At 40.9% G+C, this 57671-nt stretch carries 48 protein-coding genes and 2 pseudogenes; 22 read left to right on the forward strand and 28 right to left on the reverse strand.

The genetic code is table 11. The features are described 5' to 3' along the window. Positions 1-268: 268 nt before the first annotated feature. The 5 genes and pseudogenes from nadC to V7K38_RS11790 all read left to right on the forward strand — a co-directional run bounded on the left by nadC (position 269) and on the right by V7K38_RS11790 (position 2874). A complete protein-coding gene (gene nadC, locus V7K38_RS11770) occupies positions 269-1135 on the forward strand; it encodes a carboxylating nicotinate-nucleotide diphosphorylase (protein ID WP_334857945.1) in 867 nt (288 codons plus the stop codon). Between the two features lie 187 nt (positions 1136-1322). Beyond that, positions 1323-2253: pseudogene (locus tag V7K38_RS11775) on the forward strand (IS630 family transposase). Then, entirely contained in the window at positions 2228-2389 is a 162-nt protein-coding gene (locus V7K38_RS11780; protein WP_334857946.1) for a hypothetical protein, read from the forward strand. Before V7K38_RS11775 ends, V7K38_RS11780 begins: the two are co-directional and overlap by 26 nt. 62 nt (positions 2390-2451) lie before the next feature. Continuing rightward, positions 2452-2583 (forward strand): hypothetical protein, encoded by a 132-nt coding sequence (locus V7K38_RS11785; RefSeq protein ID WP_334857947.1) that lies wholly within the window; start codon positions 2452-2454, stop codon positions 2581-2583. 72 nt (positions 2584-2655) lie between these two features. Next, positions 2656-2874, forward strand: coding sequence for an HNH endonuclease (locus tag V7K38_RS11790; protein ID WP_334857949.1), 219 nt, complete (start codon positions 2656-2658; stop codon positions 2872-2874). Positions 2875-3605: 731 nt separating this feature from the next. Here the strand turns inward: V7K38_RS11790 and V7K38_RS11795 are convergent. Beyond that, on the reverse strand, positions 3606-4523 hold the full coding sequence (locus V7K38_RS11795; RefSeq protein WP_334857950.1) for an AEC family transporter: 918 nt from the start codon (positions 4521-4523) through the stop codon (positions 3606-3608). 102 nt (positions 4524-4625) lie between these two features. Here V7K38_RS11795 and V7K38_RS11800 point away from each other — a divergent pair, with 102 nt between their 5' ends. Next, a complete protein-coding gene (locus V7K38_RS11800) occupies positions 4626-5429 on the forward strand; it encodes a M15 family metallopeptidase (RefSeq protein WP_334857951.1) in 804 nt (267 codons plus the stop codon). A 199-nt stretch (positions 5430-5628) separates the two neighbouring features. On the opposite strand, the gene V7K38_RS11805 is transcribed toward V7K38_RS11800, so the two are convergent. Next, entirely contained in the window at positions 5629-6456 is an 828-nt protein-coding gene (locus V7K38_RS11805) for an alpha/beta fold hydrolase (RefSeq protein WP_334857953.1), read from the reverse strand. A gap of 123 nt (positions 6457-6579) precedes the next feature. After that, positions 6580-7305 carry a lysophospholipid acyltransferase family protein gene (locus V7K38_RS11810; RefSeq protein ID WP_334857955.1) on the reverse strand — a complete coding sequence of 242 codons (726 nt, stop codon included), beginning with the start codon at positions 7303-7305 and terminating at the stop codon, positions 6580-6582. A 367-nt stretch (positions 7306-7672) separates the two neighbouring features. Between V7K38_RS11810 and metG the strand changes: the two genes are divergently transcribed. The 5 genes from metG to menH all read left to right on the forward strand — a co-directional run bounded on the left by metG (position 7673) and on the right by menH (position 12975). Then, the gene (gene metG, locus V7K38_RS11815; RefSeq protein ID WP_334857956.1) at positions 7673-9277 is read left to right on the forward strand and encodes a methionine--tRNA ligase; all 1605 of its coding nucleotides are present in this window, start codon (positions 7673-7675) and stop codon (positions 9275-9277) included. A gap of 166 nt (positions 9278-9443) precedes the next feature. Then, complete coding sequence (locus V7K38_RS11820) at positions 9444-10073, forward strand: LabA-like NYN domain-containing protein (protein ID WP_041565095.1); 630 nt, start codon at positions 9444-9446, stop codon at positions 10071-10073. Continuing rightward, on the forward strand, positions 10073-11278 hold the full coding sequence (gene lptC / locus V7K38_RS11825; protein ID WP_334857957.1) for an LPS export ABC transporter periplasmic protein LptC: 1206 nt from the start codon (positions 10073-10075) through the stop codon (positions 11276-11278). The genes V7K38_RS11820 and lptC overlap by 1 nt, the downstream gene beginning before the upstream one ends. A 180-nt stretch (positions 11279-11458) precedes the next feature. After that, entirely contained in the window at positions 11459-11860 is a 402-nt protein-coding gene (locus V7K38_RS11830) for a metal-sensitive transcriptional regulator (RefSeq protein ID WP_334857958.1), read from the forward strand. Positions 11861-12156: 296 nt separating this feature from the next. Beyond that, positions 12157-12975 carry a 2-succinyl-6-hydroxy-2,4-cyclohexadiene-1-carboxylate synthase gene (gene menH, locus V7K38_RS11835; protein WP_334857960.1) on the forward strand — a complete coding sequence of 273 codons (819 nt, stop codon included), beginning with the start codon at positions 12157-12159 and terminating at the stop codon, positions 12973-12975. A gap of 14 nt (positions 12976-12989) precedes the next feature. Here menH and V7K38_RS11840 read toward each other — a convergent pair whose 3' ends face one another. Then, positions 12990-13640, reverse strand: coding sequence for a glycoside hydrolase family 24 protein (locus V7K38_RS11840; protein WP_334857962.1), 651 nt, complete (start codon positions 13638-13640; stop codon positions 12990-12992). Positions 13641-13976: 336 nt separating this feature from the next. On the opposite strand from V7K38_RS11840, the gene V7K38_RS11845 reads away from it, so the two are divergent. After that, a complete protein-coding gene (locus V7K38_RS11845; RefSeq protein WP_334857964.1) occupies positions 13977-14624 on the forward strand; it encodes an SMI1/KNR4 family protein in 648 nt (215 codons plus the stop codon). A gap of 225 nt (positions 14625-14849) precedes the next feature. Beyond that, entirely contained in the window at positions 14850-15314 is a 465-nt protein-coding gene (locus V7K38_RS11850; protein ID WP_334857966.1) for a DUF29 domain-containing protein, read from the forward strand. A gap of 232 nt (positions 15315-15546) precedes the next feature. Here the strand turns inward: V7K38_RS11850 and V7K38_RS11855 are convergent, their stop codons facing one another. Next, complete coding sequence (locus V7K38_RS11855) at positions 15547-16203, reverse strand: NAD(P)H-binding protein (RefSeq protein ID WP_334857968.1); 657 nt, start codon at positions 16201-16203, stop codon at positions 15547-15549. Between the two features lie 178 nt (positions 16204-16381). Here V7K38_RS11855 and V7K38_RS11860 point away from each other — a divergent pair, with 178 nt between their 5' ends. Next, the gene (locus V7K38_RS11860; protein WP_334857970.1) at positions 16382-17053 is read left to right on the forward strand and encodes a DUF1997 domain-containing protein; all 672 of its coding nucleotides are present in this window, start codon (positions 16382-16384) and stop codon (positions 17051-17053) included. A 153-nt stretch (positions 17054-17206) separates the two neighbouring features. Here V7K38_RS11860 and V7K38_RS11865 read toward each other — a convergent pair whose 3' ends face one another. Then, entirely contained in the window at positions 17207-17677 is a 471-nt protein-coding gene (locus V7K38_RS11865; RefSeq protein WP_334857972.1) for a DUF4079 domain-containing protein, read from the reverse strand. Positions 17678-17952: 275 nt separating this feature from the next. On the opposite strand from V7K38_RS11865, the gene V7K38_RS11870 reads away from it, so the two are divergent. Continuing rightward, the gene (locus tag V7K38_RS11870; RefSeq protein ID WP_334857974.1) at positions 17953-19236 is read left to right on the forward strand and encodes an ankyrin repeat domain-containing protein; all 1284 of its coding nucleotides are present in this window, start codon (positions 17953-17955) and stop codon (positions 19234-19236) included. A gap of 617 nt (positions 19237-19853) precedes the next feature. Here V7K38_RS11870 and V7K38_RS11875 read toward each other — a convergent pair. The 18 genes and pseudogenes from V7K38_RS11875 to V7K38_RS11960 all read right to left on the reverse strand — a co-directional run bounded on the left by V7K38_RS11875 (position 19854) and on the right by V7K38_RS11960 (position 47383). Then, positions 19854-21245, reverse strand: a complete 1392-nt coding sequence (locus V7K38_RS11875; RefSeq protein ID WP_334857977.1) for a PP2C family protein-serine/threonine phosphatase — start codon at positions 21243-21245, stop codon at positions 19854-19856. Between the two features lie 1386 nt (positions 21246-22631). After that, entirely contained in the window at positions 22632-24269 is a 1638-nt protein-coding gene (gene ftsY, locus V7K38_RS11880) for a signal recognition particle-docking protein FtsY (protein ID WP_334857979.1), read from the reverse strand. Between the two features lie 257 nt (positions 24270-24526). Next, positions 24527-25168, reverse strand: a complete 642-nt coding sequence (gene nusB / locus V7K38_RS11885) for a transcription antitermination factor NusB (protein WP_334857981.1) — start codon at positions 25166-25168, stop codon at positions 24527-24529. A gap of 122 nt (positions 25169-25290) precedes the next feature. Then, positions 25291-26055, reverse strand: coding sequence for a DUF502 domain-containing protein (locus V7K38_RS11890; RefSeq protein ID WP_334857983.1), 765 nt, complete (start codon positions 26053-26055; stop codon positions 25291-25293). Between the two features lie 496 nt (positions 26056-26551). Next, a complete protein-coding gene (locus V7K38_RS11895) occupies positions 26552-27460 on the reverse strand; it encodes a glycosyltransferase family 2 protein (RefSeq protein WP_334857985.1) in 909 nt (302 codons plus the stop codon). A gap of 106 nt (positions 27461-27566) precedes the next feature. After that, the gene (gene hpsJ-B, locus V7K38_RS11900) at positions 27567-28409 is read right to left on the reverse strand and encodes a hormogonium polysaccharide biosynthesis protein HpsJ (protein WP_334857987.1); all 843 of its coding nucleotides are present in this window, start codon (positions 28407-28409) and stop codon (positions 27567-27569) included. Between the two features lie 263 nt (positions 28410-28672). Then, positions 28673-29326: a TIGR04282 family arsenosugar biosynthesis glycosyltransferase gene (locus V7K38_RS11905; RefSeq protein WP_334857989.1), complete on the reverse strand. Its 654-nt coding sequence runs from the start codon at positions 29324-29326 to the stop codon at positions 28673-28675. Between the two features lie 32 nt (positions 29327-29358). Then, the gene (locus tag V7K38_RS11910) at positions 29359-30006 is read right to left on the reverse strand and encodes a pilus assembly FimT family protein (RefSeq protein ID WP_334857992.1); all 648 of its coding nucleotides are present in this window, start codon (positions 30004-30006) and stop codon (positions 29359-29361) included. Positions 30007-30032: 26 nt separating this feature from the next. Further along, the gene (locus V7K38_RS11915; protein WP_334857994.1) at positions 30033-31025 is read right to left on the reverse strand and encodes a glycosyltransferase; all 993 of its coding nucleotides are present in this window, start codon (positions 31023-31025) and stop codon (positions 30033-30035) included. Between the two features lie 15 nt (positions 31026-31040). Next, positions 31041-32021, reverse strand: coding sequence for a hormogonium polysaccharide biosynthesis glycosyltransferase HpsE (gene hpsE / locus V7K38_RS11920; protein WP_334857996.1), 981 nt, complete (start codon positions 32019-32021; stop codon positions 31041-31043). 22 nt (positions 32022-32043) lie between these two features. Then, positions 32044-33003, reverse strand: a complete 960-nt coding sequence (gene hpsE / locus V7K38_RS11925) for a hormogonium polysaccharide biosynthesis glycosyltransferase HpsE (RefSeq protein ID WP_334857998.1) — start codon at positions 33001-33003, stop codon at positions 32044-32046. Positions 33004-33218: 215 nt separating this feature from the next. Further along, positions 33219-33893 carry a pilus assembly FimT family protein gene (locus tag V7K38_RS11930; RefSeq protein ID WP_334858000.1) on the reverse strand — a complete coding sequence of 225 codons (675 nt, stop codon included), beginning with the start codon at positions 33891-33893 and terminating at the stop codon, positions 33219-33221. Between the two features lie 36 nt (positions 33894-33929). Next, positions 33930-34952: a hormogonium polysaccharide secretion pseudopilin HpsC gene (hpsC, locus tag V7K38_RS11935; RefSeq protein ID WP_334858001.1), complete on the reverse strand. Its 1023-nt coding sequence runs from the start codon at positions 34950-34952 to the stop codon at positions 33930-33932. A gap of 324 nt (positions 34953-35276) precedes the next feature. After that, positions 35277-36023 (reverse strand): hormogonium polysaccharide secretion pseudopilin HpsB, encoded by a 747-nt coding sequence (gene hpsB / locus V7K38_RS11940; RefSeq protein ID WP_334858003.1) that lies wholly within the window; start codon positions 36021-36023, stop codon positions 35277-35279. 30 nt (positions 36024-36053) lie between these two features. Beyond that, positions 36054-40817: a hormogonium polysaccharide biosynthesis protein HpsA gene (gene hpsA / locus V7K38_RS11945; RefSeq protein WP_334858004.1), complete on the reverse strand. Its 4764-nt coding sequence runs from the start codon at positions 40815-40817 to the stop codon at positions 36054-36056. Between the two features lie 703 nt (positions 40818-41520). Then, positions 41521-41943 (reverse strand): annotated as a pseudogene (locus tag V7K38_RS11950) (endonuclease domain-containing protein). A gap of 391 nt (positions 41944-42334) precedes the next feature. Further along, positions 42335-45865, reverse strand: a complete 3531-nt coding sequence (gene metH / locus V7K38_RS11955; RefSeq protein WP_334858005.1) for a methionine synthase — start codon at positions 45863-45865, stop codon at positions 42335-42337. Positions 45866-46273: 408 nt separating this feature from the next. Continuing rightward, a complete protein-coding gene (locus tag V7K38_RS11960) occupies positions 46274-47383 on the reverse strand; it encodes a CobW family GTP-binding protein (protein WP_334858006.1) in 1110 nt (369 codons plus the stop codon). Positions 47384-47520: 137 nt separating this feature from the next. Between V7K38_RS11960 and cysS the strand changes: the two genes are divergently transcribed. The 3 genes from cysS to V7K38_RS11975 all read left to right on the forward strand — a co-directional run bounded on the left by cysS (position 47521) and on the right by V7K38_RS11975 (position 52094). Next, positions 47521-48969, forward strand: a complete 1449-nt coding sequence (cysS, locus tag V7K38_RS11965; protein WP_334858008.1) for a cysteine--tRNA ligase — start codon at positions 47521-47523, stop codon at positions 48967-48969. A 71-nt stretch (positions 48970-49040) separates the two neighbouring features. Then, complete coding sequence (locus tag V7K38_RS11970; RefSeq protein WP_334858009.1) at positions 49041-50480, forward strand: TldD/PmbA family protein; 1440 nt, start codon at positions 49041-49043, stop codon at positions 50478-50480. Positions 50481-50747: 267 nt separating this feature from the next. Beyond that, on the forward strand, positions 50748-52094 hold the full coding sequence (locus tag V7K38_RS11975; protein WP_334858011.1) for a TldD/PmbA family protein: 1347 nt from the start codon (positions 50748-50750) through the stop codon (positions 52092-52094). A gap of 94 nt (positions 52095-52188) precedes the next feature. On the opposite strand, the gene V7K38_RS11980 is transcribed toward V7K38_RS11975, so the two are convergent. From V7K38_RS11980 to coaD, 4 genes are all read right to left on the reverse strand, one after another. Beyond that, positions 52189-52332 (reverse strand): Ycf66 family protein, encoded by a 144-nt coding sequence (locus tag V7K38_RS11980; protein WP_334858013.1) that lies wholly within the window; start codon positions 52330-52332, stop codon positions 52189-52191. Beyond that, the gene (locus V7K38_RS11985) at positions 52268-52501 is read right to left on the reverse strand and encodes a hypothetical protein (protein WP_334858024.1); all 234 of its coding nucleotides are present in this window, start codon (positions 52499-52501) and stop codon (positions 52268-52270) included. Before V7K38_RS11985 ends, V7K38_RS11980 begins: the two co-directional genes overlap by 65 nt. A 151-nt stretch (positions 52502-52652) precedes the next feature. After that, on the reverse strand, positions 52653-53321 hold the full coding sequence (locus V7K38_RS11990) for a DivIVA domain-containing protein (RefSeq protein WP_334858014.1): 669 nt from the start codon (positions 53319-53321) through the stop codon (positions 52653-52655). After that, entirely contained in the window at positions 53231-53782 is a 552-nt protein-coding gene (coaD, locus tag V7K38_RS11995; protein ID WP_334858015.1) for a pantetheine-phosphate adenylyltransferase, read from the reverse strand. Before coaD ends, V7K38_RS11990 begins: the two co-directional genes overlap by 91 nt. 262 nt (positions 53783-54044) lie before the next feature. On the opposite strand from coaD, the gene lgt reads away from it, so the two are divergent. The 4 genes from lgt (at position 54045) to rlmN (ending at position 57573) form a co-directional block, all read left to right on the forward strand. Next, positions 54045-54929 carry a prolipoprotein diacylglyceryl transferase gene (gene lgt / locus V7K38_RS12000; RefSeq protein WP_334858016.1) on the forward strand — a complete coding sequence of 295 codons (885 nt, stop codon included), beginning with the start codon at positions 54045-54047 and terminating at the stop codon, positions 54927-54929. A gap of 179 nt (positions 54930-55108) precedes the next feature. Further along, a complete protein-coding gene (gene cobM / locus V7K38_RS12005) occupies positions 55109-55933 on the forward strand; it encodes a precorrin-4 C(11)-methyltransferase (RefSeq protein WP_334858017.1) in 825 nt (274 codons plus the stop codon). A 112-nt stretch (positions 55934-56045) separates the two neighbouring features. Then, positions 56046-56399: a phenylpyruvate tautomerase MIF-related protein gene (locus tag V7K38_RS12010; RefSeq protein WP_265273022.1), complete on the forward strand. Its 354-nt coding sequence runs from the start codon at positions 56046-56048 to the stop codon at positions 56397-56399. A gap of 79 nt (positions 56400-56478) precedes the next feature. Further along, positions 56479-57573, forward strand: coding sequence for a 23S rRNA (adenine(2503)-C(2))-methyltransferase RlmN (gene rlmN / locus V7K38_RS12015; RefSeq protein ID WP_334858020.1), 1095 nt, complete (start codon positions 56479-56481; stop codon positions 57571-57573). The last annotated feature ends 98 nt before the right edge of the window (positions 57574-57671 follow it).

Consider the following 57671-nt stretch of genomic DNA (forward strand, 5'->3'; position numbering starts at 1 on the left):
AGCTTAGTTATCTTTATTTTCTTAGACGCAATACACTTGCTGTATATTTGCTTTCAAACTATAATATTTTCAAGGTTCGGTATCCCAGAAAGCGTCGCTTTTCAACGCTCCGCTTCCGGCACTTATTCAATATACCGAACACAACTCCTCATGTCAACTATTTTCTCCAAAAATATTTGGACTAGTTTTTCTGTCACTATCAAAGCCTTTGAGAGCAAGAGTTTAAGGCTATAGTATTTCTGGAAGTCGTAAAGGAAACAATAAAATTGTGAACAGTTCTGGTGTTTTACCGCCTTGGCTGGTTTTAGATCCTCTTTTGCGTGGCTGGTTGTTGGAGGATATTGGTAGGGGCGATCGCACTACAAATGCCCTACTAATAGAAGATGTGACGCTAGGCTCTGCTAAATGGATCGCTAAAGCTTCTGGGATTATTGCTGGTTTAACAGTTGCTGCTAGGGTGTTTCAGATGTTGAATGAAAAGGTCAGCTTTGTGGCGTTGGCGACTGAAGGTGCTTGGTGTGAGCCGGGACAGGTAGTAGCCGAAATTCATGGTTCGCTGGATGCGCTGCTGATGGGGGAACGGGTTGCGCTAAATTTGGCTATGCGCTTGAGTGGGATTGCTACGCTCACTAATATATATGTAGAGAAAATTGCTGATTTACCTGCTCAGTTGGTGGATACGCGTAAAACTACACCAGGGCTGAGACTGTTGGAAAAGTATGCGACTACTTTGGGTGGGGCGATTAATCACCGCATGGGGTTGGACGATGCGGTGATGATTAAGGATAATCACATTGCTGCGGGTGGGGGAATTGGAGAAGTTGTTACTCGTATTCGTTCTCAGATTCCTTATCCCTTGACTATAGAAGTGGAGACGGAAAGTTTAGAACAAGTGAAAGAAGCTTTGCAGCATAAGGCGGACATTATTATGTTGGACAATATGCCGTTGGAAATGATGCGTGAGGCGGTACAGTTGATTCGGCAGCAGGATAGCCGGGTAAAAATTGAAGCTTCGGGAAATGTGACTTTAGAGACGATTCGCTATGTGGCAGACACGGGTGTTGACTACATTTCTAGCAGTGCGCCGATTACTCAGTCGAAGTGGCTGGATTTGAGTATGAGAATTCCGCTTTAATTCTCAAGTTTTAAGTATAATTTTATGAATACGTAAAATAAAATACATAAAGGTCAAGACCGCTACCATCCGAACCTAGCTCAATCACCATCATCAAGGATTGCGCTAAGTAGGTGGGCGTGAGATAAGCAAAATGTGTAAAAATAAATAAATAAATACGGTGAATGAAATAAGTTAGGTATAAAAAATGCCAGCGCGTCTTAGAGTATTTCTGAACCAGGAAGAAGATAGAACTTTATTTGAGTTAAGGACTCTTCAACGGTGTCACAGAAAGTAAAAGATCGAGCCTAAGTAGTGAGGTTAAATTTTCGTGGATGGTATGTAGAAAAAATAGTAGCCCATTTTAATTGGGCAGACCAAACAGTAAGAGAGACGCTTCATAAATGGGATAAAAAAGGTTTAGGGGGATTATGGGATGCGTCAGGTAGAGGAGGAATCACAAAGTGGAAAGAAGAGGATATTGTTTATTTAGAAGAATGCCTTAAAAACGAACCCCGCACATATAATAGTCGTCAATTATCAATAAAGCTATAAAAAGAAAAAAATATTAAGTTGAGTCCCGACAGAATTAGAAGAGTACTCAAAAAAAGGGGATTTATTGGAAACGAGCAAGAATTAGTCATAGAAAAAAGCAAGATCCTGTAACACGAGAGATTAAACAAGGCGAGCTAGAAATGCTTGAAATAGCAGCCGCAGCCGGAGAGATAGACCTAAAATATTTAGATAAATTAGGGTTTTGTATGTGGTGTTCACCCGGTTATACATATTATCCAGTGGGAGAACAAAAGCGATTAGAACAAACGAAAAGACGTGGAAGAAGATTGAGTATTATTGGTTTATTTCAACCGTTAGTAAGTTTTATTTATGGCTTAGTTATTGGCAGTATCAATAGTAAATCTTATATCAAAATGATGGAAAATGAGGCGATTCTTGCAGAACAAGAACTCAAGGGTAATGGACGAATACGAGTCATAGTTCAAGATAACGGTTCTATACATAAATCTCTTGAAGTACGAGAATATTGGACTAAGTGGGAAAGTTTAGGATTATATATTTTCTTTCTCCCTAAATATTGTTCGGAGATGAATAGAATTGAACGCTTTGTGGCAAAAACTTAAAAAACACGAAATTTCTGGACAGATGTTTGATGATGAAATAGACCTAGCTTATGCAGTTATTGATGGAATAGATGCCAGAGGGGAACGAAATAATTACCGTACAGAACGTTTTCAATTTGACAATCATTCTTCTTAACATTGCTTTACACATTTATGTTTTCCTCCGCCCACCTACTTAATCGTTATTTCTTAAGCTTTGTGGTAGATATCGAACCTATTAATATTGATGCTAAAAACCAAAGCATTGGTATTGATTTGGGGCTAAAAACTTATGCGGTAATGATCAATGGCGAGAAAGCCGAAAGCCCAAATTATTCGCAGCTGGATTGAAAAGTCCGCAAACTTCAGAAAAAGTTAGCGCGGTAACAGAAAAAGTGTGACTGGATTTATTGAAGTTGTAGAATGGGTGTACATCCTGAAGTATCTACAAGAGTAGCGACACGACTCAAAAAGCAAAAAGGAATATGCGCTCACTGCGGTAACTACTTCACAGATGGAGATTCGATTGAAATTGACCATATCGTTCCTACATCAATTGGTGGGCGGAACTCATACGCTAATTGGCAACTACTCCATCAACATTGCCACGATAAAAAGACTGCCTTTGATGGTTCTCGGTAACAAAACGTAGCTGAAATACTGCTAAACCTAAGCCACTTGTAGAACCAGATTTTTTTTTAGTCTGGGAAAACGATATGTTGGTAATGACGTACTAATGACAACAGCCGTTTTACTGAGGAGCGGAATGATGGGAAACTATCACGTTCCGTTTTGCGCCACGACTCTAAACGAACGCAGAGACAGGGTAAGACGACAACGGTCGCGCTAGTCGATGAAGAGTAATAATCCGACAAAATTGTTGTTAGAAAATAACCAATGAGGCCATCAGGGTCTTCTGAAACCCTTAGCTGAGTTTCATAAAGAGCAACGATACGCATAAAATTTTCCTGAGAATACGATCTTAAAATAAATAATGCTGGTGGTACACGATGAGGAAGGCTGTGATCCACTCAAAAGTGGGATTTGCAAGCGTCCTTACAGCACTTCCGGCTATTATGAAGCACAATTTTACCCATATCCCTTTTTTATCCGAACTTTTGAGACTGTGTGTGTACCTCATAGCAGACGGAAGTGCTGTATCTTTATCTTAGGAATAAGAATTAAATAACATACAGTTAATGTCCCTGGCTTACCTCACACTCAATCCCTCTCCTTATAAAAGAGAGGGAAGTTAGAGACAGAATAAAGTTTTGCATTTTATTTAATCCACGTTCTTTAACAACAAGTACCTTTGCAGATCGCAATTTTTCATGGGGTTTGAAGCGATCGCGTCACAGTGCATAAATCCAAAATCAAAACAGCCACAACCAAACAGGGAGAGTAACTAACAATACTATAGTCCCAGCAGCTAAGGCAGTTACTGCCAGATCGCGATCGAGATTGAATGTCTCAGCAATTACCAGTGTGCCGAAAGCTGGAGGCATGGCTATTTGTAGCACGATTATCTTTACTATGGGGCTAGTTAATCCAAACAGTGGTAGTATGCTACCCAATATCAAGGGAACTAGTAGCATTTTGATTCCCAAGCTTATCCCTACTTGTGGTAAGCTACGCCAAGATTTGAGCAGGGCTAATCGCATTCCAATTAACACCAGAGATAAAGCTACACTACTCCAAGCAAATTTCTCTAGCCAGAATTCCGCGAGTATGGGAATTGTCACTTGCCGAAAGAGTAAGCCAAATCCAAAACCCCATAGGGCAGGATTAATTAAGATAGATTTAGCAATCTGCCAATTATTTTGGACACCACTGCCAAAACGCGCTGCTATTAATACACCCAAGGCATAAGTTCCTGGGAATGAACCTAGTAAATCGTAAAATAGCGCCCAAGAAAAATATTCTTTGCCTACCATTGCTAGAGTGATGGGAAAGCCAAGATAACCCGTATTACCCAACATTGCTGCTAATATCAAGCTAGCCTGAGTTTGTGGTTGGGGGACGGTTTTTCTAAAATAGGTTTGTCCTTTAATGGCTAACCAAGCTAAAAATGCTCCTAGTAAAATAGCTAGGTAAGCGAAGGCAGGTGCAATCCAAATCTGCCCCGATAAGCTAGATTGACGCAAAAACGATACTATGCTTATGGGTACTCCCACCCAAAAAAGGAACTGTCCTAAACGTGTAGGAACTGTCACAGGTAGTTTGCGTCCCAGAATAAAACCTACCAGGACTAATCCTCCCAGCTTGGCGTATAGTTCTAAAAGGTTTGTCAAGATTGCGCCTAAGAACCACAGATGTAAAATGCTACCTGTTACGTTTACTTTTGTCCAGTGCAAAATCTGTTATGGCTATCCCACAAAAACAGGAGTTTACCCTTGAATAAGGCAGGGTTTTCTGGAAAACCGCAAAACTCATCGAATGACCTTGGTGATGATATTCCAGTGGCTGTACGCGATACCCCTATTGCACCACCGAAAATGTGGTTGCAACCCCAAATTTTGATGATTGGGGGAGTGGCAGGATTTATCCTGCTGGTTTTAATTAGCGGTTTTTTGTTTTTCGTGACCGCACCCAAAAAAACCGCCGATTTTCAAACTTTACCAGCTACTTCTAATCCTCCGACTCCAACACCATCTAATAATTCTAGCGATACTATATTAGGGCATTTTCCATATCCAGAAGCGCCTCAGTCAGAATTAGTAACTATCTCCGCAAATAGGGGGATTAGAATGCGAAAAGCTGCTGCCCAAAAGTTTGAGGAGATGGTAGCCGCCGCGCAGAGTGGCGGTGTAATTTTAGTACCAATTTCTGGTTTTCGCTCAGTCAAAGACCAAGAGCAGTTATTTTTTGGTGTTAGTGCCCAGCGAAATCAAACGCCAGCAGAACGAGCCGCCCTCAGCGCTCCTCCTGGTCATAGCGAACATCACACAGGTTATGCTGTGGATGTTGGAGACGGAAGAGTACCAGCAACTAATCTCCAAACTAACTTTGACAATACCAAGGCTTATCAGTGGCTGCAAGCAAATGCAGCGCGTTTCAGCTTTGAAATGTCATTTCCTAAAGATAATGTTCAAGGTGTGAGTTATGAGCCTTGGCACTGGCGTTTTGTTGGCGATCGCAACAGCTTAGAAATGTTCTACAAAGCCAGAAATTTGAAACCCGCTAAGATATCACCATAGGATTGGTCATTTGTCATTTGTATCAATAACTTACTTCGATTTTCGCACGGCAATTCAAGAGAACCACGATGTTTTCGTAGGGGTGGGATAGGTTAACCCAAAATCTAAAATTGGCAGAGTTTAGGAGAGAGGAGTACTTGGGCGATTTGCACTTCTGGGAATGCGTAGGCGCAGCCCGCCGTAGGCATCGCCTCTGACCTTATCCTCTCACCTGTAACCCTGTACTTATATCAGCATTATTTTCTAAAAAGTCGTTATCTTTAAGAATTTCATAGAGATTAATGTCTTTTTCTAGCAAGCAAGCGTGTCCGCAATGGGGCAGCACCACAATCTTGTTATTTGGTAAGATATTTCCTATCCGCTTGACTTCAGTTACAGAAGGCAAAAGGCGATCGCTACCACCGGCAATCAACAAAACTGGTTGAGTTAAGCGACTTAACTGTTCTTCATCAACTTCAAACTCTCGCAGTAAAGACAACCGCCAAAGAACGGTTTCTGCTGGTACAGAACGCATAGTTTTCAGCAGTTCATGGCGATCGCTCCGAGAAATCCGGGGCAAAGATGCCAGAAACGGCAGCAACCCCAGTGCGCCAATGTCATAAAATCCTGATGGCACTAAGTAAGTTAGCTGGGATGCCCAACTCAACCAAGGGCGAAGATGAAAGGACGAAGCTGGGTTAATTAAGATGGTTCGCTTAAATAAATGCGGCGCTTGAATAGCTACTTTCATTGCCAAGCAACCACCAAAGGACTCACCACACAAGTAAACTGGTCTTTGAGAGCTTTTTTCTAATTCAGCGTCGATCAAGTCCAATACACTCTTAGTTAGAACATCCCAAGTGTTAAGGTCTTGACGGGGGATCGCCAAAGAACGGACATCAAAGCCAGTTTCTAATCCAGCAGTTTGCGATCGCAATAATTGACCTGTTCCATCCATTCCTGGCAAATATACCAATAGCGGATACTCTGGCTGTACTCGTTCAGGTGTCAGGAAACAGGGGTTTAGCTCAACTTCAGAGATAGTCATTGGTCATTGGTCATTAGTCATTGGTCATTAGTCAATGGTATAAAATTTTTGGACTGCTGATTGTTTCGACAATCCCAAATCCAAGTTGCGTTTGCAGCGCACCCAAGGGCTAATCGAATGGCTTTAATAGCAACCTTGACGCAGTAAATTGCTAATTTCGCCATGACAGTGTTCTGTCAGTTCAGCGACAACAGTTCTAGCTTGTTTCCCGTGATATTTTTTTTGATGTTGGGGTGTAATCCAGTAAGGGCGACCAATTAACACCGCAACCCGATGATAAATTACCAAAGGATGCCAACCAGCTTGATTAAATAAAGGTTCTGAAGGGTCAAATAAGCTCAAAAGCCTTAAAGGAAAACCATTGGTGTTTACCTCTTCTAAGGATGCGATCGCGATCGGCAAAATAGCTAAATCTTGCACATCAGCCCGCAATGCTAAATGGGCAAATCCCCGTTGAAACTCACCTACCTGGTTTGGTTGAGTAAATTTCACCATTGGTTCAGTCCCTTCTGGAAAGACTCCCACCATCTGTTTAGACTGCAATAGCACTTGCGACTGCGAAAAAAAGCTTCGTTGGCGGTTTTGAGTTTCCTCCAAAGGAAAACACCCCAATTGACCGGTGACAATCTCCCGCATTACTGGCACTTGTCCCATATAGTGATGGCAAGCAAAGCGAATCGGACTCGATAACGCTGCCATTAAAATCGGTGCATCCATGAAGCTGCGGTGATTGCTGACTACCAAAACGCTAGCATCTTGGGGAATACGATCCTCATAATAGCGAAACATTTGGGTTGAGAGTGCCGCCACCAAAGCGCGAGAAATCTCTAGGGGGCTATTTCGACTCATACCTAATCAATATATTTTCCAGTAAATATGGGGGTTTGTCTTAACTTAATTTTTACATTTCTTTACTACTGGCATGACCATCTTAAGATAGAAATCTCTGCTCCACAAAACTAGCTAAATTTTCTGCATTTGGCATTCTGTATTCTCGATCACAATATTTTCTAATAGAAAGTATTCAAAAGAATTATGATTAGTTAATTTTTCTCTTGTAGGGAAAAATGAGTTTAATAGATGCATATTACAAAACAATTTTTGACCTGATAAGTTTGCTACTATTAAAGTGTTATTGGAAAAAATGGAAATATTATTGTACAATGGCGTGGTTTTGCTGATAAGAATAAGTTTAATAAGTTAATTTTTATTTTGTATGAATCTAGTGAATAAAACAGAAAATACATTTGCACTGACAACACCGCTATATTATGTAAACGATGTTCCCCATATAGGCAGTGCTTATACGACGATCGCAGCAGATGTAGTAGGGCGATTTCACAGACTACTAGGAAATCAGGTATTACTAATTACAGGTACAGATGAACACGGGCAAAAAATTCAGCGATCGGCAGAAAGTTTAGGCAAAGCGCCACAAGAGTTTTGCGATGAAATTGTCCCTAGTTTCGTTAGTTTGTGGCAGTTACTAGACATTCAATACGATCGCTTTAGTCGCACAACTGCACCTCGTCATGAAGCGATCGTCAAAGAATTCTTTGAGCGAGTCTGGGAATCTGGTGATATCTATCAGGGACAACAACAAGGTTGGTATTGCGTATCCTGTGAAGAATTTAAAGAAGAACGGGATCTCCTAGAAGGACACCGTTGCCCGATTCATATTAACAAAGAAGTTGAGTGGAGAGACGAGCAAAACTATTTTTTCCGCTTATCCAAATATCAAACTAAGCTGACAGAATTTTATCAATCTAAACCCGATTTTATTCAACCAGAAAGTCGGCGAAATGAAGTCCTCAGCTTTGTAAATCAAGGACTGCAAGACTTTTCCATTTCGCGGGTAAATCTAGATTGGGGTTTTCCTGTACCAGTTGATCCCAAGCACACCCTTTATGTCTGGTTTGACGCGCTGCTAGGTTATGTCACAGCATTACTCGAACCCGATGCAGAACCGACTTTAGCCAATGCTTTAGAAACTTGGTGGCCAATCAACCTACACCTAATTGGTAAAGATATTTTGCGCTTCCATGCAGTTTATTGGCCGGCAATGTTGTTGTCGGCTGGCTTACCTTTGCCAGAAAGAGTATTTGGGCATGGCTTTTTGACTAAAGATGGTCAAAAGATGGGCAAAAGTCTGGGTAACACCCTTGATCCTGTGGCGTTAGTTCAACGCTATGGTAGTGATGCCGTTCGTTATTACTTCCTTAAGGAAATCGAATTTGGCAAGGATGGAGATTTTAATGAAGTAAGGTTCATTAATGTTCTGAATGCAGATTTGGCAAATGATTTAGGTAATTTGCTCAACCGCACCTTGAGCATGGTGAAAAAATACTGCGTTGACAATAACGTTCCATCAATCGGCAATGAAGGAATTCCTGACGAAAATCCTTTGAAAACAATTGGTTTACGTCTAGGGGAACAGGTGAAACAAGCATATAAAGAGCTAGCTTTCAGTCAAGCCTGTGGTGCCATCCTTTCGCTAGCACAAGCCAGTAATAAGTTTATTGATGAACAAGCTCCTTGGACATTATATAAACAGGGACAACAAGAGTCTGTGGAAAAAGTTCTCTACGCAGTTTTAGAATCAGTTAGACTGACAGCTTATCTGCTTTCCCCAATTATTCCAAACATTAGTAGCGATATTTATCAGCAACTGGGCTTTGGAATAGACTTCAACGATCAAATACAAAGTTCACTTACCGCTCCTTTTGCCACCCATGCGACATGGGGGATACTATCTAGTAAACAACAGTTGGGTACATTCCAACCAGTTTTTAAGCGAATAGAACCCCTAAAAAACGATTAGTCCTTATCAAACTCTGATTTTGTTCAATCTCTTATTCTCTCAAAAAATTTATCGGGGTTTAATTTATATTAGCCCCGGGACATTATCATAAGCCGCTGTGACTAGCATCTAAAAGTTCGTAATTTGTATCAAAAATAACAGGGATAAAAATCGAGGTATCACAATGATGTTGAATAATTTTGAAACCGATTCAATATTTACGCCAGAACAAGTTTTGGAGAATCGGGGCAGGGTGGCCATATTTATTGACGGCTCAAATCTATTTTACGCTGCATTGCAACTAGGGATTGAAATCGATTACACGAAGCTGTTGTGTCGATTAACAGGAGGTTCTAGACTCCTGCGGTCTTTTTTCTACACTGGTGTAGACCGGACAAACGAGAAGCAACAGGGATTTTTGCTGTGGATGCGTCGCAATGGCTATCGAGTCATTGCTAAGGATTTAGTCCAGCTACCGGATGGCTCTAAAAAAGCTAACCTGGATGTAGAAATAGCTGTAGACATGATGGCGCTAGTAGATTCTTATGATACCGCAGTTTTAGTGAGCGGTGATGGGGATTTGGCTTATGCGGTCAATTCAGTTAGCTATCGCGGCGTGCGGGTAGAAGTGGTAAGTTTGCGTTCGATGACCAGTGACAGCTTAATTAATGTAAGCGATCGCTACATTGATTTAGAAGCCATCAAAGAAGACATTCAAAAAACCCCTCGCCAAAGCTATCCATATCGGCCGTTATCCGGTATCGGCTTTTTGGAAGACCCAAGAACTAGTGATGGACACCTAGAAATCCAAGAATAATGGCCTATCAATTTCATAAAAGAGGGAGACAGGGGGAGAGAAAAATTCAAAATTACTCCCTCGCTCCCTCCTTCCTTTTTTTCCCTTTGATTTTTTTCTTGATATTTGGTTTAGTCGGTTGTGGGGGAAAATCCCCCCCAGCTTCTCAAGAAAATCCTGCGGCTTCATCTAAGCAAGGTACCGATTTAACCTTCTTTGATGTCATCCTAGAACAAGCAGATGAAGTAGGGCGACCTATTTGGAGAGTCAGGGCTAAAACCGCAAAATACACCAAAGATAAACAAATTGGTCAAGCTGAAAGTCCTTATGGTGAACTATATCAAGATGGTAAAGTAGTTTATCAAATTAAGGCAGATATCGCAGATATTGAACAAGATGGGAAGCAGTTGTTTCTTAAAGGTAAGATATTTGCCACAGACCCTAAGAATGGTGTTGTATTGCAAGGTAATGAATTAGAATGGCGACCCAAAGAAGATTTGTTGATTGTCCGCAACCAGGTTAACGGTACTCACAAACAACTACAAGCTGTAGCGCAAGAAGCGCGAGTTAAAACCCGCGAACAACGGATGGAATTTTCTGGACGAGTAGTAGCAAATTCCACTGATCCCCAATTACAAGTAAGAACCGAGCATTTAATCTGGAATATTAAAGAACAAAAACTAATTGGCGATCGCCCTTTACAAATTGACCGCTACAAAGATAATAAAATTAGCGATCGCGGTAAAGGGAATTCTGCCGAAGTCAATTTAAAAACAAAAATTGCCACTATTAAACAGAATGCTCAATTAGATTTACTAGACCCACCAGTACAAATAACTAGTAACTCTATGACCTGGAATATGAATGCAGAAACTGTTACTACAAATTCGCCTGTGCGGATGTTCCAGCGTGTTGATAATCTTACCGTAACTGCCAATCAAGGTGAAATGAAAATTCCACAAAAAACGGTTTATTTAACAGGTAACGTCAACGCCATTGGTCAGCGTCGCCAGTCTTTGAAATCTAATACATTAACTTGGTATTTAGACAATAAGTTACTTGAAGCTCAGGGAAATGTAGTTTATCGGCAAGTTGACCCACCGTTAAATTTTACAGGTGAAACAGCCGTTGGTAATCTGCAAACAGAAAATATCGTTGTCAAAGGTGGCAGTTCTAGTGGTAGGGTAGTGACAGAAATTATTCCCCAAGACAAAGCCAATCGTTAGTAGTAGAGGGGGAATGTGGAAGTAGGGGGAGAAGAGGGAGTGAGGGAGTCAGAAACAAGAATTATTAACAATTCAAAATTCAAAAATAACCAATTCCCAATGCCCAATGCCCCAACCATAAATTTTGGGTTGGTCGACTACTAGGCTAGGATCTTAGTATTACAAGTCCTTTGATAACTCATGAATGGATCAAACCGATTAGGTAAGGAATCCTTGCCAATATCCCAGCCAGTAGAAGATTCCCTGCATCACGATGCAGACCACGAGCATACAGATCGTACTCATGGGACTGGAGAGCCTGCTCATCCTCACATCCATAGCGAAGAGTCATTACGGCGAATTGTCAACCGATTATCGCGGATAGAAGGACATGTTCGTGGTATTAAGACAATGGTGCAGCAAAATAGCCCTTGTCCTGATGTACTACTGCAAATTGCCGCAGTGCGAGGCGCATTGGATAAGGTAGCGCGAATTGTTTTGGATGAGCATTTAACTGAATGTATTGCTAGAGCTGCACAAGAGGGTAATATTGACGTTGAAATTAAACAGTTAAAAGCTGCTTTAGATCGATTTTTACCTTAAAAATTAGAAAAATCAAAAATTAAGTAGCACAACAAGACATTTTGTAGAGATGCAATATTTGGTGTATTAACTCAGGCAAAGGGTTATTTATGCCAAAATTAATACAAGTGTTTTATATTCATAAGTGATGGTCTGTTCAGTTCCAAAGGAATTAAACAGTATCGTTTCATACTATTAAAAGCTAAAAAAAAGGATTATCAGGACTAAAGTCCCGACTACGAACTTTAATTTATTTGCGCCTACTTACTTACTCATAAAAAATATATCAGCTTTGATTTTCAATATGTACCATAAAAATGACTTTAAAACAATATAAAATTAACTATTGTTTAAATATAAATGGTAACAAGCCTATAATTATTTTTTTACACGGCTTCATGGGAAATATTCATGAATTTGATGAAGCCATAAAATTACTACTTGAAGATTTTTCTTATCTCACTCTTGACTTGCCAGGACATGGTAAAACCGAAATTTTAGGAGGTGATGAATACTATACAATGGAATCCACTGCTCAAGCAATAATCAATTTATTAGATGAATTCAAAATAGATAAATGCTACTTAATTGGTTATTCAATGGGCGGAAGGTTAGCTTTATACCTAACTCTACATTTCCCAGAACGTTTTATTAAAGTTGTATTAGAATCAGCTTCTCCAGGTTTAGCAACAGAAGCAGAACGATTAGAACGAGTTAGGCGTGATGCTCAAATAGCTAGAAAAATCAGCAGAAGCATTATTCAAACCGATTTTGCTACTTTTTTGTCAAATTGGTACAATCAACCAATTTTTGGTTATATAAAAAATCATCCAGAATACGATCGCATGATAGAAAATCGCTTGCAAAACAATCCGCAGGAATTAGATAAATCATTGCGCTTCATGGGGACTGGATGCCAACCTTCTTTATGGGAAAAGCTACGAGATAATAAAATTCATATACTCTTACTAGCTGGTGAATATGATGAAAAATTTATATCTATTAATACAGAAATGGCTCAATTATGTGAATTTGCACAGCTAAAAATAATTAAAAATGCTGGACATAATATTCACTTTGAAAATACCTTGACATTTGTAGAAAATATAAAATATTTTCTGTCTACAGCAAGTTAAAAATTAAGATAATCTTACGGCTTCTTTACTGGCTTGCTAGAAGGGGTTGGCGATGGTGTCAACTTCGGGGCTATTGGTTGATTAGCTGTGCTTAATTCCTCTTTCAACATTTTCTGATAAACTTTAGGCAAAGAGCTACTAACAGAATTAGTTTCTAGACCATATCCTAGACTTGTCCAAGTCGGAGAGAGTCGCCGCAAAACATCATTTAACTTTCCCTGACGCAACAGTTGAGAAAGATCGGTTCCCCAAACTTTAGAATCACTTAACCAACGGTAAACTACTATATCTTGATACTCTGCTTCAAAACTATAAGCAGTCCAAAACATCATCTGCATTGGCTTTGGGTGATAACGCGGGGCTAAACGATACCAAGTAATGTTGATAATTTGATATCTCCCAGCAGCTGTAGAACAATTACCTGTGTTGGGGCCTGTGACAATTGTGACGCATATCTCAGGATGTCGGCTAAAGTCGTTAACTTGCTGTCCACCATATAATAGCGAATAGGGACGGTTCCCACTGGCTTCACTTGCGGAGATGGTTCGCATTAAAGCACGGATATAGGGGTCGCCCTGTTTCATCACCAAAGGCGGCTGTTTATCTGCAAAGATGGGATCGGAAGGCGATCGCAAGTCTCCAATATACCATTGCAACAAATACACAAAGCCAAGAAGCGCAGCTATTGGCCCAATAAGTTTTTCAACACCTTTGAATTCAAAGCCTTTCAGAGTCCGACTCCTTCAAATTCGCTCTCTTTACTAACAAAAATCATCGACGAACTTATTCCAGTAAAGTTCATACCTGATTGTTAGTTATATGGTATCCGTTATTCCTGAGTGATGTAAATCAGAACTATATCAACTCATGCCCTATAAGTATGGAGCAGAAGATGCAATTATAATACGGATAGATTAAGAAAAAGTTGAACTGTAAAAATAGATATATCAAATGTTGTTTAGGATTTGACGATTCTATAACGATTACATTACGTGGATTATATGTCTGAACTCACAGATGAACTCGATTATATTTGGGGTTGGCTACAATCAACGAGTCTCGAATTTGTTGATTGCTACAATCAGGGCTTAACTCGTCAACAAGTTGATGAGATTGTCAAAGTTATCCCATTCAAATTATCTGATGAAATTTATGAACTTTATCAATGGCGAAATGGAATAGCTGACCTTGGTTTTAACAATTATCATCCACTGGTTGAATTCTTATTTCCAGATCAATTATTTAGTAATTCGCCCACTTCATTCTGTACTTTACAAGACTCGATTTCAAATTATCATGATTTATGGCAACTTGAGCAATCGACTATGATAAATAAGCCGTATGATAGTTATAAAGGATGGGATCAAAAATGGTTTCCTATTGCCTCATTTGAGAATAAAAGAATTCTATATATAGTTGGCGATCTCGAACCATCTCCAATTTATCTTGTCGATTATATTTTTCTTGATAATCCATTAAGAGTTTATAAAAGTCTCATAAGTATGATATCTGTAATTGCAGAATGTTGTGAGTTTGGTTTATATCAAATTATTCCAGATGAATACGGTGAAGAAGAAGATATGATAATACGGATAGATGAAGACAAACTTGAACTTGAAAAAGAGATATATCGAAAATATAACTCATAGTTATAGGTACCCTGAAATAACCGAGATATTTATTCTGTTATTTAGAACTTTGACGATTACATAACTATTTTTTCACTTCTGGCAAAAAACTCATCCAATAAAATCATATTAGTTGTTATTGAGGATCGGGCTAAAACTTAAGGCGATCGCTTTTTGTTGATGAAGGAGAAAGAGCTACGCCTACCTATGTTATAATTAGATAGTTAATTTTCTGAGCGATTAGCTATGACAACAGAAATATTAAAATCTGTTGAACCTACCCTTTACGAAGAAGATTATTATTTATGGGTAGAAACAACACTTAAACAATTAGAAAATAAAGATATTGAAAATATTGATTGGCAACATTTATCAGAAGAAATCGAAGCTTTGGGAAATGAACAAAGACGAAAAGTAGAAAGTTACTTAAAACAATTATTAATTCATCTTTTACTTTATCGTTATTGGGAAACTGAAAAAGAAAATTGTCAACGAGGCTGGCAAATAGAAATAACTAATTTCCGTGATGAGCTAGAATTTTCTTTTCGTTCCAAAACACTTTATAATTATTCTCTTAACTGTTTAGGTGCAGTTTATATTAAAGCCAGAAGACAAGCAATTCAAAAAACAGGTTTAACGCCTGAGATTTTCCCAGAACAATGCCCTTTTACTCCCGAAGATATTTTCAATAGTGAGTACTTCCCAGAATAAAAGTGATTTTGTATAGCTGTTTGTGGAAATGAAGGCAATAAAAGAGCGATCGCTTGTCTATCGTGAATGAATGTAGGATTAAAGCGCCGTATAAGCAATGCGCTTTAACCCTATATTTTAGATGTGGAATGGAGCGATCGCTTCATAAAGTGAAATCAAGGGCGTTCAATTTAGATGAAGCAAGCTACTCGACAAAGTGCGCTCGTTTTGACGAATAAAACCCTTTAGGATATCAGCACTGTTGAAATAGCTCCTGAAAGCTTTTTGAGGCTGCTTCAGGTTTAGCAACAATTTCGACAATTTTATTGCGTGCATCCGCTTCAAACAGCGCCTCAACAGCAACTTGGGCAACTTTTTGCCTGGGGATGCTACCGTCAAACAATGTATCAGCGCTCTGCATCACGATCGCGTCGAGGTTATCTTCGTTCTTTAACCCACCAGGTCGCACAATCGTATAAGTCAGACCACTTTTCTGGATATACTCTTCAGCTTGCTTTTTCCACACCAAAATCAGCCAAAACAAGTTCAGTGGATGGAAGAACTGCGAACTACACAAAGAGGAAACTAAAACAAGATGCTCAATCCCCTTTGCTTTGGCAGCTTCTACTAAATTTTTAGTCCCTTCAAAATCTACTTTATAGGGGCCAGTGGGGTCAAAACTAGGTTTTGCACCAGTTGCAACCAACAAAACTGTGCTATCTCCCAACGCAGCATTTAAACTTTCTGGTTGTAACACATCGCCTACAACCAACTCGGCTTCAGGAGACAGAATACCCCTAGCTTTCTCAATATCCCGCACCAAAGCTCGGACGGGAATATTCCGCGCTATCAACTCTTGCACAATCCGGCGACCTGTTTCACCGGTTGCCCCTGCTACAAATGCTTTCATGAGAAATGTTATCCTGGGAAACTATTGTGTGCTTGTTCAGTTCTTTATTTTAGTAATTCTATGGAGGTGATAGCAGATTAATGAGGTTTTGGTCAAAATGGGATATTGATGTGAAATGACCCAGGCACGTGGGGAACTATTAATATAGACGAACGCCAAAATATACAGTAATGCATTTATGCTTTCAAGACAAGGCGAATATAAATCCTGGGAAATAACAGAAGCAGTTTTACCTGTAGAATCCAGCCAAGAAGAAGCTAAGGAAACATTAACAGAGGCAAATGTAGCGACGATTACAAAATTTTATGGTCGCTATCAAGATTTTATGGAAATGCCTGCTCCATCTGATAAGGTTGCTGAGTATCTTAATACTCACGCCTCATGGTTTTCTCGTTGCGCTGAACCTATGAAGGTGCAATTACTTGGGGAAAATGGCTACGCTCTAGTAATTGGTTGTTTTGGTGCTTTTGGTTATGAAGTAGAACCGAAAATTGGTTTGGAATTGTTGCCCCCAGAGGAGGGTATTTACCGCATCCGTACAATACCCATTCCTGATTACCAGCCGCCTGGTTATGACGTAGATTATAAGGCATCTCTACAGTTAATAGAAAACGATGTTTGCACTAGCGGCGAGGTTACAAGAGTTGAATGGGAATTAGATTTAGTAGTTGATTTGCACTTTCCCCGGTTTATTCAGCGATTACCCAAATCTATAATTCAATCTACAGGCGATCGCTTACTTAACCAAATCGTCCGCCAAGTCTCCCGCCGCTTAACTCGCAAAGTTCAGCAAGATTTTCAGAAATCTTTGGAAATACCCCTTCCCGCTAATTCTAAACAAAAACGCTGAGTCAACAGTCCTTTGTAATTGCTCATACACTAATGACAGAGCGCAAAGTCTGAGCGGAGGTCTCCTCCGAGCCTCCTTCTCCTGTCGGAGACGCTGCGCGAACGGAGGAGCTACGCTAACAGAACTTTGTAAGAGAGGACAAATGACAAAGAACTAAGCTTTAGTAAGAATTTTTTGGACAATTTGCACGCCAGTAACAGCCTGCCAAGCAAAAAGTCCCAAAAGGGTGAAATTTAGCAAAATATGAGTTGCACGCGCCCAATTTGCCCCTTTCTGCATATAAGGTGACAAAGCAGCAGAAAATGCAATCAGACCCGCCATTCCCAATCCTGCCAGCAGGTGAGGACTGACAAATAACTTTTGATTATTGATGTAAGTGACAGCCATCCCACCAATCGTACCTGCTACCATCAAAGCTAAGAGTATAGACCCGATTTGGTAGTGTCTGAGGTTATATCTACCTTTAATCAGTTCCTTCTTTTCTTCCCCCTGAGCATTTCTGGTACGCTGTACTTGCAGCCCCAAGTAGGCAGCATAAATTGAAAGTACTAATAGTGCCCACATAAGCACCGGATGGAAGAAGCTCAACCAATATTTCACGGACGCAGAAAGTTCCAGACTCATAGTGTTCTCGCCTAATTATTAAATCTTCATAAAAATTAGCATAACTCTATTCTCTGTGCTTAAAGTTGCACAAATTTAATAAATTTGGGAATGGGGAATTGGGCATTGGGCATTGGGCATTGGGCATTGATTACTTCTTATCTGCTCCCTGCTCCCTGCCCCCTTTCCACTCCCTTCCCATCCTATTTTCGTTTCCCCTCTTGCCAAAGTGCATAAACAATCTCAGACTGAGTTTTGAGGGTAGACGAACAAAACCCCTGTGTGGGATCTCATTCATGACTGAAAACAACGATACTTTGCTACTAAAAGCTGCTAAAAGTGGTGATATCAAGGGACTGTGTGCGCTACTGGCTGCTGGTGCGAGGGTAGACGCTTGCGATCGCCAAGGCACGACGACGTTAATGTTTGCTGCCAATTTAGGCTACACCGAAATAGTGCGATCGCTCTTGGATGCTGGTGCAAATATCAACTTGCCCAGAAAACTCTATGGTTTGACGGCTTTGATGTTGGCGGCTAGTGCCAAACAACTTGACATTTTGCAGCTTTTGCTATCCAAAGGGGCTGATGTCAATGCCACTAATGAAGATGGCAGCACAGCTTTAATGGCAGCAGTCCTCAAAGGTCATATCGATGTAGTGCGAATCTTATTGGCTGCTGGTGCCAAGGTGAAGATCGCCGATAAAGATGATGATACTGCTTTGAAACTCGCCATTAAACAGGGAAACATAGAAGTTTTACAAGCAATTCTCCAAACTGGTGTTGATGTCAATATCCCAGATCAAGAGGGTGAGACACTTTTAACATTAGCGGCAGACTTGGGGCATCTGGAGGTTGTGGAAGCACTGCTAGCAGCAGGGGCTAACGTAAATGTGAAAAACGCCGATGGTGGAACTGCATTATCCGCAGCAGCAGCAGGTGGACACAGTGCGATCGCAGCAGCTTTACTAGATCGAGGTGCTGAAATTAATCTCCAAGACCAAGATGGTGAAACTGCCCTACATCTTGCCGTTGTGGAAGGCTACATTGATGTCGTGCAAGTATTACTTAATAGGGGTACAAATGTCCAAATTAAAAACCGCCTGGGTGATACGTCACTGCTTGTAGCAGCCTTGCAGGGACATAGCAAAATTGTCGAGGCACTGCTGCGTTCTGGGGCAGATATTAATGGAAAAAATCTTGGTGAAGTACCTTTGACATTGGCTGCATCACAAGGACATACCCAAACAGTGAAAGTGTTGCTAGACTATGGTGCTGATGCCGACAGTCTAGGGGATGATGGTAAAACTGCTTTGATCAAAGCAACCGAACGTAAGCACACAGAAATCGTACATTTGCTGCTAGCAAAAGGGGCAGATGTGAATTTTCAAGACTCAGCGAGGGCAACATCATTGATGTGGGCTGCATCAGGTGGTTATGGCGAAATTGTGCAGTTATTACTCCAAGCTGGGGCTGATCTAAATTTGAAAAACCGAGGTGGTTATACTGCTTTGATGATTGCAGAATTTAATGGTTATAAGAATATAGTGCGGAGTCTGCAAAAAGCTGGGGCGCAAGAATAGCCATTTAATTTGGAATTTTCAACTAAAATCTTTTTAAAAATATGTTGACAAATCTAACAATTAGGTAAAACTACATGATAATAAGGGTTTTGGCTATTGTTTGCCTAAGTTCTAAAATCATTAAATCAAGTTTATTAACTTAAATACCAAGGGAGTTCAAAAGAACGAAATCTCAATCTGAAAAACAAATAAAACAAAACTCCGTCGTAGCTGTTGTGAACTTACTACGGCGGAGAAAAGAAGAATTAAAACGCCAAGAAGGAACAGGCTAAATGCTTGCGTGACAAGGATAGAAAGAAAGCAAAAATGAAGAAGTAAATTTACTTTTTACTTTTTTCCTTGTACATTTTACCTTTTACCTGTTCTCCCCCTTGACGTTTCCTACTGTGCTAGATGTGCAAAATATATAGTTTTTATTTGAACGGAAATGTATTCTAAGGATCATTTTTTATATATGATCCGAAAAGCTAAATACAAACAAGTCCTGAAAAAAGGTTGATGTCTAACTATTTGGGCGATCGCGACGGAAATTTTAAGAAAAAATAAATTAAAAATTAAATTTAGTGCCTGAATACCAAGTTACCGAACCACTCTTAGGTTAGGGTTCTAGGTACGAACTATAAGATTTGCAGAACAACTAGTGTCATATCATCAGTGTTTTGCTTATCAGCACCGATGAACTGCTGAACTTGGTCAAATAGGTAATCGACAATTTCCTCTGGCCCATTGCAGTACTTGCAAGCCGTATTGAAGCCAGCGACAAAATTATCTTCATCGAAGCGATCGCCACCAGCCGCCGCCGCATCGGTCAAACCATCTGTATAGTAAATAAGTGTATCACCAGGCTCTAACTGTACCTGAGCATCTTCATATTGGCTGTTAGCATCCAAGCCGATTAGCATTCCTAGAGTATCTAAACGGCTAACCGTTTTCGTGGCTGCGTGCCACCATAAGGGAGGATTGTGTGCCGCATTGCTATAAGACAAAATTCGGCTATGGGGATTATATTCTGAGTAAAATAGGGTTACAAAGCGGTGGGAATTTTCTAAATCCGCATACATAACTCTATTCAAGTTTTGCAGAATTCTTGCTGGGGAATTACCATGTAACACTTCTCCCCGTAGCATTCCCCGCATCATCGTCATAATCAGCCCAGCAGGGACACCTTTGCCCATAACATCTCCAATCACCAAACCCCAGCGACTAGTTTCTGTATCGCCTTTAGTCTTTGAGCGAATCTTATTCTGATTGGTAGCAATAAAATCGTAGTAGTCTCCGCCGACGCGATTAGCAGGTTTACAACGTGCTGCTAAAACTGCACCAGGGATTGTGGGGCATTGACGTGGTAGAAGTCGCCGTTGAATTTCTGCGCCAATTTCTAGTTCTTGATCTAAGCGTTCTTTTTTTCTTAGTTCTACAGCTAGTTCATCGTTTTCGATCGCTACTGCTGTTTGATCTGCAACTAATCTAACTAACTTTTGCCTAGTTTCTGTCCAACTATATTCTGGATCGCGGCTCAATACATAGAGCCATCCCCTCTCTGTATGCTTCACCAGAATCGCCGTACCAAATATTTGTACATCTGGCCCCAAATAACGATGCATTTGGTCATCCAACATCCCCGTCGCATTGGCTAGAGGGGCAGTATTTGGCAAGAGTGTGATTTGACTGCTGGCTATTTCTAGCGCTTTGCGGATATTCTTGCGCTGTCCACTATCTTGCCAATGTAACTGTTCTAACCTGACTTGACCATTAGGTTTGTAAAGAAACAAGGCGCTGCCGTCTGCATCTGTCACTCTTGTTGCCATTAGCGGGATCAGTTCCAAAAACTGATTCAAATTATTGAAACTTCTCAGGGCAAATCCTAAAGAACTGAGCAAATCTTGAATTTTGTTCTGTTCCCGGTGCAACCTTGCCACAAGTTCTTTGAGTGCTACGACTGGTGTGACATCCGTCGTGGCACTACTATTGTTTTCAGTGGGTTGAGAGGGCAGTTGAGACACAGGCACAGGTACTATTGCACTTTATATTGGCAGATTTTAGATTACTTATTAGCTTTTTGGCTTTGGTATTGCTAAACCATATTTAGACAAGACTTGTCAGTTTAGCAAGAGTATAAAGACGTAACAGGCAACTTTTATCAGTATTTTATTTGCTTATTGTATTTTTGATGCAATATTAGTCATTTCAAATCATGTATTTTTAGTTAAAATCTAACCCGTAAAAATTACTAATTTCGGTGATAGTTCCAGAAAGCTTTTCCTTTTTTCATAACTTAATTCCCAAAGCATATCTCTCAAGTCATAAAAATACTTTATTAAAAGAATAATTTATAACGCTTTTAGGTGACTCTTTGGGCATAGGCAACTAGGAAAATAGAAGTTTTTTGAGTGAAAATCTTTATAAGCACTTAAATCGAGCTTGGTTTGGTAAAAAACAGACTTAGATTTATTCCCAAAGCTGAAAATATGTAAATAAGTCTTTAAATACTTAATTTGTATACCATAGTTGCTGCGATCATTGCCAATGATGACACTGAATCTAGAAAAAAAATCTTCCAAGAACTTGAAACCAAAAATCAAAAACGGTGTGGTTATTTAATCATCAGAATTCAAACCTCTGGATTACCTACAAAAATATTTGTAGATATTTTCGCAAGTTGGATCTGAAAATACACCAGGGGGTGTTAAGCGGCCTACTTACACGAATTCGCTTTTTGAGTCGACAGTAGACGATTTTCCGAAGTTCTGATGGTCGGAAGCCGTCCTTTTGGCAGGTGCTAGGCAAACAAATGATGCTCGTACTCCCACTTTTAAGTAAGTTACGTGCAGTTTTCACAACTCGCTAATGCAGCCGTTTCAATTTGCCATAGCCAATAATAAACTAACTGCGGAGGTCAAACAAAACATCCCGCAGTACTGGAGCTAACGCAAGTGATCCGGATTGTCCGTGAGCTTGCACTTAATTATTACTCCTTCTCTCTTAGCGTACTTGGCGTACTTGGCGGTTCGTTTAATAATTAAGTGCATCTTCAGAGCGAATAGGTATGACTCCAAAATTACTCACTGCTCAGACTGCTGTCCATCCCACAATAGTTGTAATAGTTGTATTTATGGGGGTGAACATCTAGCCTACCCTTTAAATTGCTACAAAATGCAAGTTTATAGGTGTTTGTGTGTAACAACCAAATGTCCGTGCTGCTATACACAAAAGCCATTTAGGGCGTGAGAAAAGGGCATTAGCTTGAAATTTTAGCAAAAGTCACCCATGTATTATGACAAACTTATGATTTTAGAACTTGGACTATTTCTAGTTAGCTCAAGTGATAATACCAGAACGCATATCACTAAATTTATCAGTTTGTCAAGAAAAAATCTTAACTCCCAATTGTTCAATTAGCCACTCAAAAGAGCTTCGACAAACTCATAGCTCGAAAAGGGGCGTAGGTCTTCAATTCCTTCACCAGCACCAATAAAACGAATTGGTAAACCTAGCTGTTGCACAACGGCCAGGGCAACACCGCCTTTAGCAGTGCCATCTAGTTTAGTTAAGACAACGCCACTTAATTGGGCAGCTTGGGAGAAAACTTCGGCTTGCCGTAGCCCATTTTGCCCTAAAGTGGCATCTAGAACCAATAGCGATTCTACTTTGGCATTTGGGGCTTTTTTGTCGATAATGCGCCGGATTTTACCGAGTTCGTCCATTAAATTTTTCTTGTTTTGCAGTCGCCCAGCTGTATCTACCAGAAGTAATTCTGTTTGCCGCGATTGGGCAGCTGCGATCGCATCAAACACAACTGCTGCCGGATCTGTATTTTTCCCAGGATTGGCAATTACTTCTACACCACTTCTACTACCCCAAACCTTCACCTGTTCGACGGCGGCGGCGCGGAAGGTGTCTGCTGCCCCAATCAAGCATTTATAACCAGATTTTTGCCCCAGGTGGGCAATTTTACCGATAGTGGTGGTTTTACCGGCACCATTCACCCCAGTGATTAACCAAATATTCAAGGTTTCTTTTTCTAGGGTAAAGCTAGTTTTATTCGATGCAATGCTTGGTGCATCCAGCATATCCCGGAGAATTTTTTTCAGATAAGCGATCGCTTCTTCCGGTGCTGTAACTTCTTCTCGAAGTTTTATTTGTAGGGCATTTATAATAAAATCTGTCGCCTCTACACCGACATCAGCTTGCAGGAGCAATGCCTCAATTTCTGTTACAGCAGCTTGGTTAAGTGGCCCTTGACCAACGATTGCCTTCAGTTGGTTGAGAATACTCCGGCGAGTTTTGTCTAATCCTTGCCGGAGCTTTTTCAGCCAGGTAATCTCTTCAATAGAAACGTCTTCTGGATTTCTACCTTGAGCGGCTAAAACTTTCGCTGACCAAACAAAGCCATCATCAAATACTAGTCCGGGAATTTCCTCTTTGATCTCTGTTGTCGCCGCTATTGACTGTACTACTTCTGGTTCTGGGACTTCAATGGCGGTGGCTATTAATTGATCCAATTTTGCTTGCCGTTCTGCCGCCGCCCGTTCTAAAAAGGATAAGTTAGCTGGTGCTGTTGGCTGCGTTACCTCTAGCGTAGGTGTTTGTTCAACTTCACTTTTTGTTATTTCTGGGCTTTCGACATCTGCTTCAACAATTGCAATTACTGAAGACTCTTCTGTAATTTCTTCCTCAGTAGCAGTTTGGATAATTTCTGGCTGTACTGTTTCTAGGGTTGGACTAACAGGTTCTTCAGTTGCTACTGATTCAGTGATTTCCGCAATTGCCGTTTCTACAGTTTCAGGTTCTGATAAGGCATTTTCTGAATCAGGTGGGGTTTCGACTACCTCAACCTGTTGTTTTTGCTGAATATTTTTATAAGCAGCTTTCGCAAACGCCAACAAGTCTGCTGTTGTGTCTGGTGCAGTTTCAGCCGTTGAGATTTCGGCTGGCTCTGGTTGGGGTTTTTGTGCAGGAATTTCTTCCTGTTTTTTATCAGAGGGAGTCTCAGAGGAATCGTTATATTGACGGCGGAACCAATTAAAAACCATTGCAGCAGTATTAGTTATATGAGTTATAAGTTATAAGTTATGAGTTTAATTTAACTTTGCACTTTTTCTTGGGGTGAAAACTCCCTGGTTATCCTCACCTTTCAACACCAGTTTGAGGAGAATCGGTACAACACCAAGTTCTACTCCGTTCGAGCAAGGTATCCCATTAGAGGAAGTTCCGCTTGGAGGAAGCCGCAGAAGCGGCTATAGATTTATCTCCATAGCAGTATAGGAATTACGAATTACAAATTACGTTACTATGCTGTTTTTTTCTGCTCAGTGACTCGGCGCAAAACACCGTTAATAAACCGATGACCGTCGTCTCCACTGTAGCGTTTGGCTAGCTCCACAGCTTCGTTAATGGCAATGCTGTCTGGAACTCCTAAGAACTTCATTTCTGCCACAGCGATTTGCAGGATATCGCGGTCAATTTGGGCGAGGCGATTTACTTGCCAATCGACTAAGGCAGTAGAAAGGAGTTCATCTATAATGTGTCGATTTTCGTTGACGGTGATCACAAGCTCTTTAGCGTAATTACGGACTCCCTTATCCTGATTAGCTAGCTGAATCAATTCGGGGAAATCAACTGCTGTACCCAACTGATTGATTGCTGTTTGGGTGCAAGCGATCGCTTCTTGAAGCATTGCTCTGGCAGAATCGAGGTCTGATGCGCGAGTTTGGCTACTTAAGATGCGATCGTTACTGCGTTGCAGTTCCCCTGCGGCATTATCGAGGGTATCTTGCACTTCTGAAGTCAGGGTGCGTACTGCTCCTAACACCAACTTGGATACTAGTTGATCGTCTGGTAATGTATCTAATTTTTTGGGGTTGACTGGCAATTGGCTAAGGCTTAAAAGTGCCAATTCACGAGCAATTTGCTGCGGTTTACGAGGTTGCATAAAAGTCTGGGGTGATTGTGCGAGAACTGATGAACTACGCTGGGCAAACTTATAATTGTATCAATTTTCGCACAGTCAAACAATAACATTACGCATTTGCTTGTGACTTTGCCAGATTGATTTTAAGTTTCTTCAACGTGAATAACCTGCTGGTTGATTTCGTCGTGTTTCACTTCTATTGTGGATTCTTGTGGGAAAACCAAATGTGTATTAGGGGCGACAATACCACCGGATACAACTATTTTAAAAGCGTCTTCAATGGACATAGAGAGATTTACCACCTCGTCTTCAGGAACAACTGCGTACCATCCGGTAGTTGGATTCGGGGTGGTGGGGATAAAAACACTTAGCACGGGGCGAGACATCTGGGCTTGGATATCACTGCTGATTGCACCAGTGACAAAAGCGATCGCCCAAATTCCTCGGCGGGGATACTCTACCAAAATTACCCGGCGAAACTTGCCATTAGAATCTTTTAGTATTGTTTCTAAAAGCTGTTTGAGAGTTTTGTATACCTGTCCTGCTAAAGGAATTGCCTGTAAAAACCGCTCACCAAAATCTAATAACCACCGCCCAGCAATATTACGAGCCATCAAGCCCATCAATAAAATACACAGAAGTGGCACAGCTAATCCTACTAGTAAATTCAGTAAATTTACTAGAATTGGGTTTAACCCATCAAAGGGATTCAGTTGTTTGGGAATTTGAGTGAGGAAGTTGATTACCCAATTAGCAATGGTAATAGTCAGCCAGATAGTGGTTGCTAGGGGAATTACTACCAACAAACCAGCAATCAGGTCGTTTTTTAAGTCCTGTTTTAGGCGATCGATTACCAAGCCCCGATTCTCCTGTTTTAAGCTAGAGGAACTTTTGTTATTGGTATCCATACCAGCAAATTCGTCAAATAGCAAAGGCTTTACTTGAAGCAACTTCTGCCGCAAGTAACTATCTAAAAGGCTAGCAGCTTCCCTGCTACAGCAAAAACACGTACTTGTTGCTGTAAATCAGCTATTTTCCTACAAGCATACACATAGATATGAACTAATCCGATGGCGGCGGGTTATTCTCAGACTTGTAAATGATTATTGCAAGTCATTAGGTATTACTAATCTATCGCGCTCAATCAAAAGCTGCTCATGATTGTGAAAGTACCACCAGGTGAACTGAGGAATTATTTTATATGGTCAGTCACTGACTTTTGATCGGGAGCGGCTTTTATGAAAATTGTCTGTTAAAAATATTAATTTATTATGGTGGTTTTGTTTAAATGTCAAAAGCGATAGGGTAGCACAGCTAGCTGTGCTACCCTAAGTCTAAAAATTCTGATTTTGCGATCGCTACTCGTCGATTTTACTGGTAATCCTTCTAACTTGCAGTCTCTATTTATGCCATATCAGCCTGTGTAGTTTCCGAATCCGCGCCTTGTAACTGTTGTGGATTCTCTTGTGCCAGAATTGTTGTTACATCTAAATTTGGTTTTGGTAGATACTTCATTTCCCAGACTTTAAGCAAAATCAAGTATTCGTAGAATGCTTGCAATGTACACCAGGCAAGTCCAGCGTGTCCATCTAAACATCCGCCTAACATAAAATACATATATAAAAAGCGTAGCAACGGTCTAGCAGGTAAACGCAAAGACAAATCTTTCAAAGCGCGGCGTTTTTCGACTTCCGATTTGCCAAAGAATAAATCTTGCCAGTTGACCTTTCCCTGTTCTAGCTGATACAACGTTTCTTGAGCTTCATCTGTAGAATAACGGTTATGCTTATCAATCCAACGGCTCAAACCTTTGCTACAAGTGTAGTGGGGGTATGTTTCTTTTAAAAAGCTAGTTGCACCCTCACAAACTTCCCGCTCAGTATGACCGTAGTCTGTAAACCAGACTTTACCGTGGCGGAAGAGACGCATTTGGTAACGCGGATACTGTGTGCTGTAACGAATCCAACGATTCATGAACATGACACGTTCAGCCACATAGTAACCGATGTAATCTTGATTTTGACTGGCTTTTTCGCATTCCGCGAAAAGTTCTGGTGTCATGCGCTCATCAGCTTCGAGAATATAAACCCATTCGTGCTTAGGGGGGATAGATTCTAACATCCAGGTGCGTTGGCGACCGTGGCTTTCAAAAGCGTGTTGGACAACGCGGATGGGATAGCTACTGGCAATTGCCACAGTGCGATCGCTACTGCATGAATCCACAACAATGATGTCATCCGATAGCATCGCTGATTCGATACAAGCAGCAATATCTAGTTCTTCGTTATATGTCAGTATGTAAATTGAGAACATTACCCAAGTTTTATAGCGATTTTTTATTGTTATTAGCTATTAAGCGCATGGCAGTATAACCGTTCATAATTTTTTCGATCCGTCTTACTGCCATGCCAATAGTAGATTAGCGGGCGGTAGCTCTAGGTTTACCACCTTGTACAGCACCCCTACCTTTTAAGCCTGTCCAGCCGATAATAATGTAACCAATGGATAACAGCAAACTGCTAATCCCAATCCGCAGTCCAGACTTCCAAGCAGTATCTTTAGCTTGTTGCTGTGTATCTTCTCTGCGCTGGCGAACTTGGCTCAATTGTTGAGTTCGCAGCGTCTGAATATCTGTTTGTTGTTCGATAGCTTTGTCAAGTGCTTGAGGATCTGTTTTAGCCTTTTTCAGTAATTCTTTGATATTTGGAGGAATTTGAGAGCTATCAAGCGCTTGCTTATATTTTTGATCGTCCTTGAGGATTTCACTAAACTGAGCTTTGGTTTGGGTTCGCAGTTGATCTAGTTGAGCTTTTCCTTGCTCAGTATTCAGTTGTGCTTGCAATTGCGATAACCGATTGTTCAGTTGAGCTTCGGCCTGATCTGCTTCTTGGGCGATTCGATTGAGTGTTTGAGTCTTAGCCTGATTGACGTTATTGAGGTGCAGGGGAAAAATCAGCAAGAACATCAACCCTAAAATACTTGAGAGAATCACGGCGGGAAATCTTAAATCGATCCCTTGGGGGCGATCGCTTCCTGCATCAGCATTTTCGATCCAATAGGCAGCAAACAGCAGCCCTAGTCCTACTAGAGGAACAATCCCCCGATCGACTAACGCTGTTGCCAAGTTAATTTGCCATACCCGATCGGTTGGTTGAAAGGGTAACAATAGAATCAAAAAGTCCACAAAAAAGGACAAAATGCAGATTATTCCAACTACCTTAACTGTAAGGGCAGTACTCACGGAAGTAAAACGGTTAACCATAGTTTTTCAAACTGGCGGTGAATACGAATGATTTTCATATTTCAAGTTACTTGAATATTGTGCCAATCACCGTGACTGTTGTGTAAAAAGACAAAGCAGATTCAATACTGGTAAAAGCTATCTGCCTCTTGGTTTTCAACTAGGCCACAGTAACATTTGTTATGTACAGTGTCTTCAGGAAATTCTTGGTATTTTAAGATACTCATTATTTAGATCCCCGACTTCTTGAAGAAGTCGGGGATCTGGGCAGCAACTTTTATTTTTTACCCTATTTCCCTCATCTCCCCCGCAAGGGCTTGTTCCCAAATCGGCAGATCCTCTGGTCGGTCAATATCAGCTAAAGACGACAAGTTTATGTATGATACATGAAGTTTCTGGGCAATATCCACGGTTTTCTGGAATACTTGAGCAGTTCCCCACTCAATGTTAATGAATAACTCCCGGATGGGTTGGCGCAAACCAATTAGGTAATATCCACCGTCGATCGCAGGCCCAAGTACAAGGTCAAAAGTGTGTAATTTTTCAAAGGCTGTCGCTAAAATCTGGGCATTCACTCCAGGACAATCTGTACCGATGATAATTACTTTTTCTGCACCAGATTGAAAAGCATCGAAAAGCGATCGCGCCATCCGCGAACCTAAATCCCCTTCACCTTGAGACTGGTAAACCAAATCTAACCCCAGCCAGTCTTGCATCAGTTGCAAATCGCCACCCGCAAATCGCACTTCCACAGATATGGCAATGGCTTTTTGCAATTCTTGAACCTGAAATATTGTATGTTCAGTCATCTCCCGTTGAAGATTGGCAGCACCAATATTTCCTAAAGCAGGTATCAATCGGGTTTTTGTCTTACCTGGTTCTGGATAGCGACTAAAAATAATCAGGTGCTGTTTTGGGCTTGCTGGTAAGTTCAGCACAAAATACCTTGTTTGAATCAACTAAAAATATCTTAATAGCAATACTTGTCACTTTCGTTGGCTGTAGCATTTTCTTTGCCCGTTCGCATAGCCCCCAAAAGTGTAGAAATATACACACAACGTCTAGCTTTCCCAGCATTCAAGCTGTAGAAGGTTATCTGTCCTAATCCAGCGATTGTACACTGATTTCCAATTTCAGAGATAGGACAACCCTGGTAATTAAATAAAACTCGCCATATTTGCTGTGAAGGATGTTTACGTAAAGTTGTTTCCTTTTTTCCTTTATTGTTTTCCTCTTGATCAATGCGCGTATTTGGCTCAAGGTTATGCCATAAGCTGTCATTGTTTTTAACAACATCAGGAATGAATTGTTCTGCTTCTGCTTGATGAACTGACCATTGAATGATATCGTTTTGGATGCGAAAGCTAGCTTGCCAAGTCAATTTTTTCTTGGTGGCTTGACCTTGGGCTTGGCGCATAGCAAGGTAAACTTGGTTTTGTGCAGTGTTGAGGCGGCGAGTCTCCACAAAAGCTAGCCAGTTGGGTATTCCTAACGTGGCTAATATACCAATTAATAAGACAACCACTAAAATTTCTGGTAGAGTAAAACCACTACTGGAGTCTTTATTAAAAACATTTCTTGTATTAACTATAGACGGTAAATACACCCGTATATCCATTTTTTATTCTGATTTTTTTCAGCTATTTAACTGTTGAGCAATATTTTGTTTTTTTGGTTTTTTACTTCGCCTTGCTTAGTAAGACTGTATAGCAAGATAGGGACTATAATAATTATGAGAATTTTCAATAATAGTTTGGAGGTGAAATTTATATTTTTAAGTCTTGAAGGATCGTTAAGAAAATAATTCCACAAAAATATAGCAGATGCTAAACCTTTTTGTCGATTCAACGGTTTTTGTAAGGCTTTACATGTCAGGTATTTGTATAAATTTGCTAGGCTTATATTCCAACTATTCTTAAGTGTAGAAGGTTTGTCTTTATAGGCTTTTTTAAGCACTTGTAAGCAGTATTTTTCCTGCTTGATAAGATTGGAAGAAACGGAATTACCACTCATACGGTACAATATCTGTACAGATGGTACACAGATAAAATCAAACTTAGAGGCTAATCGTAGCCACATATCCCAATCCTGAGCCGCATTTAGAGACTCGTCAAAGCCACCCAATGTAATTAAAGCTTTTCTACAAATCAAGGGATTGGAACCATTCTCTAGAAAATTATTTAGTAACAAATTTTCATAAATATTTCCTTTAATATTGACGCGCTTACCTGAAAGTATAAATTCGCCATTTTTATCAATATAATCAGTCCAACTATAAGCTACTTTTGCTGTAATGTTTTCTTGCAAAGCCTTCAATTGAGATTGAAGTTTATCACGTGTCCACAGATCATCCGCATCTAAGAAACTAACAAATTCTCCAACTGCACGCTGTAGACCTCGGTTGCGGCTAACGTTTCCGCCAGCATTAGGAAAAGAAAATACTTGGATTCGGGAGTCTGGGATTTGTGTAATAAGTTTTAAAGTTGAGTCTTGGGAACCGTCATTAATTATAATTAATTCTAGATTCCTAAAAGTTTGATTTAGAACAGATTGAATTGTATAGCCAATAGTTTTTTCGCTATTATAAGCAGGTATAATTACAGATATTTTTGGTGATTTAGAGCTTGATTCAATCATTATTAACAGGCTAATTTAATTTTTTAACCCTCTGCCCAAATTAGATTTTAAGTAGTAAATAGGACTCATCATACTAGCCAGGTAAAACTCTATCTCAAAAAGAGCAATTAGATTAGTTTTAAATTGCCCTCTATACTGAATTAAGTGCTGTAATACTCGACGTAAATTACCTAAAATAGTTTTCAAAAAAACTATTGGTTTTTGCCAATTTTTAGTATTTATTAAGCGTAGCTGGAAAATACACAAGCCACAACCACGCGCCAGCGTTAGTAGGTAATCTCTTTCTAATCGCCAATGCGGTATTTGATGATAAGTATGCATAGTAGGGTTATACCAAATTTGCCAGCCTGCGTAATGTATATAAAGCAATGGTTCATAGTCATCACCCTGCACCAAAATACCAGGCAATTTACCGCTTAAAGTTGGTCGTTGTGGTACATTTTCACACCATACTTGTTTCCTGACAACAAGCGCCGCTCCAGGAGGAAGTCTTAAATTTTCTGCATCAAATAAATGTGGATTTGATCCATGTTCTCTGATAGCTAAAAAAGCTTGAATTCTTTCAAAATTTTCTGGTGGCTTTACTTCAAAATCTCCATGAATTTGACCACTCCAAGCACCCGCTTGAGGATGCTCTAATCCAAAGATATATGCTTGGGCTAACCAATCAGCAGCAGGTAAGTTATCATCATCTAAAAACGCTATTAGCTCACCTCTTGCCTCACGTACTGCCCGTAATCGTGCAAAAGCGGCTCCCTGCTCAGATTCTAAAAAATATCTTAAACGACAATTTCCATCATATATTTTTTGATAGTTCTGAATGATTTCAGATGTGTTATCAGAACTATTGTTATCTACAATAATAATTTCCCAGTGAAGTTGTTCTACTCCTATCTGGTTTAAGAGTTTATCTAAGATTTTAGGTAAGCGAGTTGCTCCATTGTATGCAGGAATAGCTACGCTAACATCTAAATTTTCAACTGCTAATTCAGCCATAATACTTAAATATTTTGATAAATTATTTTTTTAAATACCCGTTTTTCCAAAGATAGAAAGGGCTAATGAAACTACTTAAAAAAAGTTCCATTTCGCAAGCAACTACCAAATCTTGTTTTAACTTAGTTCGATATTTGAGTAGGTGTAAAATAATTTTACGCAGGTCATTTATCATATAAGATAAAAGAGCTACTGGCCTATATATCTGTTTTATGTTAACCATTCTAGTTACATAACGGCTAAGTCCAATTCCTCGAAAAAATGGAATTAAATAATCTTTTTGTAAACGAAATTTGGGAATTTTGTGAGAAATTTCCATTTCTGGGTTATACCAAATTTCCCATCCTGATTTTTGGATGTAAGACAACATTTCTAAGTCTTCACTGGTAAGCATATTACCTTTAACTCTACCAGTTAAAATACATTTATCTGGTACACTTTCTAACCAAGCTTGTTTACGGATAACAAGTCCAGCAGACGGTGGTAGTAATTTTTTAGCTGCTTCATATAATAGTGGCAAATTACCTCGCTCTGTAATTGCTAAGAATGGGGCAATTCGCTGGAAGTTTTCTGGTGGTTCTACTTCCCAATCAGGATGAATTTGGCTGCCATAAGCTCCCGCCTTTGGGTATTTTTCACCAAAAGTATAAGCTGCTGATACCCAATTTGAGACTGGGTAGTTGTCATCATCTAGAAAACCTATGAATCTACCTTCTGCTTCTGCTACTGCCCTTTTTCGGGCATAAGCTGCTCCCTGTTGTGCTTCAAAGCAATACTTTAGAGGGTAAGGAGACTGCCAATTTTTTTGATAGGTTTGAACAACTTTAGCTGTGTTATCAGTGCTGTTATTGTCTACAACTATAATTTCCCAAGAAAAATTTTCGGTGTGAAGTTGGTTTTGTAATCGTTCTAGTAGTTCAGGCAAACGACTTTCACCGTTATAAGTTGGGATAGCTACAGTAAAGTCAAGGCAATTGTTCATTGCTCTAAAGTTATATTTCTAAGTGTGATGCTCTTTATAGTATGCTCAAGTGATGAAGATACGACAAAATGTTACAATTTTTCCTTGTAGTTAATAATCAGTCAAATATATAAAACCAGATATAATGCTACCTCCCTATCAATTTTGCTATCTCTACCTCTATTTTATATACCGTATTTTTAGGGATCTTTTGTATTTTATTGATACAAGTGTATTTAATTGCAGTCACCATCTTTTTTCCTAAAAGTTGCGCCCAAGAGAGTGTCCACAATGAGGCATCGTTTTAAGCTATTAGAGGATGATCCAGAAGCCAGCACAATTTTTAAACCTGGTGCATCTGTTGAACCTGCCGCGATTGTACCAAAGTAGGCATTTGGTAGAGTACCGAGATAGTCAAAGGTAATAGTGTGTGGTTGAGTAGAAGCGTATGGTGTAGACTTAGTGTCGGATATAGTGCCAATTTTGTTTGGAGTATCAATGTTAGTACTCAACACCACTGAGCCGGCTGGAATTTGCAAATCTCCGCCCAAGCTTTGCCAGCTATTGTCAGTTAAGGCAATACCAGAGGAACTGCTGGGATAAACAGCAACTTTTATTACATTGGTGCTATTAGTTGTAAAACTGACACTGTAGCTAAGTTTGGTCTTTTTAGCTGCTTGCTGTGCTTGCTGTATGGAGGCTAAAACAGCATCTTGAGCTTTATTCAAGCGTTGTCGGTTCACAAAGGAAAACCAGCTAGGAACTGCGATCGCTGATAAAATTCCGATTATTAGTACCACTACAAGCATTTCTATTAAGGTAAAGCCAGAATCCTGTTGAGGATGAAATCGCTCCTTGGTATCTTTATTACACATCTTGGTGTGTAATAACTTTAAAGTTAGGTTGCCCATAATGCCCCACTATTAGTTGTGCTGTGTATATCAAGTTTATTTAGTAAATAAATATCCACGTCCCTGTACGCGGCGGTTTGCTGTCGGAAAGTAGGTTTGGTTATTTTGAGAGTAATCAAAATTGCTATTTTGCAACCGAGCTAGTGCATTACCTCGTAAAAACACCTGTGCTGTTGTGTTGGGAACATCAATGCAAGCATAAAAGCCCATGAGACTAACTGGGCTAAGTATTCCAGTGGGGCAAGTAGGATTTGTTGCAATAGAGGTTTGATCGATAAAATCGACTAATACTACAGGTTGTTGAGTGTAAGTTGTCGAGGCTGTAGCTTTCCATGAATTCATTTTGTTAGTTAGACCTGTTGCTCCTGCTAGATTCAGGTTAAAACGCTGAAAACCTGCATCGGGGCAGTGGCTGGTGTCGATATATATGTCATTTGAATAACCAGTACAATTTCCAGCAGTACCAGTAGTAGTACCACTAGCAGCCAGAACTCCATCACTAATTTCAAATCTGGCAATACGAGCCGCTTTTGACCAAGTAGTACTACTATCTTTGATTAAATAGTAGGCAACTAGTGAGTAAACAAAAGTGTCATCTATTTTGTTTGCTGGAGTGCTGCCTGTAGTGCTGCTGGAAAGTGTAATCGCACCTGAGAGAAACTTGCGTTTCCAAAACACCAGAATTGGTTGACAAGTAGAAGAACTAGTACAAACACCAGCTGGTTTAACAGGCGGTATTTGGTCTTGAATTCCTGAGCTTGCTGCTACACTATTTGAATTAGTAGTGAGTGCAGTTTTATCATATATGTAGATAGCTTGTTGTAAATCATTGGTAATGTAATCAAGTGCTGTCTGGATTTCTTGTTCAGAATTTGCTTTGGCTTGCTCCTTTTGATCTGTGGTGAGAATATTAACCATGAATCCTAGTAGTGGTGTAAGCACGAGGAATGCCAGCAATAAGGCTACTAAAAGTTCTATCAGGGTAAAGCCATTAACTTGCTGAACAAACTTAGAGTGTTTCAGCTGAATGCTGAGAAAAAATCTGAGTACATTCTTCATAACTACGGTCTGCCCCTTAGAGGATGTTTTAAAAGTATTGGGCGAATATAATATCACTACTACATAACCAAAGTCCACCTCCGTGGACTAATACAAATTCAAAGATTTGTTAACCCTGCGGAGGCAGGTTTTGTCTGTGTAGCCCCGACTTCTAATCGCCCAGGCGAATACAATTCGCTATAGCGGTTCTCACTTCAGTGAGGTACAAGAACCCCACCCCCAACCCCCTCCCCGCAAGCGAAGAGGGGCTATGATGTACTTTATGTCATTAGGAAACGCTATAGTAAACATTGAAAAGTCAGCTTAAAAGCTGACTGCACAGGATTAATTACAAGTGTTGTTACTAGGAAGAGGAGTGGTAGGAGTGGTAGGAGGAATATAAATTGCAAGACGCTGACACAGAGCATTGAAGGAAGTATTTTTAGAAGCAATTACAGTGGTCATTTCCACTAGTGGGGATTGGGTATTGCCTAAACTCCCAGTGAAAGGGTTTTGTTTTTTATTGCTACTACTGTCGCTAGCGTTGACAGGTTTAGTAAAGTTAATATCTGACCGATAAACTCGAATTCCTAAACCGTAACCATCGATTGGTAGACCTGTTGCAGTATTAATTGGGGTACTTCCTGCTCCTATAATTTTTACAGCCTGAATGTAAAATAGGGTACTTGGACAGATTGGGGTAGTTGGGGCAGTAATAGTTAGGTTGTTGTTTGCGTCTTTTGTCACGCAATATAACGATGTTGATGTTGATGCTGTAGGAACTGGCATATTTGTGGTGGTAAGTAAATTGTCAGCTAAACTCCTGGTTGCATCGGTTGATTGAAGCAATGTAATAGTGGTAGCAGGGGTTGTCACTGCTCCGGTTTTCACACCATCAATGAAAGTTCTGGCAGCTTGTGTGGCTAGTTCCACGCGTTTTGATTGGACGCGAGTTGCTGTTGCAATCACGATTGTAGGTGCGATCGCTGCCAGTAAAATAGCAACCACGATTATTGCTACCAGTGACTCAATGATCGTGAAACCAGCTTCACCAGATGGGTGACTTACTTGCTGTTGTTTGTGCTTAATCATAGTTACTCACCAGTTTCTAAGAATTAAAGATTAACTACAGCCAGAGGTAGGACGTTGATCGGCATCGATGGCATAACTACTGTCTGAGGCTTTTTTGGCACATAACAACTTTTGCACCCATGTATCATCTCGACCAACTTCCCGGAAGTACTCATTGGGTTTGTTATTTGGCGTTATCGCTAACTTTTGCGAAAATGCGTCTGGTGATTGTGAGAGCAAGCCGACATCATAACCCCACTGCCGCTTGGGAGGCTGGTAATAAGGTACTTGACCACTAGCATTATTGATCGGATATGCTGTCAGAGATGAGCCATTTAAGTATGCTACAAGTGGTGCAGTAGCATAGGCACTACGAGTTCTTTGGATAAAAGAGCCGTTAATTTTAGCTATATAAGCATTGCTTGAGGCACCAGTTGGGTTCCAATTTTCCAAGAGGCGGACAAAGTTGTGTAAACCACCATTGTCTTCTCTAGGACGAGCTGGGGTGTCTCCCCCTGCTGCGACTAAGTTAAAGGTGGTACCAGCACTTGCTGCTTGTTGCAGCCAGTAAGAATCCTGTTGACTGCCAGGGCCTATTTGTGTTAATGAATTTTCATCACTAGTGCTGAAAGCAACCCTAATTTGTAACACTGGCGATAAAGCTGGTTGATCGCTTGTACCTAAGCCTAGAGTAAACTGTGGCGGGTAAGTATTGTCATTAGGAGTAGGAGTAAAAGGATTAGTACTAGGATTGGCTGTTCGGAACCATAGAGCATTAGCTTTGGTATCTGGTCTTTTAGTACTATCAGTATGAAAACTACCCAGTGGAAATGAAGTTATTTTCCCGCCCTGGATACCTATAATGGTTGGTATATTACTACCATCAAGCGTGAGTTGTCCCAATGTAATAGTATTTGTACTACGGAGAAAGGCAACACGCCGAGGATAGCTTAGATATTTGGAATTAGTCGGTGATTGTGCTGTTGTACCTGCTAAATGGGTAGTCAGAGAAAAAGTCTGTCCAGGAGTACCAGTAACATCCGAGGCTCTTAGACCAGCTGGATATAGAGCAACATCACCGGGTAGTGCTACCCACCAATCCTTACCCGGATCGCAAGCTGAAACAGGTAGTTTCTGACATACTTCCATTAAATATTCTCCTCTTAAATTATTTGTATCATTTACCCTTCGCTGGATGGGTGTAACCAAGTTATTGAGGTAAGAACTCTGGTTGGCTATAGTGGCAAGAGGATAGTCATTATTAGAAGTGTCATACCAGGCAGCATTGACGACATTACTGTTGTTGGTAGTAACTACAGCATTACTACTATTGACAAAAGCAAACCCATTCTTCTGAAATGCAGTAATAGAAGTGTTATCTCCCAAGTTATTATTCAGGTCATAGTCTCCATCGCTGCGGTAGCCCGTCTGATAGGTAGTAGAAAGAAGTGTGATCGCATCTGATAATACGCTGGCAGGTCGCCATGCGTCCCCAGTGCTACAATTTGGTAGTCTAGGATCAGTAGTACGACAAGCAAAGTTTGGATTAAGGTCTGAGCGAGAGTAAAAATTGCTCAAATCATTAGCTAGACCTGTTATAAACTCTTCTTGGGTATGTATATTAAAGTTGCCTAGAATATATACAGGCAAGTTAGAAGCTAGAACCAAGCCTTTTTCTGCATCTCTGTAAGCCTGAACACGCCAGAGTGGGTTGCCATTGATTAACATAATGGCGTTGGGACGGCGAGTTGGGTCAAGTTTATAATCTACTGGGCTTTGTGATTTTTGAGTATCTTTTTTTGTTTGTATTTGTGTCGCTGTATCTGCTGCTAAAATTCCAGCAGCATAACTCAAATCTGGCAGTGCATCATCACGAGTAGCATAAATAATACCGCTATTGGGAATTAAGTATTCTTGTGGTGTTGCTGTACCATAAGTTATTGCCCGCAACTTACTAATATCTAATACAGTGGCGCGAATCTCCAGAGGTTGGCGAGTTTCTTTGGCGAGTTCATAGTCTGGAGCCGAGGAACCAGCAGATGGATTTGGTACGTTTGCTACTGTCCCAGCTGCATTAATAGTACAGGTATATTGAAAGTAACAAAGCGTTGATGTCCCAGTTCCATTTCCATTTACACCATCAGCATTAGTGAATGTTTCTACACCAGCTGTTGATATATCTTTATGAATTGCTTTAATCTGCCTCGCATCTAAAAAAGCATTTTCTTGAATTGCGCCGTGAGGGATGACGCTAGTACTTGGAGAGCCGATAGTACCATCTAATATTTGGATGGCACAAATAGAAGCATCAATAGCAGACTGCTGTGAGATTGTGAGTGTCCCAGAGGCAGCAACTAGCCCCATAGCAGTGTTCAGTGTTGGATTTACCAACCGCCCATTGGGATACATTAAACTAGCTTCGTAATTTAGTAAAGCTGAATAGTCAGAAACACCCTTTGTTGGAGCTGCGTAGACAATACCATTATGAGAGTTACCACCCGCATTACCTTTATATGGAAGGGTTGAAAGGTTCTTAGCTGTAGTGCTATTTGTAGGGTCGTAGAAGCTACTTATACAAGCAATGGGTGTAGGGCTTTTGGCACTGTAACCACTTTTTTGGTAGTGATAAACTGCTGTAGCCCGCATCCGTAAATACGGCGTAAGAGGCAAAGGAGGCAAAGGAGTAATTATTGGTAATACTACGTTGCTATTTTTGGTATCTTGGATTGATTTATCAGCATTAATGGCAATACTATTAGGTATCGGCATCATATCTGACCAAATTCTATTTGTACCACCAACTGCTGTGTTTGAAGCTGTGTTCAAAGCAGCTAGGATACTACTAGCAACAGTATAACCTTGAGGTAAATAAATTCCTGCACCAGTGACTACCCGCAAGCCACCCACAGGATCACTGGGAGTACTTGGAACTTTAGCAGCTGTTGATTCCCAGTCTCCATCTCGGTCAACAGTTCCTAAATCAGCTAGTTGTTGTACATGGCTGCTGCGAGTGCGAGTTCCACTTCCATTATCCCAGTTAACATTTGCAATATTTTGGGTATCTGTGGTGGCATCCGAACCAACAAATGTCGTTCCATTCCACCACAATGCAGGTAGGTTATTGCCAAGCAAAATGCGATCACCAACGTATTGTTCTTTACCTAGTGTTTGTTCCGTAGTTGGTTGTGTAGCACCAGGTAGCAGCTTAGAATTACTAATGTTAAGTGTTAAATTGGAATAATTAGTTTTAGTTTGACCATCACTAGCAAGAAACGGATAAACCCAAGTGTCTGGTGGACGAAGTGACGCACCACTTCCTTGTAAGACATTAGTAGTCGTATAATCTATACTAGTCGTAGGATTTATTATTGCATCTCCACCAAAACCAACTTCACCATAGGGTACACGGCGGGTACGTTGTTGAAAGTAAAGTACTAACTGGTTATTACGGACAGTGGATATTTGCGCTGCACTGGCAGTAGATGTAGTTAGATTTAATAGTTGTAGTTGCTGTGTAATGGCATCTTGAACTTCCTGTGGGTCAGTAGATGCAGCGTTAGCCGTCTGTGCTAGCACCAAAAGATTGATCCGCTGTGCATAAGCTAGGCTATTGTAGGCAATATTATTCGATCCTTCAGTGACTGATGTGTTAGCGCTAGTATTACCATTTTGAGTAGGAGTAACTCCTTGTCCTTGGAATAAATCCACTAGAGTACCGTTACTTGCATTACCAGTGAAGCCACCAGCTGCTAAATTGCCACCTACAAAAATTTTGGCATTGTCCTCATTATAGAAACAGGAATTTACACTACTAACCTGATAAAGTGTCACATTATTGCCACCAGTCAGCAAGTTACTATTAGTCAAGATCCGTCCATTTAGGTTAAATGTGGGACCAGGGGTAATTTCTATATCATCGTTATAAACCACCGCATTGTTAACTAGCGGTAGTTGTACACGGTCTTGTTGATACTCTAAACTTGAAAAACCTTTATTCCCTGTAAAAGTTTCGTAATTACCAGTCGCTAGTGGGTTAGTGATGGGAACATTAGCAGTATAGACAAAAAAGCTTTTTTGGAGTTGACCAGCAATACTAACCCAGCCCGTACTCCCCACCAAAGCAGCACTTGTTCCCAGACTATTTTTACAACCGTTGCTTACACTACCAGCAGTCATGGGTGGAGTTCTCGCCTCTAGAGGATTTCTAGGGCGGCTGTATGTGCCACTAGTTATAGGCGGAGTTCGGAAGTAAATTCCATAAAGAGTATAGGAGTCAAACTTCCCATTGTTATTTGTATCAATGGGGAACATCCATGCAGTTAGCAAATCTGTTGGCTGATTTTCTCCTGTTGGTGCAGTTGTATAAGCATAATGTAGCTTAAGTGGAGTTTCGTCTCCAAAAGTAAATTCAGGCAAATTAGCAGTACTACTTAAGGTACTCTCTAAAACTGTATCTGAAGGTACGGCTCGGGGCAGTCGGCTGTCAGCAAATAGTTTGTTTAATTTTGCTCTGGCTCTATCAAGGGCTGGTGCTGCGGCATTTAGCACAGCTTCATTCACCCTGACATTACTAGCATTTTTGGAGCGTTCAAAAGACCTAAATAAAATGGCAGCAGTCAATAATACAACTACTATTAATACCATTGCCACTGTGGGCAATAAAAACCCGGCATTTTCCGAGCCGCGTCTTCTTCGAGTCCCAAAAAAAGTCCGTAATAGCCAAATTATTTGCTTGTTAATTGTTGATATAAACTGCTTCCTAATTTGTTTGAAGGTTTTTTGAATTGCCTTGAGTAGTTGAAATTTTCGAGACATATCTGCTTCCTTGTAAAGTTATTTGTAGCGGATTTTCTATTTTTTAGGTTCTTGAACTATGTATAGAAAGTCTTTATCCAGGCATAGTTTTAGGCTGTATTTATTTAACTAATGCATGTTGTTAGACTAACTTTAAAATAAAGTAAAATAAAGTAGCTACAAAAAAAAATTAATTTCTTCAAGTTATATCATTTATGAATTGTTCATTTTATCCGGGAAATACTGATTTTTTGAGAATTATTTAATTCAAGCCCGAAAAATGGTAAGAACATAGCTTTACGGTGAATTTGCGGAAATGTATTTTATCAAAAGGCAAATTTATGAAGATGTTGTTAACGGAGTAGGCTTATAATACCCAAGTGTTAAATGAAAGATATCAGTTGGGTGCAAAATAATCAGATATAGGGGTTCTAACTTCGGTGCAATAGTGTCGCAACCTCAGCCCGTGTTTGCTGATGTAAATACTGCCTCTCGTTAATCTATGGTGTGTAGAGAAGTCTTTAGTGACGCAATTTAAGATTTATCGCGTAGCCCCTGAGATACCTCACCCTGGTTTTGCTATGCAAAACCTGTCCCTCTCCTTGGTAAGGAGAGAGATTAAAGATAGGACAGAGTGAGGTTTATCAAAATTTTTGGTAGTTCGATGACTTGTATGTATATGGTAGCTTTAATAATGAGAGGGTCTGGGGATCAGGTTTAACTACTATCCTCTTAAATTTCGTATATTTTGAGCAATAGTTTCCAGCACGCCAGACAAATTAGTATATACATCATTATTCGTAAATCTAATAAACTTAATTCCTGCTGATTCAATAAATTCTTGTCTGGCTTTATGGTATTCAGCAGAACCTTATTGGAAATGGCTTTCGCCATCAATTTCTATAGCTAACTTGAATTCAGAACTATAAAAATCTATAACAAACTTATCCACACTATATTGTCTACGAAATTTGCAGTTTTCAAGCTGCCTATCTCTTATTTGATCCCAAACAAGTTTCTCGGCTTTTGTTATATTTTGGCGTAATTGTCGCCTTTTTTCTATTTCACTCTTTTTGTTATAAAGTTGAGTCATTTGTATTTCCGATTCGAGTCCCCTCTCCTTTATAAGGCTACGGTGTACACACATCTTTGTACAAACCCAAAATCGTTGGAGATCCCCCTAAATCCCCCTTATTAAGGGGGACTTTAAGAGACTTTTGCCCCCCTTAAAAAGGGGGGTTGGGGGGATCAAAAGCCTATGAGGCCACTCTCAAAGACTTGTGTGTACACCGTAGCCTTTATAAGGAGAGGGTTAGGGTGAGGTCAAGCGATAACTTGAATTACCCACAATATAATAATCTTACCCCGCCCTTCGGATACCTCCCTCCTGATTAGGGCTAAGGTGTACATACAAGTCATCGAATTAACCAAAAGAAAAACCTCACCCTGTCCTATCGGACATCCCTTTCCTTACTAAGGAGAGGGACAGGTTTTACTATGTAAAACCAGGGTGAGGTTTCAAGAATAGGAGATATAGACTAAGCGCTAAAGTATTTTGCTAGTGGGTGGTAAGTAATAATTGCAGTGGTAGACTGTTCTGGATAAAGTTGTTCACTTTCATCCATGTACAAGTTAATCTTGTCAGTCTGCAATAACTCCAGTTGCTTGTATTGGTCTTGCATATTCGGGCAAGCTGGATAACCAAAACTATACCGTGAGCCACGATAGCGTTGTGCTAATATATCCCGAATATTGTCGGGTTCTTCAGCAGTAAAACCTAACTCTCGGCGAATTCTGGCGTGTGTCCACTCAGCTACAGCCTCTGCTACCTGCACTGCCATACCGTGGAAATACAGGTAATCGGTGTATTGGTTGGCAGCAAACAGCTTTTGACCAAACTCAGTTGCAATCTCTCCTACAGTCACGGCTTGCATCGGGAAGACATCAATAATTCCCGATTCTTTTGGTGCAAAGAAATCTGCTATGCACAGCCGCCTTAATGACTTTTGTCTGGGAAACTCAAAAGTTGTAATTTGTTGTGATTGGTTTTCTGAGTCATATATATGTAGATAATTCCCCTCAGACTGACAAGGGAAATACCCATAAATCACTTGGGGATGTAACAGATTTTCCTCAAGAATCCGGTTTTTCCAAGTTTCTAAAATCGGGTAAACTTTCTCAGCTAAGAAAGCTTGATATTCTTCCTTAGATTGTTCCTTTGGTTTGCGGAATTGCCACTGTCCCGCAATCAAAGCTTGTAAATCTAAATGCCAGAATATCTCCTCGATGGGAATATCACTAGGCTGCAATAACTGTGTTCCCCAAAAAGGTGGTGTCGGGCGTTCAATATCTATCGTTACTGCTTCGGAACGCCGCGTATCTACTTCTTTTGGTTCAGCAGATGTTGTTTCTTTAGGAGTTGTAGTTACTGCTTCTTTGTGACCATTTATCGAAACTTCAGCACTTTCGATTTCGTTCAAAAATCCTTGCAAATCTTCCCAGTTACCGGCAATTTTTGCTGGCATTAATTTATCCATGAAGTGCAAGTCAGAAAAGGCATCTTTGCCATAAACTACTTTACCTTTATAGGTGTTTTGACAATCTTCATACACAAATTTAGGAGTCAGCGCCGCACCTCCTAAAATCACGGGGACACTAATTCCCTTTTCGTTAAATATCTCCAAGTTCTCTTTCATGAAGGCGGTGGATTTTACCAGCAAACCACTCATGGCTATACAATCAGCTTTATGCTGTTCGTAAGCCTTGATGATGTTTTCTACTGGTTGTTTAATTCCCAGGTTAATCACCTTGTAGCCGTTGTTAGACAAGATGATATCCACCAAGTTTTTACCAATGTCGTGGACATCACCTTTAACTGTGGCAATGATAAAGGTTCCCTTGCCATTGTTACCTGATTCGGATTTTTCCATGAAGGGTTCTAGAAATGCCACCGCCGCTTTCATGGTTTCCGCAGATTGCAAGACGAAAGGTAGTTGCATTTGTCCAGAACCGAACAATTCCCCGACAACTTTCATGCCATCTAGCAAGAAGGTGTTGATAATTTGTAAGGGGGGATGTTCTTCTAAGGCTTTTTTGAGATGTTCTTCTAAGCCAATGCGTTCGCCATCGATGATATGACGCTTGAGGCGTTCTGGGATGGGGAGACTTTCATCTAAAGAGCGATCGCGTTTTGTCGTCACCCCAGCAAATACTGTGGTAAGCTCTCCCAAAGGATCGTATACGCAGACGTTACCCTCAAACTTCCGCTCATCATAAATCAACTGACGACAAATTTCTTGATGGCGTTCGTCAATCTTCGATAGCGGTAAAATTTTGTTAGCGCTGACAATGGCTGCATCCATTCCCGCCGTCGTCGCTTCGTGCAAAAATACTGAGTTCAGCACCATCCGCGAGGCTGGAGTTAAACCAAAGGAAATATTGGAAACACCCAAAATTACATGACTTCCAGGCAATCCTTCACGAATGCGCCGGATGGATTCAATGGTGGCTTTACCGTTTTCTCGGTCTTCTTCAATCCCGGTGGAAATGGGTAACGCTAGGGTATCAAAGAATATTTCTGTGGGTGGTATGCCGTATTCTACAGCTTGACGGTATGCACGTTGGGCGATCGCAAACTTTTTGTCTGCTGTCCGCGCCATGCCATCTTCATCGATAGTACCAATAATTATGCCAGCACCGTATTTCTTCGCTAAATCCAGCACTTTTAAAAAGCGCGGTTCTCCGTCTTCGTAGTTGGTGGAGTTCAGCAAACACTTACCGCCAGCAACCTTTAAACCCGCCTCCATTTTTTCCCATTCGGTGGAGTCAAGCATTAAAGGTAATGTCACATTATTAACAATGCGCGAAACTAATTCGTGCATATCTTGCACGCCGTCGCGTCCCACATAATCAACGTTGATATCAAGGATGTGTGCGCCTTCTTTTACCTGCGCCCTCGCCATTGAAACGAGTCCATCCCAATCTTCGGAATTTAGCAAATCGCGGCACTTCTTGGAACCACTGGCGTTAAGACGTTCGCCAACTATCAAGAAGGAATTATCTTGATCGTAGGGTTGAGTGGTGTAAATTGATGCTGCTGCTGGTTCTAAACTTGGCTGTCTAACTTTTGGCTTCAGGTCTTTAGCAAGTTCTGCCAATTGTTGAATGTGTTCTGGACGCGTCCCACAGCAACCCCCGATCACTTGGACACCCAAATCTTCAACAAAGTGCATCAGCGACATCCGTAATTCCAACGGTGTCAGGCGGTAGTGCGCTTGACCGCCGACGTTTTCAGGTAAACCCGCGTTGGGAATACAGGAAACGATGAAAGGTGAATGTTCTGACAAATACTTGATATGTGGTTTCATCAAGTCTGGCCCAGTGGCACAGTTTAGACCAAGAATATCTATTGGGTAAGGTTCCAGAATTGTTAGCACAGCACTGATTTCTGAACCAACCAACATTGTACCCATGCTTTCCATTGTCACAGAAACCATCAACGGACGGCGATCGCCTTTTTTGGCAAATACTTCTTCAATTCCATTCAGCGCGGCTTTAATTTGCAGCACATCTTGGCAAGTTTCTACCAAAAATAAATCGACACCACCATCCCATAGCGCTTCTGCTTGTTCAGCAAAAGTCGCTTTCATGGTATCAAAGTCAATATGTCCCAAGGTTGGGAGTTTGGTTGTGGGGCCGATAGAACCTGCCACAAACCGGGGTTTTTCTGGCGTAGAAAATTCCGCAGCGACACGCTTGGCTAATTCTGCGGCTGTCTTGCTGAGGTAATAAGCTTGGTCTGCCAAGTCATATTCTGCCAGCACAAGGGACGTACTACCAAAGGTATCGGTTTCGATGACATCAGCACCAGCAGCGAGAAAGTCTCGGTGAACCTTAGCAACAGCTTCGGGTTTGGTGTGGACTAAGTATTCGTTACAACCTTCATATTGTGGGCCGCCGAAGTCTTCAGCAGTCAGATTTTGGGTTTGCAGGTTGGTTCCCATCGCCCCGTCGAAGACGAGAACTGGGCTATCTGGACTACGCAGGCGTTCAAGGAAAGAATGAGTCATATTTTCCTAGAAGAATTTAGGTCAGTCGTATAATATTCGACTTACTTTATTATTTTCCCAAATTGTGATAATTCTGGCAGCTTTTAATCAAACGATGACAGAATTATGCAAAAGTACCCTCAGTAAATCCTGTTGAAGACATGGAACTCGACACAATACGATATCACCGAATACGGTTTGGGTAAAGCAAGAGACGCGATAAATCGCCGTCTTTACAAGAATTAGTCCTTTGTAGAGACGGCGATTTATCGCACCCAACATTTACCATAACCTCCGCTACTTTTTAGTTTGCGATCGCAGGTATCATTCTCAGGCTATCTGTTACCTTGACAGGGCTACTCCTAACTTATGTAGAGACGCAATTAATTGCGTCTCTACTCCTAACTCTTAATTCCTAACTCCTCACTTTTATTTCCCAAACCCTTTACCGCGAGAGGTTGAAGGTAGACAAATGCAGTTTTCGAGTTGAGTAATTAAAGCCTCGCGATCCAAATTTTGCCCAATTAACACAAGTTGGTTTTTAAGTTGACCTTGCCATTCATCATCATCCAAGGTGAAGCGTTTACCACAAAGGTGGAAAATATGACGCTTCGGACTTTCATCAAACCACATAATCCCCTTCGCTCGGAAGATATTTGAGGGTAGCTGGTTATCTAAGAAATACTGAAACTTCCTAATAGAAAAAGGTTTGTCACTTTGGAAAGAGATGGAAGTAAAGCCATCATTTTCTAAATGGTCAGAATGATGGTGATGATCGTGGTCATGGTCGTGATGATCGTGACCGCATGTTGAGTGGTCATGATCGTCATGATGCTCGTGATGTTCATGATCGTGATGCTCATGTTCATCCACCACTGTGTCAAAATATTTATCAGATTCAAACAGACCGACACTGAGAATTAACGGAAGTGGCACTTGCGATCGCGTGGCGCGAATAATTCTCGCTCCTTCCCTAACTTCGTTAATTTTTGTTTCTAACTCATTCAAAGTAGCTTCATCAACCAAATCAGCTTTGTTCAGTACAATGACATCACCATAAGCAATCTGGCTGTATGCTGCCTCAGAGTTAAATAAATCTAGGCTGTAATTCGCCGCGTCTACCACGGTAATAATTGAATCCAAGCGAGTTAAATCTCGCAATTCTGTACCTAGAAATGTTAAAGCTACTGGTAGCGGATCTGCTAATCCAGTTGTTTCTACTACTAGATAATCGAGATTTTCTTGGCGTTCTAAAACTTTGTAGACTGCATCTACTAAATCATTATTAATAGTGCAGCAGATACAACCATTATTTAGTTCCACCATGTTCTCACCAGTGGAGACAATTAGCTCGTTATCGATGCCAATTTCACCAAATTCATTCACGAGAACGGCGGTCTTCAAACCCTGTTGGTTGTTGAGGATATGATTAAGTAAAGTCGTCTTGCCACTACCGAGGAAACCCGTAATAATTGTTACTGGCATTCCTTGTTTGGGTGTATCCATTGCCGGAGATTCGGGTGTCACTGCTGATTGCATAGCACTGTTATCAAATAGTCAAAAAATAGTAATGTAGCGCAGATAGTCCATAAAACACTAGCATAGGGATGCTGGACTGCCATCCCAGCTGCTTTACCCTATTATTACGTATCTTCTTATTTCAGCATTACTCTGTTATGACCCTAACACTCTACAATACCCTCACCCGTCGTCAAGAACCGTTTAAAACAGTCGAGTCAGACAAGGTTAAGATGTATTACTGCGGCGTGACGGTTTACGACTACTGCCATTTGGGTCATGCTAGAGCTTGCATCGTTTGGGACGTAGTGCGCCGATACCTCCAGTTTATCGGTTATGAAGTCCGATATATCCAAAATTTTACCGATATTGATGACAAAATTCTCAATCGCGCCCGTGTTGAACATTCCTCAATGGAAGTTGTAGCCGATCGCTTTATCAAAGCATATTTTGAGGATATGGCGCGGCTGGGAATCAAAGAAGCAGATGAATATCCCCGCGCTACCCATACAATGAATGGCATTCAACGGTTAATTCATGAGTTGGAAAATAAAGGTTTTGCCTACCCTGCTGACGGCGATGTGTATTATGCAGTGCGGCAGTTTGCTGAGTATGGTAAACTTTCTGGACGCAAATTAGAAGATATGCAAGCCGGCAAAAGCGAGCGCGTCAACGCCGAAGATCCAGAGTACCAGAAAAAGAAAGACCCCTTCGATTTTGCTTTATGGAAAGCAGCAAAACCAGGAGAGCCAGCTTGGGAGTCACCTTGGGGCGCAGGTCGTCCGGGGTGGCATATAGAATGCTCGGCAATGGTGCGCGATCGCTTGGGTGATACCATAGATATTCATGCTGGTGGTGCTGACTTAATTTTTCCTCATCACGAAAACGAAATTGCCCAATCAGAAGCTGTGACAGGAAAACCCCTAGCAAATTATTGGTTACATAACGGCATGGTGAAGGTAGATGGTGAAAAAATGTCCAAATCTTTGGGCAACTTTACCACTATTCGAGAATTGCTGGATCGAGGAGTTGACCCGATGGCAGTGCGGTTGTTCGTACTGACTGCTCAATATCGCACACCTATAGATTTTACCGACGAAGCGATCGCCGCAGCAACCAATGGTTGGCACACCATAAAAGAAGGTTTACTTTTCGGCTACCAATACAGTAAACAACTGGGATGGGGAGTGGAAACTGCTTCAGCACTACTTCCTGAAACTGTTGAACGCTTCCAGGAAACTGTGAATAACGACTTTAATTTTCCTGGTGGGTTAACAGTGCTGTTTGAATTAGCCAAAGAACTGCGCCGTGAGGGGCATATTCTTGTGCATGAAGGAAAAACTGAAACTTCACCAGATGAGTTACAGCAGCAATGGCAAACTCTTGTGACATTAGCTGGAGTTTTGGGTTTAGAAGCCGAGATAGAAGCCGAACCTGATAAAAGCAATGGTTTAAGCGATGCGGAAATTGAGGCGAAAATTCAGCAAAGACAACAAGCACGTATTGCCAAGAATTTTGCCGAAAGCGATCGCATTCGTGACCAACTCCAAGCAGAAGGTATTACGCTAATTGATAGCCGCGATGGTACACGGTGGCATCGGAATTAGAAAGTACTTGAAACTGAGGACTAGGGAAAAGTTTTCCCATTCCCCATTCCCCATTCCCCATTCCTTAAATTATGTGGTCTGAACTTAAAAAAGCGATCGCTAGTTTCGACATTCCTGCTGATTGGATCGGTATCAGAGCCGTAAAGGAGACTTCTACAACTCGTTCAGTCCGTGACGGCTTACCCCAACTAAACGGCAAATCTTTCACTCTCGGAGCCATGCTAGAAGTGTTAGTCAACGGCTGTCTGGGTTATGCAGCAACCAACTCTCTAGAACTGTCTTCCCTACAAGCTGCTGCCGAAACAGCCTATAAACAGGCACTAGCAGCCAGCGAATGGTGGATACATCCCTTCCGTGAAAGTGAACGCCCTAAAGTCGTTGGTGAATATAAATCTCCATTTCTTGAACCATTAGATGCTTTGAGCCCGGGAGAAATCAACGATTTACTAGTTCGCATTTGCCAAACGCTGAAAGTTGACGACAAAATTGTGCAAACCATAGCCAGTGCTAGCACCATTGATAGAGAGTCTTGGTTTGTTAGCAGCAACGGCTCAGAAGTCTATCAAAAAACCCTATCTATAGGCACTCATTACGGAGCCACCGCCCAAGATGGTGCAACTGTACAGCAGCGCAGCAACAATGGTTCGCAAGCCAACTGTTACCAAGGTGGACTAGAACTTTTAAAACAAGAAAACTTATGGCATCGGGTGCGGCTAATTGGCGAACAAGCAGTAGAACTCTTGACAGCAGAGGAATGCCCAACTACCCGTACCAACTTAGTTTTAGCCCCAGATCAAATGATGCTGCAAATCCATGAAAGTGTCGGGCATCCCTTAGAAATTGACCGAATTTTAGGAGATGAGCGTAACTATGCTGGAGGCAGCTTTGTTAATAAAAGTGATTTTGGCAACCTGGTATATGGTTCGCCACTGATGAATATTACCTTTGATCCTACCGTGGCTGGTGAATTTGCTAGCTATGGTTTTGATGATACTGGTGCTGTAGCAACGCGGGAGTATTTAGTAAAAGAAGGTGTACTCCAACGAGGTTTAGGCAGTCTAGAGAGTCAAGCAAGAGCAGGTGTACCAGGAGTAGCCTGTGCCCGTGCTTCTTCATGGAATCGACCTGCGATCGATCGCATGGGTAACTTGAATTTAGAGCCTCTAAATGCAACCTTTGAAGACATTATTGGCGGCATAGAACACGGCGTTTACATGGAATCTAACCGATCTTGGTCAATTGACGATCGCCGCTATAAATTCCAATTTGGTTGTGAGTACGCTAAATTAATTGAAAATGGTAAACTCACTAAAACCCTCCGCAATCCCAACTATCGCGCCACAACACCAGAATTTTGGCATAGCTTAATCCAAGTAGGAAATGCTGAAAACTGGCAAATGTATGGTACTCCTTATTGTGGTAAAGGAGAACCAAATCAGGCTATTTGGGTAGGACATGGTTCCCCTGTTTGTGTATTTGCTAATGTCGAAGTTTTTGGTGGAGGAAGTTGAAAGAGTTAGGAGTTAGGAGTGAATAGTTGGTAGTTAAATAGGTATAATTGAACATAAAATAAAATCCTAGTTTGTAGTGAGTCATTCATCGCTCAAAACAAGGATTATTAGAACTAAAGTCCTGACTACAAACTTTAATTTGTTTACGCCTACCTACTTAGGGTTTTTGAATTTCAAAAGCCTTTAATATAATAACTACTAATTCCTAATTGAAAACTCCTAACTTCCCCCACCCCTATTTTCTATTAATATTAATATTTAATATACATGAAAATTGATGAATTATCTGCCTTAGAAGTCAGCTTTAATCGACTGATTGAAACTCTACTTATAAAAAAAGCAGAAAATGAACAATTCACTGTGAGACTCAGCAGTGAAAGGAGCCAATTTACTCGTTTCAATCATACGAAAGTGCGACAAACTGGTTGTGTTGCTGATGGTTGGATCGAACTAACTTTCATGGCAGATCAACGCAGCAGTATTCGGCAGTTTCCCTTTACTGGAAATTGGGAGATAGACTGGCAATTAGCATATCCTGCTTTGCAGGAACTACGCGATGAACTTATTCTACTACCCATCGATCCATATCTAGTTTTACCATCAGAAACTAATACTAGTCGGGAAGTACATTTTGGGAATTTATTGGCAGAGGAAGCAGTAGTACAAACTATATTAGAACAAGTTACTGAATTAGATTTTACTGGTATATATGCAGGAGGAATAGTAATTAAAGCTTATGGTGATTCCAATGGTCAAAAACACTGGTTTCTTACTGATTCTTTTACCTTAGATTATTCTCTATTTTCCACATCTGGACAAGCAGTTAAGGGTACATTTGCAGGAAGTGATTGGGATAACTCTGCTTATATAGCCAAAATCAGCGAAGGCAAAAAGCAACTCGAATTGCTTGCTCACCCAGTTAAAGAATTACCACGGGGACAATACAAGACTTATTTTGCACCTGCTGCTGTTGCAGATTTATTGCTGATGCTTTCTTGGGGAGCTATAAGTGAAGCTGATATCCAACAAGGAAATAGTGCTTTAGCTGCTTTATCGCGTCAAGAAAAACAACTTTCGACAGCATTTAGTTTAAAAGAAAACTTTCAGCGCGGATTAGTACCTCGATTTAATGAATTGGGAGAAATGGCAGCACCGGAGTTACCTGTAATAGAAAAAGGACGTTTGGTAAACACTCTGGTGAATTCTCGTACTGCTAAGGAATATCAGAAAATTGCCAATGGTGCTAATGGTTCAGAGACTCTACGTGCGCCAGAAATCAGTCCAGGAAATTTAGGATTTGATCAGATTCTTCCAAAATTGGATACAGGATTGTATCTATCAAATTTGCATTACTTGAATTGGAGCGATCGCCACACTGGTAGAATTACAGGTATGACTCGTTATGCTTGTTTTTGGGTAGAAAAGGGAGAAATTATCGCCCCCATTGAAAACTTACGTTTTGATGAAAGTCTTTATCGCTTCTGGGGAGAAAACCTAGTAGATTTGACCGATTTTCAAGAATTTATTCCCGAAGTCGGCACTTATGATAGTCGCCAACTAGGAGGTAGTTTAGTTCCCGGTATGTTGGTAGAAAATTTTACTTACACTCTGTAATCAGATATTAATTGCGTTTTTGATGAATTTGCAACACGTAGATCCCCGACTTCTTTGAGAAATCGGGGATCTGGTTGCTAGCAAAATGCTAAAATCATCTATCTCTGTAAACTGCATTAATTAGAATATCTTTAATAGCAAAATAAATAATTAATAGCAAAGATAAAAATCGCTCAATCTGAAGAATTGGATCTAAACGCCAACCTTGAAAAAACAAGATTATCCCGCACATTAACATTACAATTGGTGTAAATATAAAGTGCTAAAGCCCAACCTGTAAGCCTAGTGCCACGTTGGGCTAGCCAAGCTACTGTTAAAATAAAGTAAACAATTGCCAAAAGAAAATAAATAATTCCAATTAAGCCAGCTAGATTTAATCCAAAATTAACTTGAGCGAAAGTAATCATTTATTAAAAATCCTGGTTAATTACAAACCAAAACTCTAATTATATATATTATTCGGTAGATTCCCCAACAAAATCTTCCTTGATAAAAATTGTTGGGTTAAGCAATAGCGAAACCCAACCTATAATTTTTCATCATCTCTTATTAGAATCTCTATCTTTTTTTGCTAGGCGGTGAATTGCGCTGCGTGAGGTTATCAATTTGCAATTGTTGCCTTCCGTTGGTGACAATTCGCAACATCTCTTTGAGATCCTGCTCGATATTGCCCAAAATTCCATCAGCATAAGCATCAGCACCATCTTCAATTTCTTGAGCCTGAGCGATCGCAGTTTGCCTCATTTGCTCTAACTCTTGCTGAGAAGCATACCGCTTGCGCTCAATCTCGGCGAGGGTTTCTTGCATTATTCCCTCACACTCTTGTTGCACTTGTCGCCGCAGTTGTTCAGCTTCTTGTTCCGCCTGTTGAATAATATCGCTTTCAGCTAAGATTTGCGCTCTTTTTGCTTGTGCGGACTCAACAACCTGCTGTCCATACTCTTCCGCTTCTAGCAGAATTTCATCCTTTTGGTCGAGGATGGCTGCTGCTTCTTGAAAAAGTGATGGTAAAGCCAGCCGGATGTAATCAAGCTGTTCTAACAGCTTTTCTTCATCTATAAGAGTGCGTCCCGTCAGAGGAATTCTGAGACTAGAGAGAACTATTTCCTCTAGGCGGTTGAGTTCCTGCTGAATATCTACGCTTCCCTCTCCACCGAGAGATTCTTCAGGGGTGGGATTGCTTCCGTTGAGATTGGGTTCAACATTGGAGATTTCTGATTGTAGCATTGGTATATATCTAGGGCAATGTGTGGGGGAACGAGATGATCGATAGAGCCGCCAAACCTTGCAATCTCTCTCACCACACTACTACTTAAAAAACTATACTCATTTGAAGTTGCTAGAAAAACTGTTTCTATTTGGGTAGAAAGAGTTTTATTGGTGTGAGCCATTTGCAGTTCCACTTCAAAATCTGACACAGCCCGTAAACCCCGAAGCAAAACTTGTGCATGTCGCATTTGTGCATAGTTGACGGTAAGACCATCAAAGCTGTCTACTTCTACATTAGGTAGATGTTGTGTAGAAAGACGGATCTGCTCTAGCCGTTGTTGTACGCTAAAAAGTGGCGTTTTGTTCGGGTTCCGCAGTACAGCGACAATTACCCGCTCAAACAGCCGACAACCGCGCCCGATGAGGTCAAGGTGTCCCAAGGTGATGGGGTCGAAGCTACCAGGATAAATAGCAATCACAATTTTAGATATATCAAAGTTGTTTAGGTGATTATATCGAAACTCTTTTGTGTAACTTACTCAAATTTACCATCTTGCGCTCTAAGCAAGAATGGTAAACTCAATTGTTTTAGTGGTACAAGTTATGCTCAACTAGGCGTTAGGAATTAGATTCCTAAATATGGATGCTGGATTTTAAGTGTAATTCTAGTATTCGAGATGCAAAAACTCCGTACTTAGCAAAGTGCGCGGGTAGTTAACGAACTTTTCTAGGTAATTTCTCATGGGACTGGATTTTTCCACCTTGCTATTGGCGTTTCAATTTACTTCTCCAGGGCCCATTCTGGTGAAATTAGGGCCCATAAGTATCCGATGGTATGGCTTATTGATTGCTACGGCAGTGTTAATTGGCGTAATTCTTTCCCAGGAGTTGGCAAAGCGCCGTAACGTCAATCCTGAGCTGCTAGGCGATTTGTTCTTTTGGTTATTGATTGGGGCAATTCCCGGCGCACGGCTATATTACGTTTTCTTTGAATGGTCAAAATATGCCCCAACTCCCGGAAAAATCTTTGCTATCTGGGAAGGTGGTATTGCGATTCACGGAGCAATTATTGGTGGCGTTATAGCTGCGTTAATCTTTGCCAAAATCAAGCAGGTTTCTTTCTGGCAATTGGCAGATTTAGTAGCACCTTCGCTGATTTTAGGGCAAGCGATCGGACGTTGGGGCAATTTCTTTAATTCTGAAGCTTTTGGCGATCCTACTGATTTACCCTGGAAGCTGTATATTCCACCAGATCATCGTCCTCTAGCTTACGCCAGTTTCGATTATTTCCATCCCACCTTCCTATATGAATCTCTGTGGGATTTAATGGTGTTTGCGCTACTAATAACGTTGTTTTTTCGGTCTTTATCCGGCAAGCCACGTTTAAAGGTAGGCACGCTATTTTTAGTTTACTGGCCAGCCTACAGCTTAGGACGCTTGTGGATTGAAGGTTTCCGCACTGATAGCTTGATGCTGGGGCCATTACGGATGGCACAAGTAGTAAGTAGTTTAGGAATTTTATTAGGATCAGTCGGATTAGTTTGGCTTTACTTACTCAAACGCTCTTTACCCGATGTAGTGCCTACTCCCAAGGGAAATGGAGAGATGAGGGGCAAAGGAGAATAATTTATAACCAATGCCCAAATGACCAAGGACAAATGACAAATGACTAAAAAATAAAAAATGCCCCAGAATATTTTCTAGGGCTTAACCAGGGTGCATCTACCATTACTCTCTACTAGAGAAAGAGGGAGAATCCGGAAAGATACTGAGAAAATATCAAAAAAGTTTTTTGAGGGATTATTATGGGTTCTTCTAAAAGTGAATATACAGAAAACCTGAGTTATAAAAAAACGCTATATGCCATAGAACCATCTGTGTATATTGTCGGTGCAGGCCCTGGAGATCCTGATTTGTTGACGGTGAAGGCGCAGAAACTACTGGCTGTTGCTGATGTGATTTTATTTGCTGATTCTTTAATACCCGAACAGATTTTAGAACTTTGCCGAGCAGATGCGGAGATAATTAGGACTGCGAATCAGACTTTAGAAGAGATTTTGCCGATTATGATCGATAGGGTGCGATCGCAACAAAAATCTGTCGTTCGTCTCCATTCTGGCGATCCTAGTCTCTACAGCGCCATCCACGAGCAAATGCACCTCCTAAGAGAGGCAAATATTCCTTTTGAAGTCATACCTGGTATCAGCGCTTTTCAAGCTGCTGCTGCCAAACTCAAAGTAGAACTAACTGTCCCTGGTTTAGTCCAAACTATCATTTTGACCCGCATCAGTGGACGTACAGAAGTCCCCGCCACCGAAGAATTAGCCACTCTCGCGGCACATCAGGCTAGCCTTTGCTTGTATCTCAGTGCGCGTCACGTCGAAAATGCCCAAGCTAAACTACTCGAACATTATCCAGCCGAAACCCCCATTGCAATTTGCTTTCGTATCGGATGGCCTGATGAAAAAATTAAAGTTGTTCCTCTGAATCAAATGGCGGAATGTACTCATAAAGAAAAACTAATTCGTACTACACTTTATATAATCAGTCCAGCCCTCTCGACAGCAAAAGGGCGATCGCGTTTATATCATCCCGAACATAATCACCTGTTTCGCTCGTCTCATCATTGAAGAGTGGGCATTGGGCATGGGACATTGGAAAACTCTCCTTGTTCCCCTCATCTGCTCTGTGCTTCGGTAAACTTAACAGTGTGAATAAAATCCAAAATCCCAATTCGGTACTATGCCATTAATTAAAGTGCAAACTTCTGCATCTGCTCCTCAAAAAGCTGAAATTGAGTCCATGCTTTTAAATCTATCAGCCAAGTTAGCAAAACATTTAGGAAAACCAGAATCTTATGTAATGACTGCTTTTGAGCCAGAAATTCCTATGACCTTTGCGGGGAATACAGACCCGGTTTGCTATATTGAAATTAAGAGCATTGGCGCGATGAAACCAGATCAAACCGCAGCAATGAGTCAGGACTTCTGCCAGCAGATTAACCAAACTCTAGGTGTACCTAAAAATCGGATTTACATTGAGTTTGCAGATGCTAAGGGTGCAATGTGGGGCTGGAACGGCACAACCTTTGGTTAATTCCCCATCTACTTTGGTCAAGACTAACTCGATCTAGCAGGTGTAGGATAGAGATCCTACATCAACTCGTGATTTTTTTATGTCTGCTACGCCTCTTGTATCTCAGGTTGACTCACACAACCCAGAAAAATCAGAATTAATCCCTCCCCTTCTCGGTGCTTCTCTGGCTGAGTTAAGCACTTGGGTGCAGCAACAAGGACAACCTGCTTACAGAGGAAAGCAACTGCATGAATGGATCTATGATAAGGGAGTGCGATCGCTAGCTGATATTTCTGTCTTCTCTAAGCAATGGCGTGCGGAAGTGGCAGAAATTCCCATTGGGCGCTCAACTTTACATTACCGCTCTATGGCTCCCGATGGCACAGTCAAATATCTTTTGCGATTAGCAGACGATCAAATTATTGAAACTGTTGGCATCCCCACCTTTGCAGAAAGGGGAGAAGGCCCAAAAGCCCGCCTGACAGTTTGTGTTTCTACTCAAGTGGGTTGCCCAATGGCGTGTGATTTCTGCGCTACTGGTAAGGGAGGCTACAAACGTAACTTAGCACGGCACGAAATTATCGATCAAGTGTTGACTGTGCAAGAAGATTTTCAGCAACGGGTTAGTAATGTCGTGTTTATGGGACTAGGTGAACCGTTGTTGAATACTGAGAATGTTTTAGCAGCTTTGAAATCTCTAAATCAAGATATTGGTATTGGGCAGCGATCGCTTACAGTTTCTACAGTTGGGATTCGCGATCGCATTCGTGAGTTCGCGCAAAATAATTTACAAGTCACTCTCGCTGTGAGTCTGCACGCACCTAACCAAGCACTGCGAGAAAAACTTATCCCCAGCGCCCGCGCCTATCCTCTAGAAGATTTGCTGGCTGAATGTCGAGAATATGTAGAAATCACTGGACGGCGCGTTACCTTTGAATATGTTCTCCTGGCTGGTATGAACGATTTACCAGAACACGCACTAGAACTTTCAAAATGTATGCGAGGATTTCAATGTCATGTGAATTTGATTCCTTACAACCCCATTCAAGAAGTAGACTACAAACGCCCCAACCGCGATCGCATTGAAGCATTTGTCAACGTCCTTAAGCAACAAAATACTGCTGTGAGTGTGCGTTATTCTCGTGGTTTAGAAGCTGATGCTGCTTGCGGACAATTGAGAGCAAGTAAAAATTAAACTTGTTTTAGTCAATTTTATGAATGAATATGAAACCGCAGATAAACAGAGATGTATCTGAAGATATATCTCTGTTTATCTCTGGCGTAAAACCGTAT

Origin of the sequence: Nostoc sp. (genome assembly GCF_036917465.1) — a bacterium.
In the GTDB taxonomy this organism is placed as follows: domain Bacteria; phylum Cyanobacteriota; class Cyanobacteriia; order Cyanobacteriales; family Nostocaceae; genus Nostoc.

Coding starts and splice junctions, on each gene's coding strand:
- V7K38_RS11855 (WP_334857968.1), bottom strand. CDS start 16,203: ATGAAAGCATTTGTAGCAGGGGCAACCGGTGAAACAGGTCGCCGGATT.
- V7K38_RS11915 (WP_334857994.1), bottom strand. CDS start 31,025: ATGATTGAATCAAGCTCTAAATCACCAAAAATATCTGTAATTATACCT.
- hpsA (WP_334858004.1), bottom strand. CDS start 40,817: ATGTCTCGAAAATTTCAACTACTCAAGGCAATTCAAAAAACCTTCAAA.
- V7K38_RS11980 (WP_334858013.1), bottom strand. CDS start 52,332: ATGTTAATGTGCGGGATAATCTTGTTTTTTCAAGGTTGGCGTTTAGAT.
- V7K38_RS11830 (WP_334857958.1), top strand. CDS start 11,459: ATGAATGGATCAAACCGATTAGGTAAGGAATCCTTGCCAATATCCCAG.
- ftsY (WP_334857979.1), bottom strand. CDS start 24,269: ATGGTTTTTAATTGGTTCCGCCGTCAATATAACGATTCCTCTGAGACT.
- lgt (WP_334858016.1), top strand. CDS start 54,045: ATGGGACTGGATTTTTCCACCTTGCTATTGGCGTTTCAATTTACTTCT.
- menH (WP_334857960.1), top strand. CDS start 12,157: ATGACTTTAAAACAATATAAAATTAACTATTGTTTAAATATAAATGGT.
- cysS (WP_334858008.1), top strand. CDS start 47,521: ATGACCCTAACACTCTACAATACCCTCACCCGTCGTCAAGAACCGTTT.
- V7K38_RS11890 (WP_334857983.1), bottom strand. CDS start 26,055: ATGGATACCAATAACAAAAGTTCCTCTAGCTTAAAACAGGAGAATCGG.
- V7K38_RS11790 (WP_334857949.1), top strand. CDS start 2,656: ATGGGTGTACATCCTGAAGTATCTACAAGAGTAGCGACACGACTCAAA.
- V7K38_RS11820 (WP_041565095.1), top strand. CDS start 9,444: ATGTTGAATAATTTTGAAACCGATTCAATATTTACGCCAGAACAAGTT.
- cobM (WP_334858017.1), top strand. CDS start 55,109: ATGGGTTCTTCTAAAAGTGAATATACAGAAAACCTGAGTTATAAAAAA.
- V7K38_RS11910 (WP_334857992.1), bottom strand. CDS start 30,006: ATGGATATACGGGTGTATTTACCGTCTATAGTTAATACAAGAAATGTT.
- V7K38_RS12010 (WP_265273022.1), top strand. CDS start 56,046: ATGCCATTAATTAAAGTGCAAACTTCTGCATCTGCTCCTCAAAAAGCT.
- metG (WP_334857956.1), top strand. CDS start 7,673: ATGAATCTAGTGAATAAAACAGAAAATACATTTGCACTGACAACACCG.
- V7K38_RS11970 (WP_334858009.1), top strand. CDS start 49,041: ATGTGGTCTGAACTTAAAAAAGCGATCGCTAGTTTCGACATTCCTGCT.
- rlmN (WP_334858020.1), top strand. CDS start 56,479: ATGTCTGCTACGCCTCTTGTATCTCAGGTTGACTCACACAACCCAGAA.
- V7K38_RS11850 (WP_334857966.1), top strand. CDS start 14,850: ATGACAACAGAAATATTAAAATCTGTTGAACCTACCCTTTACGAAGAA.
- lptC (WP_334857957.1), top strand. CDS start 10,073: ATGGCCTATCAATTTCATAAAAGAGGGAGACAGGGGGAGAGAAAAATT.
- V7K38_RS11860 (WP_334857970.1), top strand. CDS start 16,382: ATGCTTTCAAGACAAGGCGAATATAAATCCTGGGAAATAACAGAAGCA.
- hpsC (WP_334858001.1), bottom strand. CDS start 34,952: ATGAAGAATGTACTCAGATTTTTTCTCAGCATTCAGCTGAAACACTCT.
- hpsJ-B (WP_334857987.1), bottom strand. CDS start 28,409: ATGGTTAACCGTTTTACTTCCGTGAGTACTGCCCTTACAGTTAAGGTA.
- V7K38_RS11865 (WP_334857972.1), bottom strand. CDS start 17,677: ATGAGTCTGGAACTTTCTGCGTCCGTGAAATATTGGTTGAGCTTCTTC.
- V7K38_RS11975 (WP_334858011.1), top strand. CDS start 50,748: ATGAAAATTGATGAATTATCTGCCTTAGAAGTCAGCTTTAATCGACTG.
- V7K38_RS11985 (WP_334858024.1), bottom strand. CDS start 52,501: ATGATTACTTTCGCTCAAGTTAATTTTGGATTAAATCTAGCTGGCTTA.
- V7K38_RS11930 (WP_334858000.1), bottom strand. CDS start 33,893: ATGGGCAACCTAACTTTAAAGTTATTACACACCAAGATGTGTAATAAA.
- hpsE (WP_334857996.1), bottom strand. CDS start 32,021: ATGGCTGAATTAGCAGTTGAAAATTTAGATGTTAGCGTAGCTATTCCT.
- V7K38_RS11810 (WP_334857955.1), bottom strand. CDS start 7,305: ATGAGTCGAAATAGCCCCCTAGAGATTTCTCGCGCTTTGGTGGCGGCA.
- V7K38_RS11805 (WP_334857953.1), bottom strand. CDS start 6,456: ATGACTATCTCTGAAGTTGAGCTAAACCCCTGTTTCCTGACACCTGAA.
- V7K38_RS11845 (WP_334857964.1), top strand. CDS start 13,977: ATGTCTGAACTCACAGATGAACTCGATTATATTTGGGGTTGGCTACAA.
- nusB (WP_334857981.1), bottom strand. CDS start 25,168: ATGCAACCTCGTAAACCGCAGCAAATTGCTCGTGAATTGGCACTTTTA.
- V7K38_RS11870 (WP_334857974.1), top strand. CDS start 17,953: ATGACTGAAAACAACGATACTTTGCTACTAAAAGCTGCTAAAAGTGGT.
- metH (WP_334858005.1), bottom strand. CDS start 45,865: ATGACTCATTCTTTCCTTGAACGCCTGCGTAGTCCAGATAGCCCAGTT.
- V7K38_RS11990 (WP_334858014.1), bottom strand. CDS start 53,321: ATGCTACAATCAGAAATCTCCAATGTTGAACCCAATCTCAACGGAAGC.
- V7K38_RS11960 (WP_334858006.1), bottom strand. CDS start 47,383: ATGCAATCAGCAGTGACACCCGAATCTCCGGCAATGGATACACCCAAA.
- hpsB (WP_334858003.1), bottom strand. CDS start 36,023: ATGATTAAGCACAAACAACAGCAAGTAAGTCACCCATCTGGTGAAGCT.
- hpsE (WP_334857998.1), bottom strand. CDS start 33,003: ATGAACAATTGCCTTGACTTTACTGTAGCTATCCCAACTTATAACGGT.
- V7K38_RS11895 (WP_334857985.1), bottom strand. CDS start 27,460: ATGTTCTCAATTTACATACTGACATATAACGAAGAACTAGATATTGCT.